The sequence below is a fragment of the Pedococcus sp. genome (assembly GCF_036554925.1).
Lineage (GTDB): Bacteria > Actinomycetota > Actinomycetes > Actinomycetales > Dermatophilaceae > Pedococcus_A.
Window position 1 is genome coordinate 1 of the sequence record NZ_DATBMI010000049.1, and the last position, 41,926, is coordinate 41,926.

The 41,926-nt window shown below is 72.3% G+C and carries 40 protein-coding genes, 1 tRNA gene and 1 pseudogene; 10 read left to right on the plus strand and 32 right to left on the minus strand.

What is annotated here, in order from left to right; genetic code table 11:
* The 3 genes and pseudogenes from VIB11_RS03850 to polA all read right to left on the minus strand — a co-directional run.
* Window positions 1-1,399: pseudogene (locus tag VIB11_RS03850) on the minus strand (hypothetical protein); the annotation flags it as partial.
* Window positions 1,396-1,989, minus strand: a complete 594-nt coding sequence (locus VIB11_RS03855; RefSeq protein WP_332028531.1) for a hypothetical protein — start codon at window positions 1,987-1,989, stop codon at window positions 1,396-1,398. The pseudogene VIB11_RS03850 and the gene VIB11_RS03855, both read right to left, overlap by 4 nt.
* Window positions 1,990-2,226: 237 nt before the next feature.
* Complete coding sequence (polA, locus tag VIB11_RS03860) at window positions 2,227-4,899, minus strand: DNA polymerase I (protein ID WP_332028533.1); 2,673 nt, start codon at window positions 4,897-4,899, stop codon at window positions 2,227-2,229.
* 46 nt (window positions 4,900-4,945) lie between these two features.
* Between polA and VIB11_RS03865 the strand changes: the two genes are divergently transcribed.
* On the plus strand, window positions 4,946-5,377 hold the full coding sequence (locus VIB11_RS03865) for a hotdog fold thioesterase (RefSeq protein WP_332028535.1): 432 nt from the start codon (window positions 4,946-4,948) through the stop codon (window positions 5,375-5,377).
* A 66-nt stretch (window positions 5,378-5,443) separates the two neighbouring features.
* Here VIB11_RS03865 and VIB11_RS03870 read toward each other — a convergent pair whose 3' ends face one another.
* Window positions 5,444-6,031 carry a GNAT family N-acetyltransferase gene (locus tag VIB11_RS03870; protein WP_332028537.1) on the minus strand — a complete coding sequence of 196 codons (588 nt, stop codon included), beginning with the start codon at window positions 6,029-6,031 and terminating at the stop codon, window positions 5,444-5,446.
* A gap of 163 nt (window positions 6,032-6,194) precedes the next feature.
* Between VIB11_RS03870 and VIB11_RS03875 the strand changes: the two genes are divergently transcribed.
* On the plus strand, window positions 6,195-6,980 hold the full coding sequence (locus tag VIB11_RS03875) for a DUF554 domain-containing protein (RefSeq protein WP_332028539.1): 786 nt from the start codon (window positions 6,195-6,197) through the stop codon (window positions 6,978-6,980).
* Between the two features lie 54 nt (window positions 6,981-7,034).
* Here the strand turns inward: VIB11_RS03875 and VIB11_RS03880 are convergent, their stop codons facing one another.
* The 19 genes from VIB11_RS03880 to VIB11_RS03970 form a co-directional block, all read right to left on the minus strand.
* Entirely contained in the window at window positions 7,035-7,655 is a 621-nt protein-coding gene (locus tag VIB11_RS03880; RefSeq protein ID WP_332028541.1) for an ANTAR domain-containing response regulator, read from the minus strand.
* A 69-nt stretch (window positions 7,656-7,724) separates the two neighbouring features.
* Window positions 7,725-9,062, minus strand: coding sequence for a cation:proton antiporter (locus VIB11_RS03885; protein ID WP_332028543.1), 1,338 nt, complete (start codon window positions 9,060-9,062; stop codon window positions 7,725-7,727).
* 187 nt (window positions 9,063-9,249) lie between these two features.
* Window positions 9,250-9,332, minus strand: a tRNA-Leu gene (locus VIB11_RS03890).
* Between the two features lie 112 nt (window positions 9,333-9,444).
* On the minus strand, window positions 9,445-10,902 hold the full coding sequence (gene pyk, locus VIB11_RS03895) for a pyruvate kinase (protein ID WP_332028545.1): 1,458 nt from the start codon (window positions 10,900-10,902) through the stop codon (window positions 9,445-9,447).
* 95 nt (window positions 10,903-10,997) lie between these two features.
* Window positions 10,998-12,452: a glutamate synthase subunit beta gene (locus tag VIB11_RS03900; RefSeq protein WP_332028547.1), complete on the minus strand. Its 1,455-nt coding sequence runs from the start codon at window positions 12,450-12,452 to the stop codon at window positions 10,998-11,000.
* Window positions 12,445-16,989: a glutamate synthase large subunit gene (gene gltB, locus VIB11_RS03905; RefSeq protein ID WP_332028549.1), complete on the minus strand. Its 4,545-nt coding sequence runs from the start codon at window positions 16,987-16,989 to the stop codon at window positions 12,445-12,447. Before gltB ends, VIB11_RS03900 begins: the two co-directional genes overlap by 8 nt.
* Window positions 16,990-17,124: 135 nt before the next feature.
* Complete coding sequence (gene lgt / locus VIB11_RS03910; RefSeq protein WP_332028551.1) at window positions 17,125-17,985, minus strand: prolipoprotein diacylglyceryl transferase; 861 nt, start codon at window positions 17,983-17,985, stop codon at window positions 17,125-17,127.
* The gene (locus tag VIB11_RS03915; protein WP_332028553.1) at window positions 17,982-18,734 is read right to left on the minus strand and encodes a DsbA family protein; all 753 of its coding nucleotides are present in this window, start codon (window positions 18,732-18,734) and stop codon (window positions 17,982-17,984) included. Before VIB11_RS03915 ends, lgt begins: the two co-directional genes overlap by 4 nt.
* 4 nt (window positions 18,735-18,738) lie before the next feature.
* On the minus strand, window positions 18,739-19,263 hold the full coding sequence (locus VIB11_RS03920; protein WP_332028555.1) for a DoxX family protein: 525 nt from the start codon (window positions 19,261-19,263) through the stop codon (window positions 18,739-18,741).
* Between the two features lies 1 nt (window position 19,264).
* Window positions 19,265-20,068, minus strand: a complete 804-nt coding sequence (gene trpA, locus VIB11_RS03925; protein WP_332028557.1) for a tryptophan synthase subunit alpha — start codon at window positions 20,066-20,068, stop codon at window positions 19,265-19,267.
* Entirely contained in the window at window positions 20,065-21,330 is a 1,266-nt protein-coding gene (trpB, locus tag VIB11_RS03930) for a tryptophan synthase subunit beta (protein ID WP_332028559.1), read from the minus strand. Before trpB ends, trpA begins: the two co-directional genes overlap by 4 nt.
* Entirely contained in the window at window positions 21,327-22,118 is a 792-nt protein-coding gene (trpC, locus tag VIB11_RS03935) for an indole-3-glycerol phosphate synthase TrpC (RefSeq protein WP_332028560.1), read from the minus strand. Before trpC ends, trpB begins: the two co-directional genes overlap by 4 nt.
* 36 nt (window positions 22,119-22,154) lie before the next feature.
* Window positions 22,155-22,562, minus strand: a complete 408-nt coding sequence (locus VIB11_RS03940; protein ID WP_332028562.1) for a DUF2752 domain-containing protein — start codon at window positions 22,560-22,562, stop codon at window positions 22,155-22,157.
* Between the two features lie 33 nt (window positions 22,563-22,595).
* Complete coding sequence (locus VIB11_RS03945; protein WP_332028564.1) at window positions 22,596-22,844, minus strand: HGxxPAAW family protein; 249 nt, start codon at window positions 22,842-22,844, stop codon at window positions 22,596-22,598.
* A 58-nt stretch (window positions 22,845-22,902) separates the two neighbouring features.
* Window positions 22,903-23,505: a Trp biosynthesis-associated membrane protein gene (locus tag VIB11_RS03950; RefSeq protein ID WP_332028566.1), complete on the minus strand. Its 603-nt coding sequence runs from the start codon at window positions 23,503-23,505 to the stop codon at window positions 22,903-22,905.
* Complete coding sequence (locus VIB11_RS03955) at window positions 23,502-25,055, minus strand: anthranilate synthase component I (RefSeq protein ID WP_414695750.1); 1,554 nt, start codon at window positions 25,053-25,055, stop codon at window positions 23,502-23,504. Before VIB11_RS03955 ends, VIB11_RS03950 begins: the two co-directional genes overlap by 4 nt.
* Entirely contained in the window at window positions 25,048-25,464 is a 417-nt protein-coding gene (gene hisI / locus VIB11_RS03960; protein ID WP_332028570.1) for a phosphoribosyl-AMP cyclohydrolase, read from the minus strand. The genes VIB11_RS03955 and hisI overlap by 8 nt, the downstream gene beginning before the upstream one ends.
* Before the next feature lie 21 nt (window positions 25,465-25,485).
* Window positions 25,486-27,267 (minus strand): ABC transporter ATP-binding protein, encoded by a 1,782-nt coding sequence (locus tag VIB11_RS03965; RefSeq protein ID WP_332028572.1) that lies wholly within the window; start codon window positions 27,265-27,267, stop codon window positions 25,486-25,488.
* A complete protein-coding gene (locus VIB11_RS03970; protein WP_332028574.1) occupies window positions 27,264-29,090 on the minus strand; it encodes an ABC transporter ATP-binding protein in 1,827 nt (608 codons plus the stop codon). The genes VIB11_RS03965 and VIB11_RS03970 overlap by 4 nt, the downstream gene beginning before the upstream one ends.
* A 75-nt stretch (window positions 29,091-29,165) precedes the next feature.
* Between VIB11_RS03970 and VIB11_RS03975 the strand changes: the two genes are divergently transcribed.
* A complete protein-coding gene (locus VIB11_RS03975; protein ID WP_332028576.1) occupies window positions 29,166-29,807 on the plus strand; it encodes a TIGR03085 family metal-binding protein in 642 nt (213 codons plus the stop codon).
* A 76-nt stretch (window positions 29,808-29,883) separates the two neighbouring features.
* Window positions 29,884-30,180 carry a DUF1905 domain-containing protein gene (locus tag VIB11_RS03980; protein ID WP_332028578.1) on the plus strand — a complete coding sequence of 99 codons (297 nt, stop codon included), beginning with the start codon at window positions 29,884-29,886 and terminating at the stop codon, window positions 30,178-30,180.
* Window positions 30,181-30,222: 42 nt separating this feature from the next.
* Here VIB11_RS03980 and hisF read toward each other — a convergent pair whose 3' ends face one another.
* The gene (gene hisF, locus VIB11_RS03985; protein WP_332028580.1) at window positions 30,223-30,996 is read right to left on the minus strand and encodes an imidazole glycerol phosphate synthase subunit HisF; all 774 of its coding nucleotides are present in this window, start codon (window positions 30,994-30,996) and stop codon (window positions 30,223-30,225) included.
* A 115-nt stretch (window positions 30,997-31,111) separates the two neighbouring features.
* Here hisF and VIB11_RS03990 point away from each other — a divergent pair, with 115 nt between their 5' ends.
* Together VIB11_RS03990 and VIB11_RS03995 are read left to right on the plus strand one after the other, a co-directional pair.
* Window positions 31,112-31,600, plus strand: coding sequence for a hypothetical protein (locus tag VIB11_RS03990; RefSeq protein WP_332028582.1), 489 nt, complete (start codon window positions 31,112-31,114; stop codon window positions 31,598-31,600).
* 141 nt (window positions 31,601-31,741) lie between these two features.
* Window positions 31,742-32,515: an alpha/beta hydrolase gene (locus tag VIB11_RS03995; protein WP_332028584.1), complete on the plus strand. Its 774-nt coding sequence runs from the start codon at window positions 31,742-31,744 to the stop codon at window positions 32,513-32,515.
* Window positions 32,516-32,545: 30 nt separating this feature from the next.
* On the opposite strand, the gene VIB11_RS04000 is transcribed toward VIB11_RS03995, so the two are convergent.
* Window positions 32,546-32,980: an SRPBCC family protein gene (locus tag VIB11_RS04000; RefSeq protein ID WP_332028586.1), complete on the minus strand. Its 435-nt coding sequence runs from the start codon at window positions 32,978-32,980 to the stop codon at window positions 32,546-32,548.
* 82 nt (window positions 32,981-33,062) lie between these two features.
* Here VIB11_RS04000 and VIB11_RS04005 point away from each other — a divergent pair, with 82 nt between their 5' ends.
* From VIB11_RS04005 to VIB11_RS04020, 4 genes are all read left to right on the plus strand, one after another.
* A complete protein-coding gene (locus VIB11_RS04005) occupies window positions 33,063-34,046 on the plus strand; it encodes a hypothetical protein (RefSeq protein WP_332028588.1) in 984 nt (327 codons plus the stop codon).
* Window positions 34,047-34,120: 74 nt separating this feature from the next.
* A complete protein-coding gene (locus VIB11_RS04010; RefSeq protein WP_332028590.1) occupies window positions 34,121-34,696 on the plus strand; it encodes a DUF5655 domain-containing protein in 576 nt (191 codons plus the stop codon).
* 11 nt (window positions 34,697-34,707) lie between these two features.
* Window positions 34,708-35,880 carry an FUSC family protein gene (locus tag VIB11_RS04015; protein ID WP_332028592.1) on the plus strand — a complete coding sequence of 391 codons (1,173 nt, stop codon included), beginning with the start codon at window positions 34,708-34,710 and terminating at the stop codon, window positions 35,878-35,880.
* Window positions 35,881-35,885: 5 nt separating this feature from the next.
* Window positions 35,886-37,082, plus strand: coding sequence for an MFS transporter (locus VIB11_RS04020; RefSeq protein WP_332028594.1), 1,197 nt, complete (start codon window positions 35,886-35,888; stop codon window positions 37,080-37,082).
* Window positions 37,083-37,099: 17 nt separating this feature from the next.
* Here the strand turns inward: VIB11_RS04020 and VIB11_RS04025 are convergent, their stop codons facing one another.
* Genes VIB11_RS04025 through VIB11_RS04055 form a run of 7 tightly spaced genes read right to left on the minus strand, consistent with a single transcriptional unit; the run spans window position 37,100 to window position 41,750 of the window.
* The gene (locus VIB11_RS04025) at window positions 37,100-37,594 is read right to left on the minus strand and encodes a PH domain-containing protein (RefSeq protein WP_332028596.1); all 495 of its coding nucleotides are present in this window, start codon (window positions 37,592-37,594) and stop codon (window positions 37,100-37,102) included.
* A 1-nt stretch (window position 37,595) separates the two neighbouring features.
* Window positions 37,596-38,441 carry an ATP phosphoribosyltransferase gene (gene hisG / locus VIB11_RS04030; RefSeq protein ID WP_332028598.1) on the minus strand — a complete coding sequence of 282 codons (846 nt, stop codon included), beginning with the start codon at window positions 38,439-38,441 and terminating at the stop codon, window positions 37,596-37,598.
* 22 nt (window positions 38,442-38,463) lie between these two features.
* On the minus strand, window positions 38,464-38,727 hold the full coding sequence (locus VIB11_RS04035) for a phosphoribosyl-ATP diphosphatase (protein ID WP_332028600.1): 264 nt from the start codon (window positions 38,725-38,727) through the stop codon (window positions 38,464-38,466).
* The gene (ribH, locus tag VIB11_RS04040; protein WP_332028601.1) at window positions 38,724-39,209 is read right to left on the minus strand and encodes a 6,7-dimethyl-8-ribityllumazine synthase; all 486 of its coding nucleotides are present in this window, start codon (window positions 39,207-39,209) and stop codon (window positions 38,724-38,726) included. Before ribH ends, VIB11_RS04035 begins: the two co-directional genes overlap by 4 nt.
* Window positions 39,206-40,432, minus strand: a complete 1,227-nt coding sequence (locus tag VIB11_RS04045) for a bifunctional 3,4-dihydroxy-2-butanone-4-phosphate synthase/GTP cyclohydrolase II (RefSeq protein ID WP_332028603.1) — start codon at window positions 40,430-40,432, stop codon at window positions 39,206-39,208. Before VIB11_RS04045 ends, ribH begins: the two co-directional genes overlap by 4 nt.
* Entirely contained in the window at window positions 40,429-41,133 is a 705-nt protein-coding gene (locus VIB11_RS04050) for a nicotinamide mononucleotide transporter family protein (RefSeq protein ID WP_332028605.1), read from the minus strand. The genes VIB11_RS04045 and VIB11_RS04050 overlap by 4 nt, the downstream gene beginning before the upstream one ends.
* On the minus strand, window positions 41,130-41,750 hold the full coding sequence (locus VIB11_RS04055) for a riboflavin synthase (protein WP_332028607.1): 621 nt from the start codon (window positions 41,748-41,750) through the stop codon (window positions 41,130-41,132). The genes VIB11_RS04050 and VIB11_RS04055 overlap by 4 nt, the downstream gene beginning before the upstream one ends.
* Window positions 41,751-41,926: the final 176 nt, after the last annotated feature.

Consider the following 41,926-nt stretch of genomic DNA (forward strand, 5'->3'; position numbering starts at 1 on the left):
CACGGTTGCCCGCCGACGGGTTGTTGTACAACCCCGCGATGAGGTTGTTGATACCCGGAATGGCAGTGCCCTCAATGCCAGAGCGCACGGCGTTGACGCCGTAGATCAGCGTGCCGGCCTTGTCGAGGCCGCCGAGGCCAGCCTTGAGCTTGGTGATGCCGTCATGAAGAGGCTTGGCCTCGGCCGGGAGCGTGCCGATGCCGCCGTGGAGTTCCACCAACCCTGCATCCACGAGCTCAAGGCCATCGGCCACCTGAACGAGGCCGTCCACCAGCGCGGGTGCCTTGGCGCCTGCCTCGTTGAGGCCGTCGGCCAGCTGGTCCGCGCCGTCGGCGAGCTTCGACGAACCGGACTTGGCCTCACCGGCCCCGGCAGCCAGCTTTCCGGTGCCGTCCTTCAGCGTGGTCGCGCCGTCGGACAGCTTGCGCGCGCCGGGTGCTGCCTCACCGGCCAGACCTGCGTTGAGCTGGTTGGCACCGTCTCGGAGCTGGATCAGGCCGGCGAGCAGGTCCGCGGCGCCGTCGCGCAGCTTGAGCAGGTTGGTGTCGATCTCGGTGGCTCCGGCAGTCAGCGTGGCACCGGTCTCGGCGCCACCCTTGTACGACTCGGCCCCGCCCTTGAAGGACGGGCTGTCCAGCGGGCTCACCGGAAGCGCGGAGATCGATGCCTTGGGGACGACGCCATCCGTGACCTGCGCCTCGTAGCCGAAGGTTGCCTCGGGCTTCCCGATGGGCCCGAACAGCGTCATGGTGAAGGTCATCTTCGTGCCGCCGCGCCCATCGCCTGCCATGTTGGCCTCCGCGGACCGGACGTCGGTGAAGCTCGACGGAAGGACGGTCGACAGCGAGCCCACCATCGGTATCACGACGTCCTCGATCGCCTTGGCCTGCTTGCCAGTGCCGTCGTCGAACTCGACCTCCGTCACCTTTCCGGTGACGTTGCGGACGGTGTACTGGACCTTCAGACGACCGCTCTTGCCCACGACGTCTCCGGGCTTCACCTCGCGCCCGTCGAGGGTGTACCTGACGTCGACCTGCAGCGGCAGGGGCTTGGTGAAGTCGCTGACAGTGCGGAGCCGCTTCTCGCCGTCGACCTGGTACGTGCCCACGACGTTCCCGCCGCGGACGTCGAAGCCGCTGAAGCCGTCCAGGTTGCGCAGGCCCTTGGTCTCCACCGGGTTGGAGAGCGTGACCGTCCCCTTGCCCTGGAGCGCGACCTGCTCGTACACGCGAGCCACCTCGCGCTTGCCGGAGGCGTTGAGGTACGCCTGCACGGTCTCTGTGTTGCTGACCAGAACGTCGCCGTCAGCAGCCGCCGCCGGACCCGAGGCCATGACGAGGGCCGCGGGCACGGCGACGAAGGCTGCGCCCGCCCGGGCGGCAGTGTTGCGGTTGATCACTTGGTCTCTCCTGCCAGAAGGGTCTCGAACTCGTCACTCGGCTCTGCGTCGTCATCGGCGCGCCGGACCCGACCAGCGTCGGCGTCCCCGCGGTCAGCCACGCTCGACACGGACTCCGAGAGCATCGTGCTTGCGAGGTATCCGAGAGCCGCCGCGAGGAGCACGGTGGTGGCGGCGCTCGGCGAGTCCTTGAGGAACTGCGAGGGCGCGCCGGTGTAGATCTCCTCGTACGCCGCGGCCATGGCCGCGGCCCCCAGCAGCCCACTCCACAGCGGGAAGCGATCGACGCTCAGCGCACACGCACCCGCGATGACCGCCACCACCAGGAAGGCGGCCAGCGCGCGACCGGAGGCGGAGTCGGGCAGCACACCCGCGCGGAGCGCGTAGCCCAGCCACGCCAGTGTGAAGCCGAGCGCGAAACCGCCCAGCTTGCCGAGGGGGTGCCGGTGTGGCACCAGGCCAAGCACGCCGCCGAGGGCGGCACCGAGCAGGGCGACGGGTTGAAGGTCGAGCCCGAACAGCTCTCCCAACCCGATGATCAGTGCCGCGAACGCGGCCAAGACCAGCCCAGAGAGCAGGCTCTTGCGCATCTACACCTCACAGAAAGGGCGCCCGGCATTCTGCAAGGGCGCACGTGGTTACCGGGGAGTATGGGGCAAGAACGGCCGTCCAGGGGTGACTTCACACCCAAAACGCCGTGATTTGCGTAACTCCACCGTCACTTGTTCGTTTCGGGCGCGGCGCTCACACGACGCAGAACCACCCAAAACGGTCGTTTCGGCACATGCGTGGTCCCCCCGGTGGCCTGGGCCCTACCGGAGTCGCGTTCAGTGGGCGGCGTCGTGCCAGGACCGGCCCACGCCGACGCTGACCTCGAGCGGCACATCCATCGCGATGGCCTCGCCCATCTCCTTGCGGATGAGGGCCTCGACCTCGGCGCGCTCCCCCGGTGCGATCTCGAGGACGAGCTCGTCGTGCACCTGGAGGAGCTGCCGCGACGCGGCCCCGGCATCGCGCAGGGCGGAGTCCACCCTGAGCATGGCGAGCTTGATGATGTCGGCGGCGGAGCCCTGGATCGGCGCGTTGAGGGCCATCCGCTCGGCCATCTCGCGCCGCTGCCGGTTGTCCGAGGTGAGGTCGGGGAGGTACCGGCGACGGCCCAACATGGTCTGGGTGTAGCCGGTCGTGCGGGCCTCGGCGACGACGTCCCGCAGGTAGTCCCGCACCCCGCCGAACCGGGCGAAGTACTCGTCCATCAGGCCCTGCGCCTCGCCGGTCGAGATCGTCAGCTGCTTGGACAGGCCGAAGGCCGACAGGCCGTACGCGAGGCCGTAGGACATCGCCTTGACCTTGCTGCGCATCTCGGCGGTGACGTCGTCGGGCTCGACGCCGAAGACGCGCGACCCGACGAAGCGGTGGAGGTCCTCGCCCGACCGGAAGGCCTCGATCAGCCCGGTGTCGCCGGACAGGTGGGCCATGATCCGCATCTCGATCTGGCTGTAGTCCGCCGACATCAGCGACTCGAACCCCTCGCCCACGACGAAGACCTCGCGGATGCGGCGGCCCTCCTCGGTGCGGATCGGGATGTTCTGGAGGTTCGGGTCCGTCGAGGACAAGCGCCCGGTGGCGGCGATCGTCTGCTGGTAGGTCGTGTGGATGCGGCCGTCGTCGGACACCGACTTGATGAGCCCCTCGACCGTGACCCGCAGGCGCGACGCGTCGCGGTGCCGCAGCAGCGCCTCGAGGAAGGGGTGCTCGGTCTTGGTGTACAGGTCGTTCAGCGCGTCGGCATCGGTCGTGTAGCCCGTCTTCGTCTTCTTCGTCTTGGGCATCCCGAGGGTGTCGAAGAGCACGACCTGCAGCTGCTTGGGCGAGCCGAGGTTGATCTGCTCGCCGCCGATCGCGTCATAGCAGTCCTCCTGGGCCTCGCGGACCTTGGCGGCGAAGTCCGCCTCGAGGTGGGTCATCTGCTCCACGTCGGCGGCAATGCCGGTGCGCTCCATCCGCGCGAGCACGTGGACCAGCGGCAGCTCGACCTCCCGCTGCAGCTCGGCTCCCCCGGTCGCCTCGAGCTGCTCGCCGAGCGCACCCGCGAGGTCGAGCACGGCGCGCGCCCGCACCATGGCCTCCTGGGCCTCCGCGTCGCCGTCGGCGCTGAAGTCGAGCATCCCCTGGCCCGGCGCACCCGTCTCGGAGCGCAGCTCGCGGCCGAGGTTGCGCAGCACGAGGTCGGCCAGGTCGTAGGAGCGCTGGTCCGGCCGGACCAGGTAGGCCGCGAGCGCCGTGTCGGTGGAGATGCCCTGGAGATCCCAGCCGCGGGCGGCGAGAGCCTGCAGCGGCCCCTTCGCGTCGTGCAGCACCTTGGGGCGCCGCGGGTCGGCGAGCCACGCGGCGACGGCCTGCTCCGCGGTGTCGTCGAGGCCGGCCACGTCGAGGTATGCCGCGGAGCCCGCCGCGGTGGCGATGGCCAGCGCGGCCGCGTCACCGGTGCCGCGGGCCCAGGTGCCGACGACGTGGAGGCCGACCGGCTGGCCGGCCGGGGCATGCGCGCCCAGCCACCCGGGCACGTCGGCCGGGGCGAGGGTGACGCCCTCGACCTCGAAGCCGGCCTCCGCCTCCTGCTCGGGCGCCTCGAGGTACTCGAACAGCCGGTCTCGCAGGACGCGGAACTCGAGGCCGTCGAAGACCGTGTGGACCTGGTCGCGGTCCCAGTTCCGCCGGCCGAGCTCGTCGACGCCCACCGGGAGCGGCATGTCGCGGATGAGGGCGTTGAGCCGCCGGTTGCGCAGCACGCCGTCGAGGTGCTCGCGCAGGGAGTCGCCGGCCTTGCCCTTGATCTGGTCGACGTGCGCGACCACGCCGGTCAGGTTGCCGTACTGGTTGATCCACTTCGCGGCCGTCTTGGGGCCCACGCCCGGCACACCCGGGAGGTTGTCGGACGACTCGCCGACCAGCGCGGCGAGGTCGGAGTAGTGGTCGGGGCCGACGCCGTACTTGGCGTGCACCGCCTCCGGGGTCATCCGGGCGAGGTCCGACACGCCCTTGACGGGGTAGAGCACCGTCACCGTGTCGGAGACGAGCTGCAGGGTGTCACGGTCGCCGGAGCAGATCAGCACCTCCATCCCCTTGTCGACGGCCTGGGTCGTGAGGGTGGCGATGACGTCGTCCGCCTCGTAGCCCTCGACCTCCACGAATGGGATCTTGAGCGCGTCGAGCACCTCGTGGAGCAGTGAGATCTGCCCCTGGAACTCCGTCGGCGTGGCCGAGCGCCCGGCCTTGTACTCGGCGTACTCCTCGGTGCGGAAGGTCTGGCGGGAGACGTCGAAGGCGACGGCGACGTGCGTCGGCTGCTCGTCCCGCAGCACGTTGATCAGCATGGAGGTGAAGCCGTAGACGGCGTTGGTGTGCTGGCCGGTGCTCGTGGAGAAGTTCTCGGCGGGCAGTGCGAAGAAGGCACGGTAGGCGAGCGAATGGCCGTCAAGCAGGAGAAGTCGACTCACGCATGGCAGCCTAGGCCCAGCCACCCACAGCCGCCGAAGGGGCATGATGAGCGACCAGCCAGACCACTCCGCCTTCCTGCGCGCCATCGAGGAGATGAACCCCGACTCACTCATGCGCCGCATGGGGATCGAGGTGACCGAGGCCTCTCCCGAGCGCCTCGTGGGCACGATGCCGGTGCAGGGGAACACCCAGCCCTACGGCCTGCTGCACGGTGGCGCCTCGGCCGTGCTGGCGGAGACCCTGGGCTCCATCGGGGCTGCGCTGCACGCCGGCCGGGAGCGGATCGCCGTCGGGCTCGACATCAACGCCACGCACCACCGGGCCGCTCGCTCCGGGGTCGTCACGGGGGTCGCCACCGCGCTGAGCCTGGGCAGGACCGTGGCGAGCTACGAGGTCGTCATCACCGACGACGAGGGCAACCGTGTGTGCACCAGCCGGTTCAGCGCCCTCATCCGTCAGCGCCCGCCAGGGTCCTGACAGGCTCCGACAGCCGCCTGAAGGGGCCCGACGGCGCCTGACAGGCTCGTCGGCGGGCCGCGCGGGTCAGCCGGCGAGCTGGTTTCCGCCGCGTCCGGCGAGGGCCTTGGCGCGCAGCGACCGGCGCCGGTGCAGGATCTGCTCGAGGCCGATCCGCGGCTCGTCGACGCCGATGCGGCGTCGCAGGGCCCCCGTGCTGGTCACCCGGCGCACCACCTGCGAGCTGAAGCCGAGCCGGGCGAAGAACCGGTTGGCGTCGCGGTGCTGGCTCGGCACGTTGCAGCCGATCTGCTCACAGCCCAGCTTCTCGGCATACGCCGTGACCGCCGCGAGCAGGTGGCGCGCGACGCCGTGCCGGCGCGCAGCGGGTGCGACGTAGATCTGGTCGATGGCCACGCTCGGGGAGTCCGTGAGGCCGGAGAACGGGCTGTGCGTCGCCACGACGAAACCGACGGGCGCGGCGCCGTCACCCACCGCGATGAACGCGCGGACGTCCTCCCGGGTCAGGGCGGCCGCGACCCTGCCCTCGGAGACGGCGCGCGCGGCGACCTCGGGGCTGACGCCGTGCTCGGTGCGGGAGGTGACCCAGAGGTCCATGAAGGAGCGCTCGAGCTCGGGAGACACACGCTTGACGCTCACCACGGGCCGGCTCACAGGCTTCTCCATCGTCGAACGGACAGTGCAGCACGCTGCGGCGTCCCCCTGCGCCGACGGACACCCCCGGGAGGGCGACCAAGCGACGACTCTAAGCCCAAGCGGCACCGCGGGTGAAGGGGGTTCGCCAGATTCGCTCGGGGCGCTGCATAGGGTGTGGGCCGTGACTGTCGACTTCCCCGGCCTGGGCACCGCCATCAACGTCTTCACAGTCGTCGTGGGTGCCCTCCTCGGCATGGCGGTCGGCCACCGGCTGCCCGGTCACACCCGCTCGGTGGTCACCGACGTGCTGGGCCTGACCACCCTGCTGATGGCCGGCCTGTCGGTCGTGAGCGTCACCGACGTCGCCCTGGGGCGGGCCACCGGGACGGGCGCTCCGGTGCTGATCGTCCTCGGGGCCCTGCTCATCGGCGGCATCGGCGGATCGCTGCTGCGCATCGAGGAACGGCTCGAGAGCCTCGCCGGGGTCGTCCAGGCCCGGATGGCGCGGCGTCCGGCGCTCGTGGGCGCCGGGGAGGCCGGAGTGGACCACGCGGCCCGGGAGCGGTTCATCGAGGGCTGGCTGAGCGCCTCGCTCCTCTTCTGCGTGGGTCCGCTGACCATCCTCGGCTCGCTCTCCGACGGGCTGGGCCGCGGCATCGAGCAGCTGATGCTCAAGTCGGTGCTCGACGGCTTCGCGGCGATGGCCTTCGCGTCGTCGTTCGGCGTGGGGGTGCTGTTCTCCGCGGTGTCGGTGGCGGTCGTGCAGGGCCTGCTGACCCTGCTGGGGGTGATGCTGGGCTCGCTGCTGCCGGATGCCCACATCGCAGCGCTCACCGCCACAGGAGGGCTGATGCTCGTGGGCATCGCCCTGCGGCTGCTCAACATCAAGCAGGTCCCGGTCGGCGACCTGCTGCCAGCGCTCGTGGTCGCTCCGCTGCTGACCCAGGTGGTGGTGTCGTTGCGCTGACGGCACGCCGCACGAACCACGGGTCGGGTCCCGGTGAGGGATGGGCCCCTCTGGTCAGGCCTTGTCCATCCCGGCGATGACGGCGTCGGCGACCTCTTTCATCCCGAGCCGGCGGTCCATCGCCGTCTTCTGGATCCAGCGGAAGGCCTCGGCCTCGCTGATCTTGAGCTTCTTCATCAGGATGCCCTTGGCCCGGTCGACCTGCTTGCGAGTCTCGAGCCGCTCACCGAGGTCGGCGATCTCGCCCTCGAGCGCCTTCATCTCGGTCCACCGGGAGCGCGCGATGTCGATCGCCGGGGCGAGGTCGGCCGCCGTGAACGGCTTGACGATGTAGGCCATGACGCCTGCGTCACGGGCTCGCTCGACCAGCTCGGTCTGGCTGAAGGCCGTGAGCATGACGACGGGGCAGATCTTGGCCGACCCGATCTCCTCGGCGGCGCTGATGCCGTCCATCACGGGCATCTTGACGTCCATGATGACCAGGTCGGGCTCGAGCTCCCGGGCGAGCTCCACCGCCTGCTCGCCGTTGCTCGCCTGACCGACCACGTCGTAGCCGGCCTCGCCGAGCATCTCGGCGAGATCGATGCGGATCAGGGCCTCGTCCTCGGCGACGAGGATGCGCAGCGCCGGGCGGGCTGCGGGCGCGGGGGCGGCGTGGGGCTGCGTGTCGCTCACCTCGCGCAGCCTAGTGGATGACCTCACTGCGACCGCACGCCGACCGCGGACCGGTCACCCGCGGACCGGTCACCCCCGGACCGGGGCCTCCGCGGTCGCCGGGCTGTTCGCGGGCTCGTCGCGCAGCGGCTGGCGGGAGCGCACGACGTGGCCGAGCCAGGAGCCGGCCAGCAGGGACGTCACGATGGCCAGCATCACCAGTGACGCGAAGAACTCCTGGCTGATGATCCCGGCCGCATAGCTCACCGACGCCAGCACGATGCCGGGCCCGCCTCGGGCGTTCGTCGCCACGGCGAGGTTGCGGGAGCCTCGAGGGCTCTCGCCCGCCAGGCGCGCGCCGAGGTACACGCTGGCGGCTTTCGCCACGCAGGCGAACAGCAGGAACCAGGCGAAGAAGAGCAGGTTGAAGTGCCGGACGAGGTCGAGCTGCAGGCCGACGATCGCGAAGTAGAGGGGGATGAAGAACGCGAAGGAGAAGGACTTGATCGACTCCCTCGCCTGCGTCACCTGTGGTCCCCGGCCAACGCTTGCCGCGATGCCGGCCAGGAAGGCGCCGAACATCGGGGTGATCCCGAGCACCACACACGCAAGCGTGGCGCCGAAGATGAAGAGGAGGTGGTACGCGATGGGGTTGCTGCTCGCCACGAGGTTCCACCGCTGCCGCCGGGACCAGCGGAAGCTGCGCGGGCCCAGGGTGAGCACCAGCACGAAGAAGGCGAGGGTCGCGCTGACGTGGAACGCCATGCTCGCGGTGCTGCCGTGCTCCAGGCCCAGCAGGCCGGGGACGCCCAGCTCCGCTCCCCCGCCGGACGCGACCATGCCCAGCGCGAGGGCCAGGACGACGTAGACGACAATGTCCTCGATCACCGCCACACCGAGCACGATCCGGGCGAACGGCGTCTCGATGATGCCGAGGTCGAACATGATGCGCGAGATCACCGGGATGCTCGTGACCGCGATGGCGAGCCCGAACACCAGCAGGAGCGCCGTGTCGTTCTGGGCGGTGCCGAGCAGGCTGGACGAGTCGATGACGCGGAACAGCAGCAGCCCGGCCACGAAGGGCAGCACGACCCCGACGACCGTGACCAGGCCGACGACCCGTGACTCCCCTCGTCGGAAGACCGAGCGCATCTCGGCGCCCGAGGCGAACATCAGCAGCAGCAGCCCGACCTGGTAGTTCCAGCCCAGGACGGCGGCGACCGGCCCCTCCGTCGGGAACAGCCGCTCCTGCAGCCCGGGTGCGAGGGCGCCGAGCACGGTGGGACCCAGCAGCAGGCCGCCCATGATCTCCCCGATGACCCGGGGCTGGCGCATGAGCGTGAAGAGATGGCCGACGGCGTGCGCCGCCCCGAGCAGCAGGCCGACCGCCAGCAGGAGCTGCGCGAAGTCGGCACCGGTCAGGGTCACGACCCCGCCCCGTGCGCGTCAGCGGATCCCGGCCCGTGCGTGTCGGCGCCGGCGCCCCCGTGCCTCACCGCGCTCTTCCCCACCATCATCGGATCGTGACACGGGGCCCCGGACGGCGAGGCCGGAACGGGTGAACCCGGCCGGCCCGCGGCCGGGTTCACCCCAGTTCGCCCGGTTCATCCGACGGTGCCGAAGGGGGGACTCGAACCCCCACGCCCTTGCGAGCAGAGCATTTTGAGTGCCCCGTGTCTGCCATTCCACCACTCCGGCGGGCGCCGACGGAGGAGCGGTCGGCGCGGTGCGGCGGCCAGCATACCTGCCGGGCCGGGCGCCCAACGCAGGCGCGCGCCGGCGCCAGGTGGAGGGCGCGCGCCCCGGGGGCTCAGTCGCCCTTCTCGATGTCCTCGTAGGCCGGGGCCACCTTGTTGATGGCGTCACCGACGCGGTGGACCCGCAACGCGTTCGTCGAGCCCGGGATGCCCGGCGGGGACCCGGCGACGATGACCACGAGGTCGCCCTCATGGAGGACGCCGTTGGAGAGCAGGGTCTGGTCGACCTGCATGGCGTAGTGGTCGGTGTGCCGCGGGACCGGGGTCAGGTAGGTCTCGATCCCCCACGACAGGGCGAGCTGCGAACGGACCGCCTGCAGCGGCGTGAACGCCAGCATCGGCAGCTTGCACCGCATCCGCGACAGCCGCTTGGCGGTGTCACCGGACTGGGTGAACGTGATGAGGTACTTGGCGCCGACCAGGTCACCGATGTCGGCGGCGGCGGCGGCCACGGCACCGCCGATCGTGCTCGGCCGGGTGCCGAGCGGGCGGATCCGCTCGAGTCCGTGCTGCTCGGTGCTGGCGATGATCCGCGCCATCGTGCGGACCGCCTCGATGGGATAGGCGCCGACGCTGGTCTCACCGGACAGCATCAGCGCGTCGGCGCCGTCGAGGACGGCGTTCGCGGCGTCGGACGCCTCGGCCCGCGTCGGCCGGGGGTTGTCGATCATCGACTCCAGCACCTGGGTGGCCACGATGACCGGCTTGGCGTTGCGCCGCGCGATCTCGACGGCGCGCTTCTGGACGAGCGGCACCTCCTCGAGCGGGAGCTCGACGCCGAGGTCGCCGCGGGCGACCATGACGCCGTCGAAGGCCCTGATGATCTCGACGAGGTTCTCGACGGCCTGCGGCTTCTCGATCTTGGCGATGACCGGGAGGCGCACCCCGACGTCGTCCATGATCGCGTGGACGTCCCTGATGTCGTCGGCGGAGCGCACGAACGACAGCGCGATCATGTCGGCCCGCAGCCCGAGGGCCCAGCGGAGGTCCTCCTTGTCCTTCTCGGACATGGCCGGCACGCTCACGGCCACGCCCGGGAGGTTGATGCCCTTGTTGTTCGACACCGTGCCGCCGACGACGACCCGGGTGTGAACGTCGGTGTCGGTGACCTCGACCGCCTCGAGGACGACCTTGCCGTCGTCGATGAGGAGGCGGTCGCCGGGTGAGACGTCTCCGGGCAGGCCCTTGTAGGTGGTGCCGACCTCGGCCCGGGACCCGTCGACCTCTCGGGTCGTCACGGTGAACGGTGCGCCGACCTCGAGCTCCACCGGACCGCCCGAGAAGCGGCCCGTGCGGATCTTCGGCCCCTGCAGGTCGACGAGGACACCGACGGCACGGCCCGACTCGTCACTGGCGGCCCGGACCTCGGCGTAGACCTTCTCGTGGTCGTCGTAGGAGCCGTGCGAGAGGTTGAGCCGGGCGACGTCCATGCCGGCCTCGACCAGCTCGCGCAGCCGCTCCGGAGTCGACGTGCTCGGACCGAGAGTGCAGACGATCTTGGCGCGGCGCATGGGGCAAACCCTATCGGTCGAGACCGCCTCGACGTGACCGAGGTCACCTGTCGGGACGGCGCCAGGGCATGGTGTGCCGCGGTGCCGGACCGGGGTCAGACGGCCAGCGGGCGGTCCGTCGGGTTGATGGGTCGCGGGAGAGCGGTCGACCCGGTCAGGTAGGCGTCGACACCGGCGGCGGCGGCGCGTCCCTCGGCGATGGCCCACACGATGAGGGACTGGCCGCGGCCGGCGTCCCCGGCCACGAAGACCCCGGGCACGGACGACATGTAGCTGTGGTCGCGCCGGACGTTGGAGCGCTCGTCGAGCTCGACGCCGAGCTGCTCCACGACCCCCGGCTGCTCCGGTCCGAGGAAGCCCATCGCCAGGAGGATGAGCTGGGCAGGCAGGACCCGCTCGGTGCCCTCCACCTCGGTGAACCCCTGATCGCCGCGCTCGACGTCGACCACGCGGATGCCGCTCACCCGGCCGTCCTCGCCGAGCACCTCCTTGGTGGACACGGCATACACCCGCTCGCCGCCCTCCTCGTGCGCCGAGGCGACGCGGAAGGTCATCGGGTAGGTGGGCCACGGCTGACCGGAGGCTCGCTCCTCACCCGGGCGCGGCATGATCTCCAGGCTGGTGACCGAGCGCGCGCCCTGGCGGATGGACGTGCCGAGGCAGTCGGCGCCGGTGTCGCCGCCGCCGATGATGATGACGTCCTTGCCCTCGGCGGTCACCTGGCCCTCGACGGTCTCGCCGAGCGCGACCCGGTTGGCCGGCGGCAGGAAGTCCATGGCCTGCATGACGCCGTCGAGCTCGCGCCCGGGCACCGGCAGGTCGCGGGGCACGGTGGCCCCGGTGGCCAGCACCACCGCGTCGTAGCGGTCACGGAGCTGGGTGCCGGTGACGTCCTCGCCGACCTTGACGCCGTTGCGGAAGCGGGTGCCCTCGGCCTCCATCTGGGCGAGCCGTCGGTCGAGGACCGACTTCTCCATCTTGAACTCCGGGATGCCGTACCGCAGGAGGCCACCGGGTCGGTCGGCGCGCTCGTAGACGGCCACCGTGTGCCCGGCTCGGGTCAGCTGCTGGGCGGCGGCGAGGCCGGCGGGCCCCGAACCGACCACGGCCACGGTCTTGCCGGACAGGCGCTCCGGAGGCTGCGGGGTGACGTAGCCGGCGTCGAAGGCCTGCTCGATGGTCGTGACCTCGATCTGCTTGATCGTCACGGCCGGCTGGTTGATGCCCAGCACGCAGGCGGTCTCGCAGGGCGCCGGGCAGAGCCGGCCGGTGAACTCCGGGAAGTTGTTGGTGGCGTGCAGGCGCTCGATCGCCTCGCGCCAGTCACCCTTCCAGGCGAGGTCGTTCCACTCGGGGATGAGGTTCCCCAGCGGGCACCCGCTGTGGCAGAAGGGGATACCGCAGTCCATGCAGCGGCCGGCCTGGCGCTGGAGGGTGCCGAGCTGCTGCTCCTCGTAGACCTCCTTCCAGTCCCTGATGCGGACGGGAACCGGCCGACGGGACGGCAGCTCGCGCTCCCGCGTCCTCAGAAAGCCCTGGGGGTCAGCCACGGGAAGCCTCCATGATCCGCTCCCACACCTCGGAGCCGTTGACGTCAAGTCCTTCCGCCTCGGCGGCGGCGCGCACGTCCAGGACGCGCTGGTAGTCGCGCGGCAGCACCAGGGTGAACCGGTGACGCGCCGCGTCCCAGTCCGCGAGCAGGCGCGCCGCGACGGTGGAGTCGGTCCAGTGCTGGTGACTGGCGAGGAGCTCCCGCACCACGGTCCCGTCGTCCGGCCGCAGCGGCGAGAGGTCGACCAGCTCGGGGTTGACCCGCTCGCGGTCGAGGTCGAGCACGTAGGCGACACCCCCCGACATGCCGGCCGCGAAGTTGCGACCCGTCGGGCCGAGGACGAGCACGGTGCCCCCGGTCATGTACTCGCAGCCGTGGTCGCCGACCCCCTCGACGACGGCCGTGGCACCGGAGTTGCGGACGCAGAAGCGCTCGCCGACCTGTCCGCGCAGGAAGAGCTCGCCCGAGGTGGCGCCGTAGCCGATCACGTTGCCGGCGATGACGTTGGCCTCCGCCTTCAGCGGCGCGGCGCGGTCGGGGCGGACCACCACGCGGCCGCCGGACAGGCCCTTGCCGACGTAGTCGTTGGCCTCGCCGAGCAGCCGCAGCGTGACGCCGCGCGGGAGGAACGCGCCCAGCGACTGCCCGGCCGCTCCCACGAGGGTCAGGTCGACGGTGCCGTCGGGCAGGCCGTCCGGGTGGGCCTTGGTGACCTCGTGGCCGAGCAGGGTTCCGATCGTTCGGTTGACGTTGCGGACCGCGACCTCGCCGGAGACCGGGGTGGCATCGGTGATGGCCTCACGGGCGATGGCGATGAGCGTGTGGTCGAGGGCCTTCTCGAGGCCGTGGTCCTGCCCGGTGGTGTTGCGCCGGGGAGCGCCGTCGGGGCTCTGCACGTCGGCGAAGATCGGCGACAGGTCAAGGCCGGAGGCCTTCCAGTGGCTGACCGCCTTGCTGGTGTCGAGCGCGGACGCCTGGCCGACGGCCTCCTCGACCGAGCGGAAGCCCAGAGCCGCCAGGTGCTCGCGCACCTCCTCGGCGACGTACTCGAAGAACGTCTGCACGAACTCGGGCTTGCCGGAGAAACGCGCCCGCAGCTCGGGATTCTGCGTCGCGATGCCCACGGGGCAGGTGTCGAGGTGGCAGACACGCATCATGATGCAGCCGCTGACGACGAGCGGGGCGGTGGCGAAGCCGAACTCCTCCGCGCCCAGGAGCGCCGCCACGACCACGTCGCGGCCGGTCTTGATCTGGCCGTCGACCTGCACGACGATCCGGTCGCGCAGGTTGTTGAGCACCAGGGTCTGCTGGGTCTCGGCGAGGCCGATCTCCCAGGGGCCCCCCGCGTGCTTCAGCGAGGTGAGCGGCGAGGCGCCGGTGCCGCCGTCGTGCCCCGAGATGAGGACGACGTCGGCGTGCGCCTTCGAGACGCCCGCCGCGACCGTGCCGACGCCGACCTCGGAGACGAGCTTGACGTGGATCCGGGCGTCGGGGTTGGCGTTCTTGAGGTCGTGGATCAGCTGCGCGAGGTCCTCGATGGAGTAGATGTCGTGGTGCGGCGGCGGGCTGATGAGGCCGACACCGGGCGTGCTGTGCCGGGTCTTCGCCACCCACGGGTAGACCTTGTGACCGGGTAGCTGGCCGCCCTCGCCGGGCTTGGCGCCCTGGGCCATCTTGATCTGGATGTCTCCCGACTTCGTGAGGTACAGGGAGGTGACCCCGAAGCGCCCGGAGGCGACCTGCTTGATGGTGGAGCGGCGCTCGTCGTCCATCAGCCGCTCGACGTCCTCGCCGCCCTCGCCGGTGTTCGAGCGCCCGCCGAGGCGGTTCATGGCGATGGCGAGGGTCTCGTGCGCCTCCTGGCTGATCGAGCCGTAGCTCATGGCGCCGGTGTTGAAGCGCTTGACGATCTCGCTGACCGGCTCGACCTCCTCGAGCGGCACCGGGGGGCGCGGGTCCGCGCCGCCGAGCTCGAACAGCCCACGCAGCGTCATCAGTCGCTCGGACTGCTCGTCGACGCGCTGGGTGTACTGCTTGAAGATGTCGTAGCGGCGCGCCCGGGTGGAGTGCTGCAGCCGGAAGACCGTGTCGGGGTCGAACAGGTGGGGCTCACCCTCACGGCGCCACTGGTACTCGCCGCCGACCTCGAGCTTGCGGTGCGGGAGGCGCACGCCGTCCGGCGGGTAGGCGGCGGCGTGCCGCGCCGCCGCCTCCGCGGCGATGACGTCGAGCCCCACCCCACCGAGCTGGGACACCGTGCCGGTGAAGTAGGTGTCGACGAGGTCCTGCGAGAGGCCGAGCGCCTCGAAGACCTGTGCGCCGCGGTAGGAGGCCACCGTGGAGATGCCCATCTTGGACATCACCTTCAGCACGCCCTTGCCGAGCGCCTTGATGAGGTTCTTGACGGCCTGCTCGGCGGTCACGCCCGTGATCGCGCCGGAGCGGACGAGGTCCTCGACGGACACCATCGCGAGATAGGGGTTCACCGCCGCCGCGCCGTAGCCGACCAGCAGCGCGACGTGGTGGACCTCGCGCACGTCGCCCGCCTCGACGAGGAGCCCCACCTGGGTGCGGGTCTTCTCGCGGATCAGGTGGTGGTGCACCGCCGAGGTCAGCAGCAGCGACGGGATCGGCGCGTAGTCGCGGCCGGAGTCGCGGTCCGAGAGCACGATGAAGCGCGAGCCGTTCTCGATCGCCTCGGAGACCTCGGCGAAGATCTGCTCGAGGCGCGCCTTCATCGCCGGCGCGCCGCCGGAGACGTCGTAGAGGCCCCGCACCACGTGGGTCGCGTAGCCGGGCAGGTCGCCGTCGGCGTTGATGTGCACGATCTTGGCCAGGTCGTCGTTGTCGATGACCGGGAACGGCAGCACGACCTGGCGGGCGTGGGCCGGCGTCGCCGAGAGCGCGTTGCCCTCCGGGCCGATGACCGTGCCGAGCGAGGTGACCAGCTCCTCACGGATCGCGTCGAGCGGCGGGTTGGTCACCTGCGCGAAGAGCTGGGTGAAGTAGTCGAAGACCAGCCGGGGGCGCTCCGACAACACGGCGATGGGCGTGTCGGTTCCCATGGAGCCCAGCGCCTCTCCCCCGGTGCGGGCCATCGGGGTGAGCAGGATCTTCAGCTCCTCCTGCGTGTAGCCGAAGGTCTGCTGGCGGCGCGCCACCGAGGCGGCGGTGTGCACGATGTGCTCGCGCTCGGGCAGGTCGTCGAGGTGGATGAGACCGGCGTGCAGCCACTCCTCGTACGGGTTCTGCGCCGCGAGGCCCGCCTTGACCTCGTCGTCGGGGACGATGCGGCCGTGCTCGGTGTCGACGAGGAACATCCGTCCGGGCTGGAGGCGGCCCTTGCGCACCACGCGCGAGGAGTCGAGCTCGAGCACCCCCGCCTCGGAGGCCAGGACGACGAGGCCGTCGTCGGTGACGGAGTAGCGGCCCGGGCGGAGCCCGTTGCGGTCGAGCACCGCACCGATGAGCGAGCCGTCGGTGAAGGTCACGCAGGCCGGGCCGTCCCACGGCTCCATGAAGGTGGAGTGGAACTCGTAGAACGCCCGCCGGGCGGGGTCCATCTCCTCGTGGTTCTCCCAGGCCTCGGGGATCATCATCAGCACCGAGTGCGGCAGCGAGCGACCGCCGAGGTGGAGCAGCTCGAGCACCTCGTCGAAGGAGGCGGAGTCCGAGGCCTCCGGGGTGCAGATGGGGTACAGCCGGTCGAGGTCGCCCGGGATGAGGTCGGAGGCCAGCTGGCTCTCGCGGGCGCGCATCCAGTTGCGGTTGCCCTTGACGGTGTTGATCTCGCCGTTGTGGGCGATCATCCGGTAGGGGTGGGCCAGGGGCCACGAGGGGAAGGTGTTCGTGGAGAACCGCGAGTGCACCAGCGCCAGCTGCGTCGCGAACCGGCGGTCCGACAGGTCGGGGAAGAACGGCTCGAGCTGGCCGGTGGTCAGCATGCCCTTGTAGACGAGGGTGCGCGAGGACAGCGACGGGAAGTAGACCCGGGTCTCGCGCTCGGCGCGCTTGCGCAGGCAGTAGGCCAGGCGGTCGAGGCCGACGCCGACCATGCGGCCGGCCGAGGCCGAGACGAAGAGCTGGCGGAAGACCGGCATGCAGTCGCGGGCGACCTGCCCGACGATCTCCGGGTCCACGGGGACGTCGCGCCACCCGAGGACCCGCAGCCCCTCCTCCTCGGCGATCGCCTCGATCACGCGGACCGCCTCGGTGCGCTCGGACTCGTCCACGGGCAGGAAGGCGGTGCCCACGGCATACGCCCCCAAGACGGGGAGGTCGAAGTCGAGGACCTCTCTGAGGAAGGCGTCCGGGACCTGGGTGAGGATTCCGGCCCCGTCGCCGACGAGCGGGTCGGCGCCGGTGGCGCCACGGTGCTCGAGGTTGCGCAGCGCGGTCAGCGCGTGCTCGACGATGTCGTGTCCAGCGCTGCCCCGCATCGTCGCCACCATGGCCACACCACAGGCGTCGTGCTCGAACTCGCGGCGGTAGAGACCGACGTCGGCGGGCTGGGCGGAGAAGGGCGCGGAGGACACGTTTCGGTCACCGTCCTTGTTACAGAGGCGTTGTGCCCCCGTGAACGGGAGGCACCGGAACCGCGCGTGGACGGCCTTGGCCACGGCTTTTGGCAGGATAGCGAACGGGCCCTCCGTCCTACCATGTGAGCCGGGTTATCCCGGATGCTGAGATGCAACCTCCGGCTCGCGGGCCGGCTCGGGTCGCCTGCCGAACCACCAGAACAGCCCCAGCCCGAGCAGGAAGACCAGCGCGGAGGTCCACACGTTGACCCGCAGGCCGAGGATCTCGTTGGCATCGTCGCTGCGCATGAGCTCGAAGACCACGCGGCCCAGCGGGTAGCCCGCGACGTAGAGCGCGAACACCTGGCCCCGCCGCAGCACGAAGCGGCGGTCGGCGAGCAGCAGCGCCACCGCCAGCACGAGGCACCACAGGGACTCGTACAGGAACGTGGGGTGGAACGTGCCCAGCAGGACGGGGTCCCCGCTGGCATCCCGGACCGCCTGCCCGGCGCCCTGGTCCCACTGGTGGATCTCCAGCGCCCACGGCACATCGGTCTCGCGGCCGTAGAGCTCGTTGTTGAACCAGTTGCCCCAGCGGCCGATGGCCTGGGCCACCGCCACCCCGGGCGCGGCGGAGTCGACGAAGTCCAGGAAGCGCACGCCGTTGCGGCGGCACCCGATCCATGCCCCGAGCGCGCCGAGGGCGATGGCCCCCCAGATGCCGAGACCGCCCTCCCAGACGTAGAACGCCTTGACCGGGCTGCCGCCCTCCCCGAAGTACGGCTGCGGGGTGGTGATGACGTGGTACAGCCTGCCGCCGACGATGCCGAAGGGGACGGCCCACGCCGAGATGTCGAGGGCCTGCTCGGCGGTGCCACCCCGCTCGGCGAGGCGGCGCCCGGTGATCCACACCGCCAGCACGATGCCGGCGAGGATGCACAGCGCGTACGCCCGCAGGGTCAGCGGGCCGACCTGCCAGGCGGCGTCGACCGGGCTCGGGATCGCCGCCGTCACTGCGTCGCGGCCTTGACCTGCTCGGTCAGGGACTGCGGCGTGAGGCCCTGGAGCTCCAGCGGCGAGCCGTTCAGCTTGACGGTCGGGGTGCCGTTGACGCCGTCCCTGGCCGACTGCGTCTGGACGGACTCGACGTACTGGTTGTGCTCGCGCGCGTCGTAGCACTGCTGCCAGGTGTTCAGCGCCGCACCGGTGAGGCCGGCCTTCTCCGCGAAGCCCTTGAGCTGCTGGTCGGTGTAGCCGGTGCCCTCCTGCTCGGGCTGTCCGGCGAACACGGCCTGGTGGAACGGCAGGAAGGCATCCTGGTCGGCGGCGCAGAAGGCGGCGTTCGCGGCCCGGTTGGAGGAGTCGTTGCCGAGGTTCTTGTCGAGGAACGACAGCACGTGGACGACCAGCTTGACCTCGTTGGCCTCGGCCATCTGCGAGACCTGGCCGCCGAACTGCTCCTCGAAGGCGGCACAGGCCGGGCACTGGAAGTCCACCCACAGGTCGAGGGTCGGCACGTTCGCCGGGGCAGACGGGTTCACCACCAGGCCGGCACCCATGGCGGGGGCGTTCTTCGGCAGCGAGCTGCCACCCGCGGCCAGGTCGGCCTTCCTGCCCTGGTCGGCGACGATCACGGCCGCCACGATCGCGGCGATCGCGAGCACGACGACAACCGTGGCGACGACGATGCGGTTGGCACCGCCGCGTCCCTTCGGCGTGGCCGCCTGGATCTTGGCACGGCGGTCCGGGACCCGGGTTGACATGGCGTTACCTTCCGTCGGTGAAGAGCGTGCGTTCGAGGCTGTATGCCGTGTGGGGCCGGATCGCGAGCCACGCGGCACAGAGGAGGAGCCCCACGTCGCGGAGTATCTCCTCGAGGTAGCGGGTCTCGGACGAGGCGATGGCCCCGCCCTCGCCGAAGCAGCCGCAGTCGATGCTGAGGCCCCGTGCCCAGGCCGACGCGATCCCGATGATGAACGCGACGAGGAGGACGCCGGAGACGACGGCCGCCACGCGGGTGAACAGCCCGGCGACCAGCAGCGCCCCGATGATGACCTCGAGGACCGGCAGCCCGTAGCCCACGTAGGTCGCGAGGTCGAACGGCAGCAGCTGGTAGGCCTGCACGGCGCGGGCCGACACCTCGGGCCTGGTCACCTTGAGCGCTCCGGCGACGAGCATCACGCCGCCGAGCAGCAGCCGGGCCACCAGGCCGACCACGTCGAGGGTGCGGGGGCGGCGCCAGGGTGCGACGCGCTGCTGGGGCGACCGCTGCTGGGGCGAGAGAGCCGTCACGTCAGCGCCCCTCGCGCACCCCGGCGGCGAGCTCGCCGACGACCTCACGAAGTCGTGCGATGCCGCCGGCGAGGTCGTCGGCCTCGGTCAGGCACCTCACGAGCGCCGAGCCCACGATGACCCCGTCGGCGAAGGCCGCGACCTCCGCGGCCTGCTGCCGCGAAGAGACGCCGAGCCCCACGCAGACGGGCTTGTCGGTGACGGCCTTGGTGCGGTTCACGATCACCGCAGCGGCGTCGCCGAGGCTGGCCCGGGCCCCCGTGACGCCCATGTGCGAGGCGGCGTAGACGAACCCACGGCACTGGGCGGTCACCGCGGCCAGGCGCTGGTCGGTGGAGCTCGGCGCCACCAGGAAGACCCGGTCGAGACCGGCCGCGTCGGTCGCCTCGATCCACGGTCCGGCCTCGTCGGGGATGAGGTCGGGCGTGATCATGCCGGCCCCGCCGGCCTCGGCGAGGTCCCGGGCGAACGCGTCGGGGCCGTACCGCAGGATCAGGTTCCAGTAGGTCATGCCCAGCGGGGGTGCTCCCGCGTCGCGCACCGCACGAGTGGCCTTGAAGAGGTCTCGGACCCGGGCCCCGCGCTTGAGGGCCTGGTCCGCGGCATACGCGATGACCGGGCCGTCCATGAGCGGGTCGCTGTAGGGCACGCCGACCTCGACGACGTCGACCCCCGACTCGACCATGGCGACCATGGCCTCGATGGAGCCCGGGACGTCCGGGAACCCCACGGGCAGGTAGCCGACGAGTGCGGCCCGGCCCTCCTCGCGGCAGCGCTCGAGCACCGCACCGACCCCTGCACTCACTGGGTGTTGCCCTCCTCGTCGATCAGCCCGAACCAGCGGGCTGCCGTGTGCACATCCTTGTCTCCCCGGCCGGAGAGGTTCACGAGCAGCAACGCGTCGGGGCCGAGTTCGGTGCCCAGCTCGATCGCACCGGCGAGCGCGTGGGCGGACTCGATCGCGGGGATGATGCCCTCGGTCTTGCACAGCAGCTCGAAGGCGCGCATGGCCTGGTCGTCGGTGGCGTAGCGGTACTCCGCCCGGCCGGAGTCGCGCAGGAAGGAGTGCTCCGGCCCCACGCTGGGGTAGTCGAGCCCGGCCGAGATGGAGTGCGACTCGATCGTCTGCCCGTCGTCGTCCTGCATGAGGTAGCTGAACGTGCCGTGCAGCACCCCGGGCTCGCTGGCCGCGAAGCGCGCCGCGTGGCGGCCGGAGTCGATCCCCTCTCCCCCGGCCTCCACACCGACGAGGCGGACGCCGGCGTCGTCGATGAACCGGTGGAAGATGCCCATGGCGTTCGACCCGCCGCCGACGCAGGCGACGACGGCGTCCGGCAGCCGGCCGACGAGGTCGAGGACCTGCGCCCGGGCCTCGACGCCGATGATCCGGTGGAAGTCGCGGACCATCTCGGGGAAGGGCGCCGGGCCGGTGACCGTGCCCAGCAGGTAGTGGGTGTTGTGGACGTTGGTCACCCAGTCGCGCAGCGCCTCGTTGATGGCGTCCTTGAGCGTGGCGCTGCCGGTGGGCACCGGCACCACCTCGGCGCCGAGCATCCGCATGCGCGCCACGTTGAGGGCCTGCCGCTCCGTGTCGACCCTGCCCATGTAGATGCGGCACTCCAGGCCCATCAGGGCGGCCGCGGTGGCGGTGGCGACACCGTGCTGGCCCGCGCCGGTCTCGGCGATGACCCTGGTCTTGCCCATCCGCTTCGTGAGGAGGGCCTGGGCCAGCACGTTGTTGATCTTGTGCGAGCCGGTGTGGTTGAGGTCCTCGCGCTTGAGGACGACTCGCGCTCCCCCGCAGTGCTCGGCGAACCGGGGCACCTCGGTGATGATGCTCGGTCGACCGGTGTACGTGCGGTGCAGCTGCTCGAGCTCGCCGAGGAACCCGGGGTCGACCATGGCCTTCTTGCGGGCCTCGTCGAGCTCCTCGAGCGCCGGGATCAGGGCCTCCGGCACGTACCGCCCGCCGAACGCGCCGAAGCGGCCGGGGCGGGGGATGTCGACGGGGGCGTGCTCGCCCTCCTGCCGGGCGGTGTCAGCGCTGCCTGCGGTGTCCTGCGTCATGCCGGGGCTCCTGCGGTGATGAGGTCGTGGGCTGCCGCGCGCGGGCTGCCACCGGTGACGAGCGCCTCCCCCACGAGCACCGCGTGGGCGCCCTCGGAGGCGTAGCGGGCGGCGTCCCGGGGGCCGCGGATGCCGGACTCGGCCACCCGCACACAGCTGTCGGGGATGAGCACCGCGAGCCGGCTGAACGTGTCGGGGTCGACGTCGAGGGTCTTGAGGTTGCGCGCGTTGACGCCGATCACGCCGGCCCCGGCCTCCAGGGCGCGCACCGTCTCGGCCTCGTCGTGGACCTCGACGAGCGCGGTCATGCCGAGGCTTCGGGCGAGGTCCTGCATCCTGACCAGGTCGCCCTGCTCGAGCGCGGCCACGATCAGCAGGATGAGGTCGGCGCCGTGGGCCCGGGCCTCCCAGATCTGGTAGTCGGTGACCATGAAGTCCTTGCGCAGCACGGGAATGCGCACGGCGGCCCGGACGGCGTCGAGGTCGGCCAGGCTTCCGGAGAAGCGCCGCTCCTCGGTCAGGACGCTCACGGCCGCGGCGCCGCCCGCCTCGTACTCCGCCGCCAGCGCGGCCGGGTCCGCGATGGCGGCGAGGCTGCCCTTGCTCGGGCTGGCGCGCTTGACCTCGGCGATGAGCGACAGGCCGGGTCGGCGCAGCGCACCCTCGGCGTCGAGGGCCGCGGGCGCGGCCTCCGCCCGCCGGCGGATCTCCGCGAGGGGGACGGCGGCCTCACGCCCGGCGAGGTCGGCGCGCACGCCGGAGACGATCTCGTCGAGGACGGTAGGCATGCGGCAAGGCTAACCGGGGGACCCGGGACCACGCCGTCAGGGTCGCAGTCCGGACAACCCGGGCACCAGGCGCAGCGCCCCGAAGGCCAGGAGCCCGACGAACCACAGGTTCAGCGCCCTCGGCAGGTGTCGCCGCCCGGCCCAGTCACGGCCGCGGGCCGTCGACCCGGCCCACCAGACGAAGGCGACGGCGGCGACCAGCGCCGTGAGCACGGCATACAGGTTGGAGCCGGCCGCGTCGGTGAACCGGCCGTGGAGCAGGTCGTTGGTGGCCCGCAGGCCGCCACAGGCCGGGCACGGCACCCCGGTGACCAGGAGGAACGGGCAGAACCCCCAGGACCCACTGGCGTGCGGGTCGCGCAGGACCAGGGCGGTGCCGAGCGCGGCCCCCGCCAGGCCGACCAGGGCGGGGGCCCGCAGCCTGGCTGCCAGTGGTGCAGTCATCAGCCGACCTGGGCTGCGGTGGCCCGCTGGGCGTCAGCGGACGCCGGAGGTCTTCTCCGACTGCTGGGGCTTGGGTACGTCCTTGGCGCCGTACCCGGCCATGCCGAGGACCTTGCCGGCGACGGCGCCGACGAGGCACACGGCGATGCCGACCCAGAACAGGAAGGGGCGGGCGAGGACCACGGCCAGCGCGGCCACGGCAGACCCGACGAGGATGATGGTCACGCCACTCCAGGCGGCGACGCTGTGGCCGTGGTCTTCGTGGTGCTCGTGCTCTGCCATGGTGACGGCTACTCCTGTGCGGCGGTGGGGCGTTCGACGTGCGTCGGTGCTCATTGTGTCAGGTGGTGCGGCCGTCGTCGCGAACGGTCGGGTCCTCGCCTGCGTCGAGGCGGTCCCAGTCGCTGGCGACCCGCTGGCCGCGCGGCCCGGCGCTGTCGGCGCCCGGCGTCTCGTAGCGGGCTCCGAGCCCCCGCCAGCTGCGCGAGCCCACCCAGCCGCCGACGCCGGCGACGAGCAGCGGGACGACGGCGGCCAGGGCGATCCACGGCCACGCCGTGACCGTGGCGTTGGTCTCGATCGTGCCGGTGCGGCCGGTGCTCGCGGCCGCCACCGACCCCAGCACCCCGGAGGGGTCGAGCAGCACCCGGGCGGCGAAGAACGCCTCGGCCGCGGCCGCGAGCAGCAGGACGACGAGGGTGACCCGGCGCACGACCGGGCCGGAGGTGGTGGTGGCGATGGCGGCGGCTGCGGCGGCCAGGGCCAGGGCGATGACGCCGGAGGCGACCTGCGTGCCGGTGCCGCTGACCCGGCTCGCGCCGAGCACGGCGTCGTCGACGGTGCCCGTCACCCACACGCGCGAACCGCTGGCCAGCAGGATGCCGGCACCGAGCAGGGCCAGCAGGACGACGCCGGCCTTGGACGTGGGGCGCAGCCGCGTCACCGGACGGTCCTCAGCGCGGTGGCGGCCGCGACCGCCCGCAGCGCCGCGGCCGCCTTGTTGACGGTCTCCTCGAACTCCGTCGCCGGAACCGAGTCGGCGACGATCCCGGCGCCGGCCTGGACGTGGGCGACACCGTCCTTGACCACCGCCGTGCGGATCGCGATCGCCATGTCGAGGTCGCCGTGGAAGTCCAGGTAGCCCACCACGCCGCCGTAGATGCCTCGCCGGCTCGGCTCGTAGTGCTCGATCAGGCTGAGCGCCCGCGGCTTGGGGGCACCGCTGAGGGTCCCGGCGGGGAAGGTCGCCGCCAGCACGTCGTACGCGGTGCGGCCCTCGCTGATGTCGCCGATGACCGTCGACTCGAGGTGGGTCACGTGGCTGTAGCGGCGCACGTTCATGAACTCCACGACGTCCACGGTGCCCGCACGACACACCCGCTGGAGGTCGTTGCGGCCGAGGTCCACGAGCATGACGTGCTCCGAGCGCTCCTTCGGGTCGGCCAGCAGGTCCTCGGCGAGGGCGAGGTCCTCCTCGGGGGTCCTGCCGCGCGGCCGGGAGCCGGCGATCGGGTGGGTGATCGCGCGGCGGCCCGTCACCTTCACGAGCGCCTCCGGCGACGAGCCCACGACGTCGTATGCCGTGCCGTCCGGCGCCGGGAGCCGGAAGAGGTACATGTACGGGCTGGGGTTGGACGAGCGCAGCACCCGGTAGACGTCGAGGGCGTCCGCGGGGCAGGGGGCCGAGAACCGCTGGGACAGCACGACCTGGAACACCTCGCCGGCCCGGATGTCCTCCTTGGCCTCCTCGACCATGCGCTCGAAGTCGTCCTGGGTGAGGTTGCTGGTGACGTGGCGCAGGGCGTCCGCCTGCTGCTCGGCGTCGATGACCGCGACGGTGCTCTCCGCCGGCTCGGCGAGGTCGGCCGTCATCCGGTCGAGCCGCGCGACGGCGTCGGACCACGCCAGCTCGACCCGCTCGTCGGTCGCGTCGTAGTTGACGGCGTTGGCGACCAGCAGCAGCGAGCCGTCGGCGTGGTCGAGCACGGCGAGGTCCGTGGCCAGCATCATCGCGATCTCGGGGATGCCCAGGACGTCCGGGTTCTCCTCGGGCACCCGCTCCCAGCGGCGGACCGCGTCGTAGCCGATGGCGCCCACCATGCCGCCGGTGAGCGGGGGCAGGCCCTCGATGGGATCGGTCGCGAGGGCCGCGACCGTGTCGCGGAGCGCCTCGACGGGGTTTCCGCCCGTGGGGACGCCGACCGGCGGCTCGCCCACCCAGACCGCCTCTCCGCCGTGCTCGGTCAGCGTCGCACGGCAGGCCGCCCCCACGATGGAGTACCGCGACCAGACGCCGCCGTGCTCGGCCGACTCCAGGAGGAAGGTGCCCGGCGCGTCCTTCGCGAGCTTGCGGTAGACCCCGACCGGGGTCTCCGCGTCGGCCATCAGGCGGCGCACCACCGGGATGACGCGGCGGTCCTTGGCGAGCACCTCGAAGACCTCGAGGGAGGGCCAGGTGGTGCCGAAGGAGAGGTCGGGGCCCAGGTCAGCCACGGACACCCCCAGCGGCAGCGGCGCCGCCTGCGGCCGCGGCGCCCCCGCCGGGGTGCGCGCCGAGGTCGCGGCCGTCGAAGCAGGTTCGGGCGCCCGTGTGGCAGGCGGCCCCCACCTGGTCGACCTGCACGAGCAGGGCGTCGCCGTCGCAGTCGAGGGACACCGATCGCACGTGCTGCACGTGACCGGAGGTGTCGCCCTTGCGCCAGTACTGGCCGCGGCTGCGCGACCAGAACGTCACCCGACCCTCCGTGAGCGTGCGCCTCAGGGCCTCGTCGTCCATCCAGCCCAGCATGAGCACCTCACGGGTGTCGTGCTGCTGGACGATGGCGGCCACCAGGCCGTTGCCGTCGCGCGTGAGCCGCCCGGCGATGACCGGGTCGAGGGCAGGTGTGGCGTCGGGTGTCACCGGTTCATTCTGCCGTGCTGCCTAGTGGCCCTGCTGGGCGGCCCACGAGGCGTGCAGCGCGGCATACACACCGCCGCGGGCGACGAGGTCGCGGTGCGGCCCGCGCTCGACGACCCGGCCCTGGTCCACCACGACCACCTCGTCCGCGGCCTCCGCCGTCGAGAGCCGATGGGCGATGGCGATCGAGGTGCGGCCCCGCGTCAGCCCCTCCAGGGCACGCTGCAACCGCACCTCGGTGGCCGGGTCGACCGCCGACGTGGCCTCGTCGAGGACCAGCAGGTCGGGGTCGGCGAGGTAGGCCCGGGCGAGGGCGACGAGCTGGCGCTCCCCCGCCGACAATGACTCGCCGCGCTGGCCGACCTCGGTCTGCAGCCCCCGCGGCAGACCGGCCAGCCAGGCGTCGAGGCCGAGCTCGGTCAGCGCCAGCCGGACGTCGGCGTCGGTGGCGTCAGGGCGGCCGAAGCGGACGTTCTCGAGCAGCGTCGCGTCGAAGAGGAAGCCCTCCTGCGGCACGAGCACCACCCGGTCGCGCAGCGAGGAGAAGCGCACCCGGCGCAGGTCCACCCCGTCGACGCGCACGACCCCCTCGGTCGGGTCCATGAGCCGGGTCAGCAGCTTGGCCAGCGTCGACTTCCCCGAGCCGGTCTCGCCGACGATGGCCACGCGGGAGCGCGGCGCGATGCCCAGGTTGACGTCGTGGAGGACCGCGACACCTCCCGGGTAGGCGAAGGACACGTCCTCGAAGTCCACGGTGATCGGCCCACGGGGCAGCACCTCGCCCTCCTCGCCCGGGTCGGCCACGTCCGCGGGGGTGTCGATGACCCCGATGACCCGCCGCCACCCGGCGACGGCGTTCTGGAGCTCGTTCAGCACCTCGGTGGCCTGCATGACCGGCTGCGTGAAGAGGTTGACCAGGAAGAGGAAGGCGAGCAGCTGGCCGAGGGTCAGGGCGTCGTGGGTGGCGAGCACGGTGCCGACCACCAGCACGACGGCCAGCGTCAGCCCGGCGACGAGCTGCCCGGCGGAGAAGGCCACCACCGCACGGATCTGCGCACCGATCGCCGCCGTGCGGTGGGCCTCCACGGCCGCGTCGATGCGGGCGGCGGTGCGGTCCTCGACGCCGTAGGCGCGGATCGTGGCGGCACCGACGACCGACTCGGAGATCGCCGCGAGCATGTCGCCGACCCGCTCGCGCACCTGCGTGTAGGCCCGCCCGACCACCCGCTGGAAGCGCCGGGTCATCAGCAGCAGCGGCAGGAAGCAGAGCCAGACCACCGCGGTCAGCGGCGGGCTGTACACCAGCATGATCGCGGTCGCGATGACGATCTGGCCCAGGCTCAGGATGAGCATGAGGCCGCCGAACTGCACGAACATCGAGATGGTGTCGACGTCGGAGGTGACCCGGGAGACCATCGACCCGCGCCGCTCGGTGTTCTGGGTGAGCATCGACAGGTCGTGGATGTGCCGGAACGCCTTGAGCCGCAGGGTCGCCAGCCCCGTCTCGGAGGCGCGGAAGAGGCGCACGTTCACGGCATACGCGGTCACGGCGGTGAGCACGACGGCCACGGCCGCCAGCGCGACGTAGCGCCAGACCAGCGCGGTGTCGGGGCCGCCCTCGGCGAGCAGCCCGTTGTCCGTCACCTGCTGCACCGCCAACGGCACCACGACCCGCCCGGCCGTGGTGACGGCCGCGAGGGCCAGGGTCACCCAGATCCCCTGGCGGATCTCCGGGGACAGCTCGAGACCGCGGCGCAGGGTCGCGACGGTGCCCAACCGGGAGGTCGACTCGATGGCGGTGCTCACCTGCTCACCTCCTCCTCGGCGGCGACCGCGGCCCGCTCCGCGGCCTCCCGGGCGTAGGCGGTGACGAGCCGCTCGTAGCCCTCGCACCGCGCGACGAGCTCGGCGTGGGTGCCGTGGTCGACGACCCGGCCGCGCTCGAGGTAGATGACGTCGTCGGCCAGGACGATCGTGGACATCCGGTACGCCACCACGAGGACGGTGGTCCCGGCGGCCGTGCGGCGCAGGGCAGTCAGGATCGACTGCTCGACGGACGGGTCGACGGCGCTGGTGGCATCGTCGAGCACCAGCAGCTGGGGGCGCCGGATCACCGCGCGGGCCAGCGCGACCCGCTGGCGCTGACCGCCGGAGAGGCTGGCGCCACGCTCCCCCACGCGCGTGTCCAGACCGTGGTCGAGGGCCCGCACGAAGCCGGTGGCCTGGGCGACCTCGAGGGCGTGCCAGACCTCGTCGTCGGTGAAGTCGGCCCCGAGGGTGACGTTCCCCCGCACCGTGTCGTCGAACATGAACGTCTGCTGCGGGACCAGCACCCCGACGGACGGGACCCCGCCGCGCGTGACCTCGCGGACGTCGACCTCGTCGATCGTGACCGAGCCGCGGTGCGGGTCGACGAGGCGGAGGGTGAGGTTCGTCAGGGTGGACTTGCCGGACCCGGTGGGCCCGACGAGCGCGGTCGTCGAGCCGGCCGGGACCTCCACGGTGACCCCGTGGATGGCCTGGTGCCGGGAGATCCGGCCCTGCTCGTCGACGACGTCGTAGAGGTAGTCGACCCCGCTGAGGTGGGCAGCCGAGGCTCCCGTGGGCGGGATGTCCCGCTCGCCGTAGGCCATCTCGCCACGGGCCCTGAGGACGGCGTCGACCCGATCCCACCCGACGACCGTGCGGGGCAGCTCGCCGAGCACCCAGCCGAGGGCGCGCACCGGGAAGGCGAGGATCGAGATGAGGTAGGCGATCTGCACGACCTCGGCCGGGGTGAGGTCACCGCTGGCCACCTGGGCGGTGCCGACCGCGAGGACGGCGAGCGTGCCGAGCGTGGGGATCGCCTCGATCAGGGGGTCGAACATGCCCCTCGTGCGGCCGACCTCGATGTTGGCGGTCTGCAGGCGGCGCGTGACCACCTCGAACCGTTCGGTCTCCTCTGCCTCGCGCCCCATCGCCTTCACGACGAGGGCGGCGTCGAAGCTCTCGTGCGCCACCTCGGAGACGTCCGCGCGCAGCTGCTGCGCGAGGGTGACCCGCGGGGACATGCGCCGCTGGAACACGAGGTTGGCGAGGAACAGGGCGGGGAAGACGGTCAGGCCGATGGCCGCCATGACGGCGTCGACCAGGAACATCTGCACGATGCCCGCCACGAGCATGATGACCACCCCGATCGCCATGGGCAGCGGGGCGAAGACGTTCCAGGTCGCCTCGACGTCGGCGTTGGCGTTCGAGAGCAGCTGGCCCGAGGGGTGACGGTGGTGCCACGAGAGCGGCAGGCGCAGGTACTGGCGGGTGACCTGGCGCCGGAAGTCGGCGCCGACGTTGTACATCGTGAAGCCGGCCGCCACGCGTCGCAGGACGACCCCGACCATGTTGAGCAGCACCACGCCCGCGACCCAGCCGCCTGTGGCCACCAGCTGGGCGGTCGTGGCGTGGCCCGCCTCGACCGCGGGCGCCACGTAGTCACGCGTGACCTTGCCGATCGCCCAGGCCGTGCCGACCGTCATCACGCCGTAGAGCGCGCTGCCCGCGACGGCCAGGGCGAACCACCTCGGCTGGCGGCGCACTCCGATGCCGATGATGGTGAGGCTCCGCCGCAGGGTGGGCGCAGCGCCAACGGACACAGGCGTCTCCAGAGGTGAGGCAGGGCACAGGGGGGAGGACTCCAAGCCTCTCACGCGGCAGGCATGATGGCGCACATGGCCCATCACGCCCAGGACGAGCGCGCCTCCCTCTGCGACACCTTCGACGCTGTCGGTCCCGACGCCCCCACGCTCTGCGACCCGTGGACCACCGCCGACCTCGCCGCGCACCTCGTCATCCGCGAGCGCAGACCCGACCTCGCCGCCGGGATCTGGGTGCCCGGGCTGGCCGGCCGTACCGAGAGGGCGCAGCGCGAGTACGCCGCGATGCCATGGGCCGAGCTCGTCGACCTGGTGCGCTCCGGCCCGCCCGTGTGGGCCCCGCAGCGGCTTCGTCCACTGGACGAGGCCGCCAACCTGATCGAGTTCTACATCCACCACGAGGACGTCCTGCGCGCCGAGGCGGTCGGCCCGCAGCGCGCGGTCGGCGCGGACCTCGAGGCCGCGCTGTGGGGTCGGCTCACCCGGCTGGGCAAGGTGCTCTTCCGACGGGCCCGCACCGGTGTCGTGCTCCTGGCTCCGGACCACGGGCGGTGTGCCGCGCACGGCGACACCGGCCTCGGCACCGTCATCCTCCAGGGACCACCGTCGGAGCTGATGCTCGCCGCGTACGGGCGCGCGCGGGTCGCGGCCCTCGAGCCGCAGGGCAGCCCGGAGGCCGTCGACGCGCTGATGGCGAGCCGGTTGGGGTTCACCTGACGCGGACCTGCCCGGGTTCACCTGACGCGGACCTGCTCGGGCGCCGCCTGTCGGGTGCCGCGCCTAGCATGCCGACATGACCGAGACCTGTCGGTTCTCGGCCGCACTGTGGCGCTGGCAGGCCCAGAGCGGCTGGTTCTTCGTCACCCTGTCGGAGGACGCCTCAGCGCTGGTCGGGGAGCGACCGCGGCCACCGCGCGGCTTCGGCTCCGTCCGCGTGCGGGCGACCGTCGGCGAGACGTCCTGGACCACCTCGGTGTTCCCCGACACCGAGAGCGGGCGCTACGTCCTGCCCGTCAAGAAGGCCGTGCGCACCGCGGAGGACCTCGACGAGGGCGACTCGGTCGACCTCACCCTGGAGCTGCTCGAGTGAGCCCCCGCTCGGGACACCCGCGCGAGCGCGCCCGGGAGCGTCTCAGCGCACGGGGATGCCGTCGGCCCGCAGGGCGTCCTTGACCTGACCGATGGTGAGCTCGCCGAAGTGGAAGACGCTGGCGGCGAGGACGGCGTCGGCGCCGGCGTGCACGGCAGGGGCAAAGTGCTCGACCGCCCCGGCACCACCACTGGCGATGATCGGGATCTGCACCTCGCGGCGGACCTCGCGGATCAGCTCCAGGTCGAAGCCGTCCTTGGTGCCGTCGGCGTCCATGGAGTTCAGCAGGATCTCCCCCGCGCCCAGCCCGGCCGTCCGGGTGCACCACTCCACCGCGTCGACGCCGGTGCCCGTGCGCCCGCCGTGGGTGGTGACCTCGAAACCGCCCGTGGCAGAGCCTGACTCGTCGCGCCGGCGGCGCACGTCGGCCGACAGCACCAGCACCTGCGAGCCGAACCGCGCGGCGATCTCGGCGATGAGCTCCGGCCGGGCGATGGCGGCCGTGTTGACCCCGACCTTGTCGGCACCGGCGCGCAGCAGGCGGTCGACGTCCTCGACCGTGCGCACGCCGCCGCCGACCGTCAGCGGGATGAACACCTGCTCGGCGGTGCGGCGCACCACGTCGTACGTCGTCTCGCGGTTGCCACTGCTGGCGGTGACATCGAGGAAGGTGAGCTCGTCGGCACCCTGCCGGTCATAGGCCTTGGCCAGCTCGACGGGGTCGCCGGCGTCGCGGAGGTTCTGGAACCGCACGCCCTTGACGACTCGGCCGGCGTCGACGTCGAGGCAGGGGATGACACGGGTGGCGACGCTCACCCGCGAAGCCTAACCGTCTAGGCTCACGGCCATGTCGGGCGACCAGAGGGCGGACCGGGTCGCTGCGGTGGTGGCCCACGTGGATGCGAGCGAGCCACGTTGCGGGACAACGCGTTTGGTTGCCATCGACGGCCCGAGCGGCGCGGGGAAGACCACACTGGCACGCGACGTCGCCGCCGAGCTGGCGGCGCCGACCATCCACATGGACGACCTCTACCCCGGCTGGGACGGCCTGCGTGCCGCTGTCGGGCTCGCCGAGAAGTGGGTGGTCGGGCCCCTGTGTGCCGGGCGCCCGGCGAGGTACCGACGATGGGACTGGGCGGCGAGCGCGTTCGCCGGGTGGGTGCAGCTCCCCGCATCGGACGTCGTGGTCCTCGAGGGTTGCGGCTCGGGGGCGCTCCCGGTCGGCCGGGCCGCGTCGACCCTGGTCTGGGTCGACGCCGAGGCGGCGGTGAGGCGCGCTCGCGGGCTGGCCCGCGACGCGGCATACGAGCCGTTCTGGGCTCGCTGGGCGGCACAGGAGCGTGAGCTGTATGCCGCGGACCGGACCGCCGAACGCGCGCACCTTCGCTTCGACACCACGGCGGACGGGCTGACCCCCTGACGCCGGTGCCGGCCCGTCCGGCCCACGGTGGGGCCCGCCCGATCTCGTCCTTGTGCATCTGTCAGCGACAACGTCGCCGCGGCTAGCATCCGCAACGTGGGCCACATAGGCCGCCCCGAGCCCACGCCACTGTCCACAGGCGTGACGGTTCCTGTGCTGTCACAGGGGGACCCCGCCGGCCCGGCGCTCCTCCTCGTGCACGCCTGGTGCGAGTCCGCGGGCGTCTTCGACCGGCTCGTCCCCCGGCTGCCGCCCTGGCTGCAGGTCATCGGGTTCGACCAGCGCGGGCACGGGCGGGCCACGAGGCCGGAGCGGGGCTTCCGGCTCGCCGACTTCGCAGCCGACGTGGTGGCCCTGCTCGACGCCCTCAACGTGGCGGACGCCGTTCTGCTCGGGTCGTCGAGCGGCGGCTACGTCGCCCAGGAGGTGTGCCGCACCCACCCCGAACGGGTGCGGGGCCTCGTGCTGGTCGGGGCGCCACGCGACCTCCGCCGCAGGCCGGCCTTCGCCGACGAGGTCGAGGCGCTGACCGACCCCCTCGACCCGGCGTGGGTGCGGGCGTCGCTGTCCTGGTTCCCGCTGTTCGCCTCCGTGCCGGAGTGGTACCTCGAGGCCCGCCTCCACGACGCCCTCGAGACCCCGGCCGTGGTGTGGAGAGAGACGCTCAAGGGGCTCATGGCCGCCCGGCCCCCGGCGGTGGACACTCGCCTGCGCGGCCCGGGACTCGTCATCTGGGGCGAACGGGACGACCTGCTCTCGCGCGAGGACGAGGAGGCCCTGACCGCGGCGATCGACGGAGGGGAGCTCCTCGTGTACCCCCGGACCGGCCACCTCGTGCTGTGGGAGCAGCCTGAGCAGGTGGCGGGCGACGCCGTGCGCTTCGTCGAGACCGTGCACAGGCAGCGGACCCGGTAGCCCCCAGCGCAGATCTGGTGATCGGGCCGATCAGGCCTCGAGCACCGACTTGAGCCGCTCGAGGTCCTTGGTGTTCGCCCGGCGGATGGCGGCGGCCATCGCGGGCCCGGTCACCTTGGAGAACCCCGAGGGCACGCCGCGGTTGCGCAGTGACATGCGCGTCCCTCCGGCGACGTCCTCCCACTGGTACGTCGTCTCCATCGGGAACGGCCCCTGCTGGGTGCTCATGACGAAGCGCACACCGGGGACGTGCTCACGCACCGTGTAGGTGTAGGCGATGCGGCGGCCGAGGAACTGGGCCACGAAGGCGATCTGGGATCCCACCGCGAGCGGCGGCGGGGTGACCCACTCGACGGTGCGGATGTTGACGTACCAGGCGGTGGCGTTGTCGGGGTCGGCCGCGAACGACGCGACGACCTCACGCGGCCGCCTGATGTCGATGGAGGTCTGGACGTCCACGGGCACACGCCCAGCCTAGGCACTGCTGAGGGAGCCCAGGCACTGCTGACGGGGGGAGTCGGCGACCGGGGCTGCCAGAATCGGGGGAATGAGGTCCCGGGCACTGCGTGTCCTTCTCTCCAGCGACGAGCCGTCGGTCCGTTGGAAGGCGCGCGTGCGCGTTCTCGGGGAGGACCCCGGGTCCCTCGCGATCCGGCGCCTGCAGGGCCAGGTGCGCCGCAGCGAGCGCGTGCGCCTCCTGCTCTCCGGGCACCAGGAGACCCGTCCGTCGGTCTACGCGAAGTGGGTGGGTGCGCACTGGGTGCTCGCCGCCCTGGCGGACCTCGGCTACCCCGCCGGTGACCCGGACCTCGCCCCGCTCCGCGACGAGGTGTTGGGGGCCTGGCTGCACCCGAGGTACTTCCGGGAGCACCCCTCTGCACGGCAGCGGGACCAGGCGGTCCCGGTGCTGCAGGGCAGGGCACGCCGCTGTGCGTCACAACAGGGGTCGGCGCTGCTGTCGATCGTGCGGCTCGGACTCGACGACGGCAGGGGCGCCCAGCTGGTGGAGCGGCTGGTCCACTGGCAGTGGCCCGACGGGGGCTGGAACTGCGACGTCCGGCCGAACGCAGCGTCCTCCTCGGTGCACGAGACGCTGCTCCCCTTGCGAGGGCTGGCGGCGTACGCGCGTTCCCACGACGACGCGTCGGCGAGGGACGCGGCGGCACGGGCTGCCGACGTGCTCCTGTGCCGGCGGCTGGTCTTCGGGCGATCCGACGGCCGCCTCATCGACCGGAACTGGGCCCGCCTGCACTACCCGCCGTACTGGCACTACGACGTCCTCGCGGGCCTCAAGGGCCTGGGCGAGGCCGGCCTGGTGGGTGACCCACGCTGCGAGACCGCCCTCGACCTCCTGCAGGGCATGGAGCTGCCCGAGGGCGGCTGGCCCGCCCACGACCGGTACTACGCGACAGACGCCTCGGCGCGGTACCACCGGGACCACGTCGACTGGGGTGGCTCCGGCACGCGGCGGGTGAACGAGTGGGTGACCGCCGATGTGCTGGCCGTCCTCGCGGCAGCAGGTCGCCTCTGAGCCCGTCGCGCCGATCTGCGGACGCGCGACCGGTGACCCGGGTGATCGGCGCGCAGTCCGGCAATAATCGGCCCATGGAACCGGCAGACATGATGGCCGCCGTGACCGCCTCCCTGAAGGAGCGCACGGGCCGCAGCCTCGAGGAGTGGGTCGAGGAGGTGCACCGTGCCGGGCTCGACCCGCTGGACCAGAAGGCCGTCCGGAGCTGGCTCAGGGAGGTCCACGGCGTCCCGCAGAACTCCCAGTGGGCGATCGCCGACGCCGCGGCCCGCAGCGCGGGGTGGGTGCGCCCCGACCCGGACGCCTACACCGACGCCCTGTATGCCGGGCCGAAGGCACACCTGCGCCCCGTGCACGACGCGATCATCGCCCTGGCCGAAGGCCTGGGAGAGGACACCCGGCACGAGGGCCGTGGCACGTACATCCCGGTGATCCGCAGGACCCAGTTCGTCGCCGTCGCACCCGGCCCGCGCGACACCGTCCGGGTGGGCTTCCGCTTCCGCGGTGAGGTGCCGGACGACGAGCGGCTCTCCCCCGCCCGCGGCTTCGCCCAGGCCAGCCACTGGCTGCACCTTCCCGCCGATGCCGATGAGGACGACCTCCGCTCGCTCGAGCCGCTCCTCGAGGCCGCCTACGAGCAGAACGGCTGAGCAGCAGCCCCGTGGACCGCCCCCTCACCAGCGGCTCGGCACTCGCGCCCAGGGCCGCACGGCGCTCACGCGCGGAGGCACTCCGCCGCCTCCATCGGCTGCGCCAGCGCGCGTTCTTCATCCTGCAGTGCGGGCTCGGTGCCGGCGCGGCGTGGTGGATCGCCAACGACCTGCTCCACCACTACCAGCCGTTCTTCGCGCCCGTGACAGCCATGATCTGCCTCGGCATGTCCTACGGCCAACGGCTGCGCCGGGTCGCCGACGTCATGCTGGGCGTCGCGGTCGGTGTCCTCGTCGGGGACGTGTTCATCCACTACTTCGGCTCCGGGGTGTGGCAGATCGTGCTGGTGGCCGTCATCGCCATGAGCATGGCCACCCTGCTGGGGGCGGGCATGCTCCTCATCACCCAGGCGGGGCTCCAGGCAGTCATCGTCACCACGCTCGTGGCACAGCCGGGGCAGGCCTTCTCCCGCTGGGTCGACGCGCTGATCGGAGGCAGCCTCGCCCTGGTGCTCACGCTGGTCGCACCGGTGGCCCCCGTCCGGCGCCCGCGGCAGCAGGCCGCGCAGGTCGTGCACGAGCTCTCGGAGCTGCTGTCGGACACCGTCACCGCCCTGCGCGAGGGCGACTCCGACCTCGCCTCCCGCACGCTCGCGCGGGCCCGTGCCTCCGAGTCCATGCTGAGCGAGCTGCGCAGTGCCTCCGACGAGGGGATGGCGGTCGTGCGGCTCTCCCCCATCCGCCGGCGCCACCTGCCCTCGGTCCAGGTGATCGCCGACCTCCTCGAGCCGCTCGACCGGGCGATCCGCAACCTGCGGGTGCTGGTCCGCCGGGCGGCGGTGGCGACGTGGCGCGGGGAGCCGGTGCCCGCGGCATACGTGGCCCTGCTCGCCAGCCTCGCCGAGGTGACCGAGGAGATCGCCGCCGAGCTGCGGGAGCGGCGCCTGCCCACCGCCTCACGTCGCGGGCTGTCGGCGGTCGCCGAGGTCAGCGCCGTCATCGACCCGGCCGCCGGGCTGTCCAGCGAGGTGCTGCGCGCCCAGATCCGCTCGATGGTCGTCGACCTGCTCATGCTCACCGGCCTGCCCTACGAGGAGGCGCGCGAGTACATGCCGGAGCCGATGGGCGCCGACGACCTCACGGGGCCCCCGGACGCCGACTCGCCCGAGGCTGAGGAAGACTGACGCGGGTGACCTCAGCGCACCGCCACCTGCCTCCGCTGTGGGTGATGACCCTCGGCCTCGTGGCGGTCGCTGCGAACCTCCGCACCGTGATGGCGAGCGTGCCGCCACTCGTGGAGACCATCGCCGCAGACCTCGGGCTGTCGAGCGCCGCCATGGGGGCCCTCACCACCCTCCCCGTCCTGTGCATGGGCGTCTTCGCGCCGGCGGCACAGAAGGTCGCCGCCAGGATCGGGGCCCCGGGGGCCGTGGAGATCGCCGCAGCGTGTCTCGCCGTCGGCACCGGCCTGCGCTACTTCGGCGACCTGGTGTGGCCGCTGTATGCCGGTACGTTCGCCGCCGGGGTCGGCATCGCCGTGGGCGGGACCCTGCTCCCCGGGCTGGTCAAGGAGCTGTTCCCGCCGCAGCGCTCCGGGCTGGTCACCGGCCTGTACATGTTCGCGATGATGGGCGGTGCCACGGCCTCGTCCGCGCTGTCGGTGCCGCTCATGGGCTGGCTGGGCAGCTGGCAGGGCTCTCTCGCCTCATGGGCGCTGCTGGGCGTCGTCGGCCTGACCGCGTGGTTCCCCGTCGCCCGCGGCGCCGAGCGCCACCGCGCGGCGACGGCTGCGCGTCATGACCTCGAGCACCGCCTCCCCTGGCGGCACGCCACCGCCTGGCTGGTCGCCGCGTACCTCGCCACCCAGTCGTGGCAGTTCTACTCGTCACTCGCCTGGCTGGCCCCGACCTTCGTCGCCGAGGGCTGGGACCCCACGCACGCCGGCTACCTGCTGTCGGTCTTCTCCTTCGCCCAGCTGGTCTCCGGCCTGCTGGGACCTGCCCTGAGCGACCGCGTCCACGACCACCGGCGGCTCCTGCTGCTGGCCGCCCTGTGCGGGCTCGTGGGGCAGCTCGGCCTCTGGCTGGGCCCCACGGCGGCGCCGTGGCTCTGGGCGGTCGTCCTCGGGCTCGGCCAGGGAGCCGCGTTCGCGCTCGCGCTGGTACTGATCGTCGACTACAGCGCGACCCCGTCCGGCAGCGGCCGACTGGCCGGGATGGCGTTCTTCGTCAGCTACTCGATCGCCTCGCTCGGCCCGACCACCATGGGGGCCCTGCGCGACGCCACCGGTGGCTTCACGGCGGTGTGGATGTCGCTCGCCCTGCTGATGCTGCTCCAGATCGCCCTCGCCTGGCGGCTGCGGCCCGGCTTGCGCCGCGTCGCCTGAGCCACCCGGCCGCCCTCTCAGTCGGGCTGGACGTCGGGGCTCGTCGCCGAGGGCCCCAGCGCCTGGATCAGCGCCGCGAGCCGGCTGGCCTCGGCGCGCCCGAACGCGCCATCCGCCTTCTGCACGGCCATGACAGCCACCGTGTCGGTGTCGTCGAGCTCGATCGTCACCCACGGGTCGCCACCGCCGAACCTCAGGTCGACCACGCTCTGCCACGACACCGTGCGGGTGGTGAACAGGTTGCGGATCGTCAGGGTGTCCCGCGTGGGCGTGGCCCGGATCGTCGCGTAGCGCCACAGCAGGGCCGCGATCGACAGGCCGACGCCGGCGAAGAACAGCCGGTCCCCGACACGCCACTGCCCCCCGGCGCCCAGGCCCGGCAGGAGCACCGCGATGACTCCGAACAGCAGGACGGACAGCACCGCGAACACCGCCGAGACGGCGCGGCCGCGGCGGGGCCGGAAGGTGGCGAAGGCTGCCTGGCCGTCCCGGCCAGGGTGCGCTGTCGACACGTCAGAGCCGGCAGGCCGCGATGTCGGTGACGAGGATGGCGCGGGCCCCCAGGTCGTAGAGCTGGTCCATGATCGCGTTGGTGCCGTGGCGCGGGACCATGGCGCGCACGGCGAACCAGTCCTTGTTCTGCAGCGGCGAGACCGTCGGTGACTCCAGCCCGGGAGTGATCGCACAGGCCTCGTCGACCAGCGACGCCGGTACGTCGTAGTCGAGCATGACGTAGTGGCGGGCGGTGATGACGCCAGTGAGCCGGCGGCGCAGCACGTCGACGGCGGCGGTCTCGTGGCTGCCCTCGCGCCGGATGAGGACGGCCTCGCTGCGCAGGATGGGCTCCCCGAACACCTCGAGCCCCTGGCTGCGCAGGGTGGCCCCCGTCTCCACGACGTCGGCGATGACATCGGCCACGCCCAGGGTGATCGCGGTCTCGACCGCCCCGTCGAGGCGCACGACCTGGGCCGAGATGCCCTGGTCGGCGAGGTGCTTCTCCACGAGGCCGGCGTAGCTCGTCGCCACCCGGTGGCCCACGATCTCGGCGACGGACGAGCACTGTCCCGGCCTCGCGGCATACCGGAACGTCGACGCGCCGAAGCCGAGAGGCATGACCTCGATCGCCGCGCTCCCCGAGTCGAGGAGCAGGTCGCGGCCGGTGATCCCGCAGTCGATGGTGCCGGAGCCGACGTAGACGGCGATGTCGCGCGGTCGCAGGTAGAAGAACTCGACCTCGTTGTCCTGGTCGACGAGGACGAGCTCCTTGGAGTCGCGGCGGACGCGGTAGCCGGCCTCGCGCAGCATCTCGGCGGACGACTCGGCCAGGGAGCCCTTGTTGGGCACGGCAATTCGCAGCATGTGGGGGTTCCTGTGGGTGGGTCTACAGGTGGGCGTAGACGTCGTCGAGCGTGATGTCGCAGGCCTTCATGAGGACCTGCAGGTGGTAGAGCAGCTGGCTGATCTCCTCGGCGGCGCGGTCCTTGCCCTCGTGCTCCGCAGCCATCCAGACCTCGGCCGCCTCCTCGACGATCTTCTTCCCGATGGCATGGACACCGGCGTCCACGGCAGCGACGGTGCCGGACCCATCGGGTCGGGTGGCCACCTTCTCCGTCAGCTCGGCGTACAGGTCATCGAACGTCTTCACGGGACAAGGGTACGGGGCGCGTGCTCCCGCAGGGTCACGGCGGTGGCGACCGCCGCCATCGCGGCCTCGTGGCCCTTGTCCTCCGACGAGCCAGCCAGCCCGGCGCGGTCGAGGGCCTGCGCGTCGTCGTCGCACGTGAGCACGCCGAAGCCGATCGGCACCCCGGTGCGGGTGCTCACGTCCGTCAGGCCGTGGGTCACGCCTGAGCAGACGTACTCGAAATGCGGTGTCCCGCCACGGATCACGACGCCCAACGCCACCAGTGCGTCGTATGCCGGTGCGAGGCGCGCGCAGGCGACGCTCAGCTCCACCGTGCCCGGCACGCGCACCAGCGGGGCACTCTCGACGCCGGACTCGGCCAGCGCCCGCTGCGCCCCGGCGATGAGGCCGTCCATGACCTGCGTGTGCCACGAGGCCGCGACGACGGCGACGCGCAGGCCGGCTCCGTCGGCGGTGACGACCGGCGCCCCCTCGCCGCTCACGCGCTGGCCCCGGAGTCGGTCGCGCCGAGCATGAGGCTGTGGCCCAGGCGGTCGCGCTTGGTCCGCAGGTACGCCTCGTTGGTGGCGAGCGGGGCGATGCTGATCCGTTCGACCGCCGCCACCTCGACCCCGTGCCCGCGCAGGGCGTCGACCTTCATCGGGTTGTTCGTCAGCAGGCGCACCGCCTCGATGCCGAGGTCGGTGAGGATCGCCGCGCCGGCGGCATACTCACGGGCGTCGATGGGCAGCCCGAGCTCGACCTGGGCGTCGACCGTGTCGAAGCCCTGGTCCTGCAGCTCGTAGGCAGCCAGCTTGGCCAGCAGTCCCACGCCCCGGCCCTCGTGGCCGCGGAGGTAGACGACGACGCCGCCCTCCGCCGCGACCCGCTCGAGGGCACGGTGCAGCTGGGGGCCGCAGTCGCAGCGCTGCGAGCCGAGGACGTCTCCGGTGAGGCACTCCGAGTGGAGGCGTGCCAGCGGCGCCCGCCCGCCCATGCCGCGGGGGCTGACGAGTGCGAGGTGCTCGTCGCCGGTGACGAGGTCGCGGTACCCGGTCACGGCGAAGGTGCCGTGCTCGGTCGGCAGGCTGGTCTCGGCGAGCCGCTCGACACGGTCGTGACGCTGGCGCCAGGCCACGAGCGAGGCGATCGTGAGCACCGGCAGGTCGTGCTCGGCCCCGGTCTCGAGCACCTCTGGCAACCGCATCATCGTGCCGTCGTCGTTGACGAGCTCGGCGATCGCGGCGACCGGGGCCAGGCCGGCCAGGCGGCACAGGTCGACCGCGGCCTCGGTGTGGCCGGGGCGCACCAGCACGCCGCCGTCCTTGGCCCGCAGCGGCACCACGTGCCCGGGCCGGATGAGGCTGTCCGGCGTCGCGGCCGGGTCGGCGAGGGTGCGCACGGTGTGGGCACGGTCCGCGGCGGAGATGCCCGTCGTGACGCCGTCCGCCGCGTCGACGGTGACCGTGTAGGCGGTGCGCAGCGGGTCGCGGTTGTCGGCCACCATGAGGGGCAGGCCGAGCCGGTCGGCGGTGGCCTCCGGCACCGGAGCGCAGACGTACCCGGAGGAGTGCCGGACGGCCCAGGCCATCCACTCCTCGCTCAGCGACTCCCCCGCGAGGACGACGTCGCCCTCGTTCTCGCGGTTCGCGTCGTCCGTCACGAGCACGGGCCGGCCGGCACGCAGCGCGGCCAGCGCCTCCTCGACCGTCGCCAGGCGGCTCACGCCCTCGCCGCCTCGAGCTCGTGGTCGGGCCGACGCTCGACCCGCGAGGCCCGCACCCAGACGAAGAAGCCGTAGACCACCAGCCCGCCGTACACCACGAACAGGATCGCGGTCGGGTAGTACCCGGAGTGCCACAGCAACGGGACGCCGACGAGGTCGACGGCGATCCAGGCGAGCCAGAACTCGTTCCACCCGCGCGCCATCATGTAGGTCGCGAGCATCGACCCGACGAAGATCCAGGCGTCGCACCAGTAGTACCACCGGGGCGCCGGCCACACGGCGCCGATCTCGGCGAACACCGCCTGCAGGACCAGCACCCCCGCCACCGCGACGAGCAGGTATGCCGCGCGCTCGCGGGCCGTTGCCCAGCGCGGCGTGATCGCGTGGCCGGCCGCGTCGCCGTGCGCCTTCTTGTGCTCGCTCCAGCGCCACCAGCCGTACAGGCTGGTGATGATGAAGAACACCTGGCGACCGGCCTGCCCGAACAGCGGCTGCTGGGCCTGCGCGTCGAAGGTGGCCGCGATGAACACGGTGAAGAGCAGGACGTTGCCGACGATGCCCACCGGCCAGGCCCACACGCGACGCCGCAGGCCGCCGATGGCGGAGGCGAAGCCGAAACCGTTGCCGACGATCTCGCGCCACGCGATCTCGTGGCCGGCGATCGTGAGGTGGGCCTCGTAGAGCCACTGGAGCACGTTCATGCGGGGTCCTTCGCGGGGTGCGTGGTCGTGGTGGTGGTGAGCAGGCGCTCGACGTACTTGGCCAGGACGTCGACCTCGAGGTTGACGGGGTCACCGACGCCCTTGTGCCCCAGAGTGGTCAGGTCCAGCGTGGTGGGGATGAGGGAGACGGTGAAGCTGGAGTCGTCGACGGCGGCCACGGTCAGGCTGACGCCGTCGACGGTGATGGAGCCCTTCTCGACGACATAGCGCGACAGGTCCTCCGGCAGGCTGAACCGCACGAGCTCCCAGCGGTCGCCGGGCGTCCGGTCGAGGACCTGCGCGGTGCCGTCGACATGGCCCTGCACGACGTGCCCGCCGAAGCGGCCCCCGGAGGCCATCGCGCGCTCGAGGTTGACGCGGGCACCGGGCCGGAGCGCGCCGAGGCTCGAGCGGCGCAGGGTCTCGGCCATCACGTCGACGGTGAACTCCCCGTCGCCGTGGCTGACCACCGTCAGGCAGACTCCGTTGACCGCGATGGACGCACCCCGGGTCGCGTCACCCGTGACGAGGGGGCCACGGACCGTCAGCCGGGCGGAGTCCTCCCCGCCCTCGATGGCGGCGACCTCGCCCAGCTCCTCGACGATGCCGGTGAACATCAGCGCTCCTCGCTGTCGGTGTCGGGCCGGCCCCTCAGGGCGGCCGTGATGCGCACGTCCTCGCCGAGCACCGTGATGTCGCTGGGGTGCAGGCGCAGGGCGTCGGCCATCGTGGTGATCCCGATGTCGGTCATCGCCTGCCTGCCACGGCCCAGGAAGACGGGAGCCACGTAGGC

Coding starts and splice junctions, on each gene's coding strand:
- VIB11_RS03855 (WP_332028531.1), bottom strand. CDS start 1,989: ATGCGCAAGAGCCTGCTCTCTGGGCTGGTCTTGGCCGCGTTCGCGGCA.
- VIB11_RS03865 (WP_332028535.1), top strand. CDS start 4,946: ATGAGCGACCAGCCAGACCACTCCGCCTTCCTGCGCGCCATCGAGGAG.
- pyk (WP_332028545.1), bottom strand. CDS start 10,902: ATGCGCCGCGCCAAGATCGTCTGCACTCTCGGTCCGAGCACGTCGACT.
- VIB11_RS03915 (WP_332028553.1), bottom strand. CDS start 18,734: ATGTCAACCCGGGTCCCGGACCGCCGTGCCAAGATCCAGGCGGCCACG.
- trpB (WP_332028559.1), bottom strand. CDS start 21,330: ATGACGCAGGACACCGCAGGCAGCGCTGACACCGCCCGGCAGGAGGGC.
- trpC (WP_332028560.1), bottom strand. CDS start 22,118: ATGCCTACCGTCCTCGACGAGATCGTCTCCGGCGTGCGCGCCGACCTC.
- VIB11_RS03940 (WP_332028562.1), bottom strand. CDS start 22,562: ATGACTGCACCACTGGCAGCCAGGCTGCGGGCCCCCGCCCTGGTCGGC.
- VIB11_RS03945 (WP_332028564.1), bottom strand. CDS start 22,844: ATGGCAGAGCACGAGCACCACGAAGACCACGGCCACAGCGTCGCCGCC.
- VIB11_RS03975 (WP_332028576.1), top strand. CDS start 29,166: ATGGCCCATCACGCCCAGGACGAGCGCGCCTCCCTCTGCGACACCTTC.
- VIB11_RS03980 (WP_332028578.1), top strand. CDS start 29,884: ATGACCGAGACCTGTCGGTTCTCGGCCGCACTGTGGCGCTGGCAGGCC.
- VIB11_RS04005 (WP_332028588.1), top strand. CDS start 33,063: ATGAGGTCCCGGGCACTGCGTGTCCTTCTCTCCAGCGACGAGCCGTCG.
- VIB11_RS04010 (WP_332028590.1), top strand. CDS start 34,121: ATGGAACCGGCAGACATGATGGCCGCCGTGACCGCCTCCCTGAAGGAG.
- hisG (WP_332028598.1), bottom strand. CDS start 38,441: ATGCTGCGAATTGCCGTGCCCAACAAGGGCTCCCTGGCCGAGTCGTCC.
- VIB11_RS04050 (WP_332028605.1), bottom strand. CDS start 41,133: ATGAACGTGCTCCAGTGGCTCTACGAGGCCCACCTCACGATCGCCGGC.
- VIB11_RS04055 (WP_332028607.1), bottom strand. CDS start 41,750: ATGTTCACCGGCATCGTCGAGGAGCTGGGCGAGGTCGCCGCCATCGAG.